Annotated in this window: 57 protein-coding genes and 1 tRNA gene (1 of these 58 cut by a window edge); 31 read left to right on the top strand and 27 right to left on the bottom strand. The window is 64.7% G+C overall.

Annotated features, from left to right (window positions below; translation table 11 throughout):
- The 5 genes from ilvN to pbpG all read left to right on the top strand — a co-directional run.
- Positions 1–231, top strand: partial view of an acetolactate synthase small subunit gene (gene ilvN / locus B7G53_RS06430; protein ID WP_096665291.1) — the end only. It extends 261 nt beyond the left edge of the window; only the last 231 of its 492 coding nucleotides appear in the window; its start codon lies off the left edge, out of view; the stop codon is at positions 229–231.
- A gap of 140 nt (positions 232–371) precedes the next feature.
- Positions 372–1,388, top strand: a complete 1,017-nt coding sequence (ilvC, locus tag B7G53_RS06425; protein WP_096665288.1) for a ketol-acid reductoisomerase — start codon at positions 372–374, stop codon at positions 1,386–1,388.
- Positions 1,389–1,563: 175 nt separating this feature from the next.
- Positions 1,564–2,376 carry a CDP-diacylglycerol--serine O-phosphatidyltransferase gene (gene pssA / locus B7G53_RS06420; RefSeq protein ID WP_096665285.1) on the top strand — a complete coding sequence of 271 codons (813 nt, stop codon included), beginning with the start codon at positions 1,564–1,566 and terminating at the stop codon, positions 2,374–2,376.
- A 217-nt stretch (positions 2,377–2,593) separates the two neighbouring features.
- Positions 2,594–4,132 (top strand): 2-isopropylmalate synthase, encoded by a 1,539-nt coding sequence (locus B7G53_RS06415; protein ID WP_096665282.1) that lies wholly within the window; start codon positions 2,594–2,596, stop codon positions 4,130–4,132.
- 193 nt (positions 4,133–4,325) lie between these two features.
- A complete protein-coding gene (pbpG, locus tag B7G53_RS06410; protein WP_096665279.1) occupies positions 4,326–5,387 on the top strand; it encodes a D-alanyl-D-alanine endopeptidase in 1,062 nt (353 codons plus the stop codon).
- Between the two features lie 100 nt (positions 5,388–5,487).
- On the opposite strand, the gene B7G53_RS06405 is transcribed toward pbpG, so the two are convergent.
- The 4 genes from B7G53_RS06405 to B7G53_RS06390 form a co-directional block, all read right to left on the bottom strand.
- Positions 5,488–6,279: an IclR family transcriptional regulator gene (locus B7G53_RS06405; protein WP_096665276.1), complete on the bottom strand. Its 792-nt coding sequence runs from the start codon at positions 6,277–6,279 to the stop codon at positions 5,488–5,490.
- 104 nt (positions 6,280–6,383) lie between these two features.
- Positions 6,384–7,145 carry an arginyltransferase gene (locus B7G53_RS06400; RefSeq protein WP_096665273.1) on the bottom strand — a complete coding sequence of 254 codons (762 nt, stop codon included), beginning with the start codon at positions 7,143–7,145 and terminating at the stop codon, positions 6,384–6,386.
- Positions 7,142–7,915 (bottom strand): leucyl/phenylalanyl-tRNA--protein transferase, encoded by a 774-nt coding sequence (aat, locus tag B7G53_RS06395; RefSeq protein WP_096665270.1) that lies wholly within the window; start codon positions 7,913–7,915, stop codon positions 7,142–7,144. The genes B7G53_RS06400 and aat overlap by 4 nt, the downstream gene beginning before the upstream one ends.
- A 132-nt stretch (positions 7,916–8,047) precedes the next feature.
- Positions 8,048–8,123, bottom strand: a tRNA-Asn gene (locus tag B7G53_RS06390).
- A 166-nt stretch (positions 8,124–8,289) separates the two neighbouring features.
- Here B7G53_RS06390 and thiD point away from each other — a divergent pair.
- Complete coding sequence (gene thiD, locus B7G53_RS06385; protein WP_096665267.1) at positions 8,290–9,153, top strand: bifunctional hydroxymethylpyrimidine kinase/phosphomethylpyrimidine kinase; 864 nt, start codon at positions 8,290–8,292, stop codon at positions 9,151–9,153.
- A gap of 80 nt (positions 9,154–9,233) precedes the next feature.
- Here thiD and B7G53_RS06380 read toward each other — a convergent pair whose 3' ends face one another.
- The 8 genes from B7G53_RS06380 to B7G53_RS06345 form a co-directional block, all read right to left on the bottom strand.
- On the bottom strand, positions 9,234–10,334 hold the full coding sequence (locus B7G53_RS06380; protein ID WP_096665587.1) for an NAD(P)/FAD-dependent oxidoreductase: 1,101 nt from the start codon (positions 10,332–10,334) through the stop codon (positions 9,234–9,236).
- A 66-nt stretch (positions 10,335–10,400) separates the two neighbouring features.
- The gene (gene fdxA, locus B7G53_RS06375; protein WP_096665264.1) at positions 10,401–10,730 is read right to left on the bottom strand and encodes a ferredoxin FdxA; all 330 of its coding nucleotides are present in this window, start codon (positions 10,728–10,730) and stop codon (positions 10,401–10,403) included.
- A gap of 90 nt (positions 10,731–10,820) precedes the next feature.
- Entirely contained in the window at positions 10,821–12,134 is a 1,314-nt protein-coding gene (locus B7G53_RS06370) for a sulfate adenylyltransferase subunit 1 (RefSeq protein ID WP_096665261.1), read from the bottom strand.
- The gene (gene cysD / locus B7G53_RS06365; protein WP_096665257.1) at positions 12,134–13,090 is read right to left on the bottom strand and encodes a sulfate adenylyltransferase subunit CysD; all 957 of its coding nucleotides are present in this window, start codon (positions 13,088–13,090) and stop codon (positions 12,134–12,136) included. Before cysD ends, B7G53_RS06370 begins: the two co-directional genes overlap by 1 nt.
- 33 nt (positions 13,091–13,123) lie before the next feature.
- Positions 13,124–13,744, bottom strand: a complete 621-nt coding sequence (locus tag B7G53_RS06360) for a phosphoadenosine phosphosulfate reductase domain-containing protein (RefSeq protein ID WP_096665584.1) — start codon at positions 13,742–13,744, stop codon at positions 13,124–13,126.
- 5 nt (positions 13,745–13,749) lie between these two features.
- Positions 13,750–14,160, bottom strand: coding sequence for a DUF934 domain-containing protein (locus tag B7G53_RS06355; protein ID WP_096665254.1), 411 nt, complete (start codon positions 14,158–14,160; stop codon positions 13,750–13,752).
- Between the two features lie 9 nt (positions 14,161–14,169).
- Positions 14,170–15,996, bottom strand: a complete 1,827-nt coding sequence (locus tag B7G53_RS06350) for a nitrite/sulfite reductase (protein WP_096665252.1) — start codon at positions 15,994–15,996, stop codon at positions 14,170–14,172.
- A 37-nt stretch (positions 15,997–16,033) separates the two neighbouring features.
- Complete coding sequence (locus tag B7G53_RS06345) at positions 16,034–16,825, bottom strand: sulfite exporter TauE/SafE family protein (RefSeq protein ID WP_096665250.1); 792 nt, start codon at positions 16,823–16,825, stop codon at positions 16,034–16,036.
- Positions 16,826–17,025: 200 nt separating this feature from the next.
- Between B7G53_RS06345 and B7G53_RS06340 the strand changes: the two genes are divergently transcribed.
- Complete coding sequence (locus B7G53_RS06340; RefSeq protein WP_096665247.1) at positions 17,026–17,853, top strand: response regulator; 828 nt, start codon at positions 17,026–17,028, stop codon at positions 17,851–17,853.
- Between the two features lie 42 nt (positions 17,854–17,895).
- Here the strand turns inward: B7G53_RS06340 and mnmC are convergent, their stop codons facing one another.
- Together mnmC and B7G53_RS06330 are read right to left on the bottom strand one after the other, a co-directional pair.
- A complete protein-coding gene (gene mnmC, locus B7G53_RS06335) occupies positions 17,896–19,791 on the bottom strand; it encodes an FAD-dependent 5-carboxymethylaminomethyl-2-thiouridine(34) oxidoreductase MnmC (RefSeq protein WP_096665244.1) in 1,896 nt (631 codons plus the stop codon).
- 27 nt (positions 19,792–19,818) lie between these two features.
- Positions 19,819–20,094 (bottom strand): oxidative damage protection protein, encoded by a 276-nt coding sequence (locus B7G53_RS06330; protein WP_096665241.1) that lies wholly within the window; start codon positions 20,092–20,094, stop codon positions 19,819–19,821.
- 148 nt (positions 20,095–20,242) lie between these two features.
- Here B7G53_RS06330 and B7G53_RS06325 point away from each other — a divergent pair, with 148 nt between their 5' ends.
- The 9 genes from B7G53_RS06325 (at position 20,243) to B7G53_RS06285 (ending at position 26,004) form a co-directional block, all read left to right on the top strand.
- Positions 20,243–21,283 carry a sulfate ABC transporter substrate-binding protein gene (locus B7G53_RS06325; RefSeq protein WP_176491299.1) on the top strand — a complete coding sequence of 347 codons (1,041 nt, stop codon included), beginning with the start codon at positions 20,243–20,245 and terminating at the stop codon, positions 21,281–21,283.
- A 102-nt stretch (positions 21,284–21,385) separates the two neighbouring features.
- Positions 21,386–22,000: a class I SAM-dependent methyltransferase gene (locus B7G53_RS06320; protein WP_096665236.1), complete on the top strand. Its 615-nt coding sequence runs from the start codon at positions 21,386–21,388 to the stop codon at positions 21,998–22,000.
- Positions 22,001–22,185: 185 nt separating this feature from the next.
- Positions 22,186–22,539 (top strand): hypothetical protein, encoded by a 354-nt coding sequence (locus tag B7G53_RS06315; RefSeq protein ID WP_096665233.1) that lies wholly within the window; start codon positions 22,186–22,188, stop codon positions 22,537–22,539.
- The gene (locus tag B7G53_RS06310; RefSeq protein ID WP_096665230.1) at positions 22,526–22,759 is read left to right on the top strand and encodes a hypothetical protein; all 234 of its coding nucleotides are present in this window, start codon (positions 22,526–22,528) and stop codon (positions 22,757–22,759) included. The genes B7G53_RS06315 and B7G53_RS06310 overlap by 14 nt, the downstream gene beginning before the upstream one ends.
- 24 nt (positions 22,760–22,783) lie before the next feature.
- Complete coding sequence (gene trxC, locus B7G53_RS06305) at positions 22,784–23,221, top strand: thioredoxin TrxC (RefSeq protein WP_096665227.1); 438 nt, start codon at positions 22,784–22,786, stop codon at positions 23,219–23,221.
- 202 nt (positions 23,222–23,423) lie between these two features.
- Positions 23,424–23,882, top strand: coding sequence for a hypothetical protein (locus B7G53_RS06300; protein ID WP_096665225.1), 459 nt, complete (start codon positions 23,424–23,426; stop codon positions 23,880–23,882).
- Between the two features lie 159 nt (positions 23,883–24,041).
- Entirely contained in the window at positions 24,042–24,755 is a 714-nt protein-coding gene (locus B7G53_RS06295) for a 2OG-Fe(II) oxygenase (RefSeq protein WP_096665222.1), read from the top strand.
- 51 nt (positions 24,756–24,806) lie between these two features.
- A complete protein-coding gene (gene alkB, locus B7G53_RS06290) occupies positions 24,807–25,460 on the top strand; it encodes a DNA oxidative demethylase AlkB (RefSeq protein WP_096665219.1) in 654 nt (217 codons plus the stop codon).
- 52 nt (positions 25,461–25,512) lie between these two features.
- Positions 25,513–26,004, top strand: coding sequence for a BON domain-containing protein (locus B7G53_RS06285; RefSeq protein ID WP_096665216.1), 492 nt, complete (start codon positions 25,513–25,515; stop codon positions 26,002–26,004).
- On the opposite strand, the gene B7G53_RS06280 is transcribed toward B7G53_RS06285, so the two are convergent.
- Positions 25,991–26,311 carry an antibiotic biosynthesis monooxygenase family protein gene (locus B7G53_RS06280; protein ID WP_096665213.1) on the bottom strand — a complete coding sequence of 107 codons (321 nt, stop codon included), beginning with the start codon at positions 26,309–26,311 and terminating at the stop codon, positions 25,991–25,993. The genes B7G53_RS06285 and B7G53_RS06280 overlap by 14 nt on opposite strands.
- 56 nt (positions 26,312–26,367) lie before the next feature.
- Positions 26,368–26,961: a hypothetical protein gene (locus tag B7G53_RS06275; protein WP_096665210.1), complete on the bottom strand. Its 594-nt coding sequence runs from the start codon at positions 26,959–26,961 to the stop codon at positions 26,368–26,370.
- Positions 26,962–27,153: 192 nt separating this feature from the next.
- Here B7G53_RS06275 and B7G53_RS06270 point away from each other — a divergent pair, with 192 nt between their 5' ends.
- Positions 27,154–27,702 carry an NADPH-dependent FMN reductase gene (locus B7G53_RS06270; RefSeq protein ID WP_096665582.1) on the top strand — a complete coding sequence of 183 codons (549 nt, stop codon included), beginning with the start codon at positions 27,154–27,156 and terminating at the stop codon, positions 27,700–27,702.
- Between the two features lie 88 nt (positions 27,703–27,790).
- Here B7G53_RS06270 and B7G53_RS06265 read toward each other — a convergent pair whose 3' ends face one another.
- On the bottom strand, positions 27,791–28,438 hold the full coding sequence (locus B7G53_RS06265; protein ID WP_096665579.1) for an FMN-dependent NADH-azoreductase: 648 nt from the start codon (positions 28,436–28,438) through the stop codon (positions 27,791–27,793).
- 210 nt (positions 28,439–28,648) lie between these two features.
- On the opposite strand from B7G53_RS06265, the gene B7G53_RS06260 reads away from it, so the two are divergent.
- The 6 genes from B7G53_RS06260 to B7G53_RS06235 all read left to right on the top strand — a co-directional run bounded on the left by B7G53_RS06260 (position 28,649) and on the right by B7G53_RS06235 (position 34,388).
- Complete coding sequence (locus tag B7G53_RS06260) at positions 28,649–29,554, top strand: LysR family transcriptional regulator (RefSeq protein WP_096665207.1); 906 nt, start codon at positions 28,649–28,651, stop codon at positions 29,552–29,554.
- A gap of 306 nt (positions 29,555–29,860) precedes the next feature.
- Positions 29,861–30,493 carry an RBBP9/YdeN family alpha/beta hydrolase gene (locus B7G53_RS06255; protein WP_096665204.1) on the top strand — a complete coding sequence of 211 codons (633 nt, stop codon included), beginning with the start codon at positions 29,861–29,863 and terminating at the stop codon, positions 30,491–30,493.
- The gene (locus tag B7G53_RS06250; RefSeq protein WP_096665201.1) at positions 30,490–31,494 is read left to right on the top strand and encodes a sulfate ABC transporter substrate-binding protein; all 1,005 of its coding nucleotides are present in this window, start codon (positions 30,490–30,492) and stop codon (positions 31,492–31,494) included. The genes B7G53_RS06255 and B7G53_RS06250 overlap by 4 nt, the downstream gene beginning before the upstream one ends.
- A 3-nt stretch (positions 31,495–31,497) precedes the next feature.
- Positions 31,498–32,376 carry a sulfate ABC transporter permease subunit CysT gene (gene cysT / locus B7G53_RS06245; RefSeq protein WP_096665198.1) on the top strand — a complete coding sequence of 293 codons (879 nt, stop codon included), beginning with the start codon at positions 31,498–31,500 and terminating at the stop codon, positions 32,374–32,376.
- On the top strand, positions 32,373–33,281 hold the full coding sequence (gene cysW / locus B7G53_RS06240) for a sulfate ABC transporter permease subunit CysW (protein WP_096665195.1): 909 nt from the start codon (positions 32,373–32,375) through the stop codon (positions 33,279–33,281). The genes cysT and cysW overlap by 4 nt, the downstream gene beginning before the upstream one ends.
- A gap of 21 nt (positions 33,282–33,302) precedes the next feature.
- Positions 33,303–34,388, top strand: coding sequence for a sulfate/molybdate ABC transporter ATP-binding protein (locus tag B7G53_RS06235; RefSeq protein ID WP_096665192.1), 1,086 nt, complete (start codon positions 33,303–33,305; stop codon positions 34,386–34,388).
- 13 nt (positions 34,389–34,401) lie between these two features.
- Here B7G53_RS06235 and B7G53_RS06230 read toward each other — a convergent pair whose 3' ends face one another.
- Positions 34,402–34,680: a hypothetical protein gene (locus B7G53_RS06230; protein ID WP_096665189.1), complete on the bottom strand. Its 279-nt coding sequence runs from the start codon at positions 34,678–34,680 to the stop codon at positions 34,402–34,404.
- Positions 34,664–34,942 carry a BrnT family toxin gene (locus tag B7G53_RS06225; protein ID WP_096665186.1) on the bottom strand — a complete coding sequence of 93 codons (279 nt, stop codon included), beginning with the start codon at positions 34,940–34,942 and terminating at the stop codon, positions 34,664–34,666. Before B7G53_RS06225 ends, B7G53_RS06230 begins: the two co-directional genes overlap by 17 nt.
- 226 nt (positions 34,943–35,168) lie before the next feature.
- On the opposite strand from B7G53_RS06225, the gene B7G53_RS06220 reads away from it, so the two are divergent.
- Positions 35,169–35,690 carry a disulfide bond formation protein B gene (locus B7G53_RS06220; protein WP_096665183.1) on the top strand — a complete coding sequence of 174 codons (522 nt, stop codon included), beginning with the start codon at positions 35,169–35,171 and terminating at the stop codon, positions 35,688–35,690.
- 9 nt (positions 35,691–35,699) lie between these two features.
- Here B7G53_RS06220 and B7G53_RS06215 read toward each other — a convergent pair whose 3' ends face one another.
- Positions 35,700–36,116: a hypothetical protein gene (locus tag B7G53_RS06215; protein ID WP_096665180.1), complete on the bottom strand. Its 417-nt coding sequence runs from the start codon at positions 36,114–36,116 to the stop codon at positions 35,700–35,702.
- Between the two features lie 102 nt (positions 36,117–36,218).
- Between B7G53_RS06215 and imuA the strand changes: the two genes are divergently transcribed.
- From imuA to B7G53_RS06200, 3 genes are read left to right on the top strand one after another with little or no spacing between them, the layout of a single operon-like run.
- Complete coding sequence (gene imuA / locus B7G53_RS06210; RefSeq protein WP_096665177.1) at positions 36,219–37,043, top strand: translesion DNA synthesis-associated protein ImuA; 825 nt, start codon at positions 36,219–36,221, stop codon at positions 37,041–37,043.
- Positions 37,003–38,436, top strand: coding sequence for a Y-family DNA polymerase (locus B7G53_RS06205; RefSeq protein ID WP_096665172.1), 1,434 nt, complete (start codon positions 37,003–37,005; stop codon positions 38,434–38,436). Before imuA ends, B7G53_RS06205 begins: the two co-directional genes overlap by 41 nt.
- Before the next feature lie 12 nt (positions 38,437–38,448).
- Entirely contained in the window at positions 38,449–41,649 is a 3,201-nt protein-coding gene (locus B7G53_RS06200; protein ID WP_096665169.1) for an error-prone DNA polymerase, read from the top strand.
- A gap of 2 nt (positions 41,650–41,651) precedes the next feature.
- On the opposite strand, the gene B7G53_RS06195 is transcribed toward B7G53_RS06200, so the two are convergent.
- The 5 genes from B7G53_RS06195 to B7G53_RS06175 all read right to left on the bottom strand — a co-directional run bounded on the left by B7G53_RS06195 (position 41,652) and on the right by B7G53_RS06175 (position 45,433).
- Positions 41,652–43,007, bottom strand: coding sequence for an erythromycin esterase family protein (locus B7G53_RS06195; RefSeq protein ID WP_096665166.1), 1,356 nt, complete (start codon positions 43,005–43,007; stop codon positions 41,652–41,654).
- A 20-nt stretch (positions 43,008–43,027) separates the two neighbouring features.
- Entirely contained in the window at positions 43,028–43,690 is a 663-nt protein-coding gene (locus B7G53_RS06190; protein WP_096665164.1) for a phosphoribosyltransferase, read from the bottom strand.
- Positions 43,665–44,381 carry a dienelactone hydrolase family protein gene (locus B7G53_RS06185; protein WP_096665577.1) on the bottom strand — a complete coding sequence of 239 codons (717 nt, stop codon included), beginning with the start codon at positions 44,379–44,381 and terminating at the stop codon, positions 43,665–43,667. The genes B7G53_RS06190 and B7G53_RS06185 overlap by 26 nt, the downstream gene beginning before the upstream one ends.
- 259 nt (positions 44,382–44,640) lie before the next feature.
- Positions 44,641–44,889 (bottom strand): DUF1272 domain-containing protein, encoded by a 249-nt coding sequence (locus B7G53_RS06180; RefSeq protein ID WP_096665161.1) that lies wholly within the window; start codon positions 44,887–44,889, stop codon positions 44,641–44,643.
- A gap of 106 nt (positions 44,890–44,995) precedes the next feature.
- Positions 44,996–45,433: an OsmC family protein gene (locus tag B7G53_RS06175; protein WP_096665158.1), complete on the bottom strand. Its 438-nt coding sequence runs from the start codon at positions 45,431–45,433 to the stop codon at positions 44,996–44,998.
- A gap of 242 nt (positions 45,434–45,675) precedes the next feature.
- On the opposite strand from B7G53_RS06175, the gene B7G53_RS06170 reads away from it, so the two are divergent.
- Positions 45,676–46,341 (top strand): DsbA family oxidoreductase, encoded by a 666-nt coding sequence (locus B7G53_RS06170; RefSeq protein ID WP_096665155.1) that lies wholly within the window; start codon positions 45,676–45,678, stop codon positions 46,339–46,341.
- A gap of 30 nt (positions 46,342–46,371) precedes the next feature.
- On the top strand, positions 46,372–46,890 hold the full coding sequence (locus B7G53_RS06165) for a GFA family protein (RefSeq protein ID WP_441338966.1): 519 nt from the start codon (positions 46,372–46,374) through the stop codon (positions 46,888–46,890).
- 12 nt (positions 46,891–46,902) lie between these two features.
- Here B7G53_RS06165 and argA read toward each other — a convergent pair whose 3' ends face one another.
- Positions 46,903–48,252 (bottom strand): amino-acid N-acetyltransferase, encoded by a 1,350-nt coding sequence (argA, locus tag B7G53_RS06160; protein ID WP_096665571.1) that lies wholly within the window; start codon positions 48,250–48,252, stop codon positions 46,903–46,905.
- A gap of 185 nt (positions 48,253–48,437) precedes the next feature.
- Between argA and B7G53_RS06155 the strand changes: the two genes are divergently transcribed.
- Positions 48,438–49,751 carry a diguanylate cyclase domain-containing protein gene (locus B7G53_RS06155; protein WP_176491298.1) on the top strand — a complete coding sequence of 438 codons (1,314 nt, stop codon included), beginning with the start codon at positions 48,438–48,440 and terminating at the stop codon, positions 49,749–49,751.
- A 62-nt stretch (positions 49,752–49,813) separates the two neighbouring features.
- A complete protein-coding gene (hrpA, locus tag B7G53_RS06150) occupies positions 49,814–53,728 on the top strand; it encodes an ATP-dependent RNA helicase HrpA (protein ID WP_096665152.1) in 3,915 nt (1,304 codons plus the stop codon).
- A 128-nt stretch (positions 53,729–53,856) separates the two neighbouring features.
- Here hrpA and B7G53_RS06145 read toward each other — a convergent pair whose 3' ends face one another.
- A complete protein-coding gene (locus tag B7G53_RS06145) occupies positions 53,857–54,015 on the bottom strand; it encodes a DUF3309 family protein (RefSeq protein ID WP_096665149.1) in 159 nt (52 codons plus the stop codon).
- Between the last annotated feature and the right edge of the window lie 535 nt (positions 54,016–54,550).

Genomic DNA, 54,550 nt, shown 5'->3' with positions numbered 1-54,550 from the left:
ATGGTCAAGGTGCGTGCCGTCGGCAAGGAGCGCGAAGAGATGAAGCGCATGGCTGATATATTCCGCGGGCGAATCATCGATGTCACCGAAAAGAGCTACACGATCGAGCTGACCGGTGACCAGTCCAAGAACGACGCCTTCCTGGAGGCAATTGACCGCAGCGCGATCCTGGAAACCGTGCGTACCGGTTCCAGCGGGATTGGCCGCGGCGAGAGAATTCTGAGAGTGTGATTTTCAGTGGTCCGTGCGCGCGTTTCGACAGGCTCAACGCGAACGGATTTTGACAGTGGCGATGTGTATTGACCGTTCGCCCTGAGCCTGTCGATGGGCATTTTCGCCAGAACCTGCAGATAATTTCTTCGGAGAGAAAAATGAAAGTTTATTACGACAAAGACTGCGACCTGAGCCTGATCAAGGGCAAGACTGTCGCCATCATTGGTTATGGCAGCCAGGGTCACGCGCACGCACAGAACCTGAACGACAGCGGCGTCAAGGTCGTGGTCGGCCTGCGCAAGGGCGGCGCGTCCTGGCCCAAGGTCGAAAAAGCCGGCCTCAAGGTCGCTGAAGTGGCCGATGCCGTCAAGGCGGCCGATGTCGTGATGATCCTGCTGCCTGATGAGCAGATTGGCAAGGTCTACGCCAACGACGTGGCCCCCAACATCAAGCAGGGCGCCTCGCTGGTGTTTGCCCACGGCTTCAACGTGCACTACGGTGCCGTGATTCCGCGCGCCGACCTCGACGTCTGGATGGTGGCGCCCAAGGCCCCCGGCCACACCGTGCGCAACACCTACACCCAGGGCGGCGGCGTGCCCCACCTGGTGGCTGTTCATCAGGACAAGAGCGGAAAGGCTCGTGACCTGGCTCTGAGCTACGCCATGGCCAACGGCGGCGGCAAGGCCGGCATCATCGAAACCAACTTCCGCGAAGAAACCGAGACCGACCTGTTCGGCGAGCAGGCCGTATTGTGCGGCGGCACCGTCGAGCTGATCAAGGCTGGTTTCGAAACGCTGGTGGAAGCCGGCTACGCGCCGGAAATGGCCTACTTCGAGTGCCTGCACGAGCTCAAGCTGATCGTTGACCTGATTTATGAAGGCGGCATCGCCAACATGAACTACTCGATCTCCAACAACGCCGAATACGGCGAGTACGTGACCGGCCCGAACATCGTGACCTCGGCCACGAAAGAAGCCATGCGCAAGTGCCTGAAGGACATCCAGACCGGCGAATACGCGAAGAGCTTCCTGCTGGAAAACCAGGCCGGTGCGCCAACCCTGTTGAGCCGCCGCCGCCTGAATTCGGAGCACCAGATCGAAATCGTGGGCGAAAAACTGCGCGCCATGATGCCCTGGATCGCCAAGAACAAGCTGGTCGACCAGACCCGCAACTGATACCCGGTGGGGCTTACCGGCCCCGCTTGGTCCAGTCCTCAAGCCGCGCAAGACATTTGCGCGGCTTTTTTTTCATTTGTGGTGGTCTTCGTTTGGTATCCTCGGAGCATGAATCATTCACTATTGGCGCAGCAGGGTTGGCGCGAAAACGGTCCTGACACCGGGAGCACCCACCATGCATGACGGTCACGACGAGGCGCAGGAGCCCGACGAGCTCGTTCCGCGCAAGCGGCGCAAGGGCATTTACATCCTGCCCAACCTGTTCACGCTGGCAGCGCTGTTTGGCGGTTTTTACGCCATCGTGATGGCCATGAATGGCCGTTTCGACCAGGCGGCGATCGGTGTCTTCTGCGCCATGGTGCTCGACAGCCTCGACGGCCGCGTGGCGCGCATGACCAACACTCAGAGCGCGTTCGGCGAGCAGATGGACTCGCTGTCCGACATGGTGTCCTTTGGCGCGGCGCCCGCATTGATCGCCTATGTGTGGGCCTTGACCAGCCTGGGCCGCTGGGGCTGGATTGCGGCTTTTGTGTACTGCGCCTGCGCCGCGCTGCGGCTGGCCCGCTTCAATGTCAACACGGCGGTGGTCGACAAACGTTTCTTCCAGGGCCTGCCTTCACCGGCAGCGGCCGCGCTGGTGGCAGGCTTCATCTGGCTGATGACCGAAGCCGGCGTGCGCGGCGAGGAAGTTCGCTGGCTCATGTTTGGGTTGACGCTTTATTCAGGCCTGACCATGGTTACCAACGTGCCGTTTTACAGTTTCAAGGACGTGAGCCTCAAGCGCAGCGTTCCGTTTGTCGTGATTGTGCTGATTGCCCTGGGCATTGCCGTGATCAACATCGATCCGCCCACCGTCATGTTCGGCCTGTTTGTCATCTACGGCTTTTCCGGCTACGTGCTGTACGGCTGGCGCAAGGCCAAGGGACAGCAGACCAGCGTGATTTCGACCTCGACCGACGAGCCGGATGAACGCGGCCTGCACAAGTAGGCGCCGTCCCATGCCCCCCGGCCAGGACCTGGCCACAATTTGTGGTACATTGATTTCCATGAAACGAATTTCGCTTGCACTATCGCTACTGCGCCGACACGGGCACAGACGATAGCGCACGCGCGCGATTCCAAACGGCCCGTATGCAAACGCAGCGGGCCGTTTTGTTTTGGGCTGCGTTTTTGGACTATCAGATCGACCTCTCAGGAGAACAAGCATGGCAGATAAATTGATCATTTTCGACACCACCTTGCGTGATGGTGAGCAGTCGCCCGGTGCCTCGATGACGCGCGATGAAAAACTGCGCATTGCGCGCCAGCTCGAACGCCTGCGGGTCGATGTGATCGAGGCCGGTTTTGCCGCCAGTTCCAACGGCGACTTCGAGGCGGTGCAGGCGATTGCCAACGCCATCAAGGACTCCACGATCTGTTCGCTCTCGCGCGCCAACGACCGGGACATCTCCCGCGCGGCCGAGGCGCTCAAGGGGGCCAACAACGCCCGCATCCACACCTTCATTGCCACCAGTGCCCTGCACATGGAAAAGAAGCTGCGCATGAGTCCGGAGCAGGTGCTCGAGCAGGCCAAACTCTCGGTGCGTTTTGCGCGCAACCTGGTGGCCGATGTCGAGTTCAGCCCGGAAGACGGCTACCGCAGCGACGTTGACTTTCTGTGCCGCGTCATCGAGGCCGTGATCGCCGAAGGAGCAACCACGATCAACGTGCCGGACACGGTCGGCTACGCTGTCCCCGAGCTCTACGGCAACTTCATCAAGACCCTGCGCGAACGCGTCCCCAACAGTGACAAGGCCATCTGGTCGGTGCATTGCCACAACGACCTCGGCATGGCGGTGGCCAATTCGCTGGCGGGCGTGAAGATTGGCGGTGCGCGCCAGGTCGAGTGCACGATCAACGGCCTGGGCGAGCGTGCCGGCAACTGCTCGCTCGAGGAGATCGTCATGGCCGTGCGCACACGCAAGGACTACTTCAACCTGGAAATGAACATTGATCCGGTGCACATCGTGGCGGCCAGCCGCATGGTGAGCCAGACCACCGGCTTTGTGGTGCAGCCCAACAAGGCCGTGGTCGGAGCCAATGCCTTTGCCCATGCTTCCGGCATCCATCAGGACGGCATGCTCAAGGCACGCGAGACCTACGAGATTATGCGTGCCGAAGACGTGGGCTGGAGCTCCAACAAGATGGTGTTGGGCAAGCTCAGCGGGCGCAATGCCTTCAAGCAGCGCCTGCAGGACCTGGGCATCCAGATGGACAGTGAAGCCGATACCAACGCCGCCTTTGCGCGCTTCAAGGAACTGGCTGACGGCAAAAGCGAGATTTTTGACGAGGACATCCTGGCGCTGGTCAGCGACGAAAGCGTGACTCACGAGAAAGAGCAATACGGTTTTGTGTCACTGTCCCAGCACAGCGAAACCGGCGAGCGTCCGCAGGCGACGGTGGTGTTCACCGTTGACGGCAAGGAGGTCCGCGGCGAATCGGATGGCAACGGCCCGGTGGACGCCTCCCTCAAGGCCATTGAAACCCATGTCAAAAGCGGGGCAGAGATGGTGCTTTATTCCGTGAACGCGATCAGCGGGTCCACGGAGAGCCAGGGTGAAGTCACGGTGCGCCTGCAAAACAGCGGTCGTGTGGTCAACGGTGTCGGTGCCGATCCGGACATCGTGGTCGCTTCGGCCAAGGCTTATTTGAGCGCCTTGAGCAAGTTACAAAGTAAAGCTGACCGGGTTGCCGCCCAGGGTTGAAGCCTGAAGGTTTAAAAAACCTTTTATATTCAACAGTTTAGTAAGTTTTTGTGGTTTTTGGCAGGCTCAAAAGCCGTATCAAGGATGTCTTCACTGTTGCGTTTAGGAAAGTCACGCAAGCTTTTGATATTGCGTGACTTTTTCTATTTGGATACACTGCGGTTTCGTATTAATCGCATCTGGAGACGAATCAATGTCCATCACGCTGAATTCGGTTTTCAAACAGACCTTACAAGTCGTTGGAATTCTTACCTTTTCGGCGGCCTTGATTTCGCCTGCGGCAGACGCCGCAACAGCGAAGCGCCAGATTGTAAAAAAGACACACGTTGCCAAGACGGTGTCAAAAACGGTGATTTCCAGCCGGAAAAGCGCCCGCTTTGTCTCCAAGTCCCCGCGCAAGCCTGCGATGATCGTGGCCTCGCCGCCCCGGCTGTCATTTGGCCAGCTGGCCGGCCTGCATGGCGCACAGGACCCGCTTGACCTGAAATCCAGCGTGGCCCTGGTGATCGACCAGGACACCCGGGAAGTGCTGTTCAGCAAGAACGACCATGCGGTGCTCCCGATCGCTTCGCTGACCAAGCTGATGACGGGCGTGATCGTCAGCGGCGCGCACCTGCCGATGGACGAGACCATCACCATCACCCAGGACGACGTTGACACCGAAAAGGGCAGCAGCTCCCGCCTGCGCGTGGGCGCCAGCCTGACACGTGGCGAACTGCTGCATCTGGCGCTGATGTCCAGCGAAAACCGCGCCGCGCATGCACTGGGCAGGACCTATCCAGGCGGCTTGTCCACCTTCGTCGGCCTGATGAACGCCAAGGCCAAAATGCTCGGCATGAAAGACACTCGTTACGTGGAGCCAACCGGCTTGTCCAGCCAGAACCAGTCCAGCGCCCAGGACCTGGCGACACTGGTCAACGCGGCCCATGGTGATCCGGTCCTGCGCGAGCTGTCCACCTCGACCGGCTACCAGGTCGCGGTCGGCCGCCAGACCCTGCAGTACAACAACACCAACCGTCTCGTGAAAAATCCGGAGTGGGAAATCGGCCTGCAAAAAACCGGCTACATCTCCGAAGCCGGCCAGTGCCTGGTCATGCAGACCAAAATCGCCGGGCGCAAGCTGATCATGGTTTTTCTTGATTCGGCCGGCAAATTGAGCCGCCTCGGTGACGCAGAGCGGGTCCGCCGCTGGGTGGAGTCGCAACCGGTCAGCGCCCCCAAAATCAGCGCAAGCACCCAGCCCAACAACGGCTGAGGCTGGCATTCCCACTACTGGCCGTACACTGGCCGGTCCGCTGGGTTGCTATCAAAAAGGTAGCTTCCAGCGCAATAGGGAAAAGGGCTAGAGCCCGTTTTTACTTGAAATTGTTGGGCTTGTAGCCGAGCGCCGCCGAGATCTCGCTCGCGGTGGACTGCAGTTTGGGCAGCCAGTTTTCATCCAGCCGGTCGGCCGGTGCAGAGATCGACAGCCCCGCCACCAGCTTGCTCTGGTCGTCGTAAATGCCGGCGGCCATGCAGCGCACCCCCAGTTCCAGTTCCTCGTTGTCGCGGGCAATGCCGTACTGGCGTGCCTTGGACAGTTCGCGCTCCAGAACGGGAAGCTGGGTGATGCTGTTTTTGGTCTGGCCCGGCAAGCCGGTGCGGGTGGCATAACTGCGCAGGCGCTGCGGATCGTCAAACGCCAGAAACAGCTTGCCCACCGAGGTCAGGTGCAGCGGTGCGCGCCCGCCGATGGCGCGTACCACCTGCATGCCGGAGCGTTCGCTGTAGGCGCGTTCGACGTAAATGATTTCATCGCCCTGGCGCATGCTCAGATTGACGGGTTGCTGGATCAGCCGGTGGAGCTCGCGCATGGGTGTCAGCGCCGCATCCCGCACACTCAGGCGCGCCTTCACCAGGTTGCCGAGTTCCAGCAGGCGCATGCCCAGCCGGTAGCTGCCCGCCACGGGCCGGTCCACAAACCGGCCGGTGGCCAGGTCGTTCAGGATGCGGTGCGCTGTCGAGGGGTGCAGGCCGGATTTCTCGCTGATCTCCTTGAGCGAGACGGCTTCCTCCCGGCCCGCCAGAATCTCCAGCAGGGTGAACATGCGTTCAATGACCTGAACCGTGGGTTTGGCGGGTGATGCGAGGGAATCTTGCTTTTTCATGGGGGGGCGACCTTCACCAGATTTTAGCTGGTGAAATCAGCACGCTGTGGCTGCCGTCATTTCGTCTTGACCTGCCTCACAGGCGGTGCACTCAGATGGCGCCCTCAGGCGGCGCCGGCCGGCACCGGGGCAGCGGAGTCCACCCATTGCCCATCGACCAGGATCTGGTTCGGCACAAACCGGGCCTTGTAGCTCATCTTCGGGCTTTCGGCGATCCAGTAGCCGAGGTACACATGGGGCAAGCCCAGTTGCCGGGCCTGCTCAATCTGCCAGAGCACGCTGTAGGTGCCATAACTGGCGTGCGCGTCGGGCTCGTAAAACGTGTACACCGCCGACACACCGTCTTCCAGCACATCGAGGATGGACACCATTTTCAGCGCCCCGGCCTCGCCATTGGGCAGGGTGTCGCGAAACTCCACCAGGCGCGAGTTGACGCGGCTTTGCAGCAGGAACTGCGTGTACTGGTCAATGCTGTCGTGGTCCATGCCGCCGCCCGCGTGGCGGCCGTCCTGGTAGCGCAGGTAGAGCTGGTAGTGCTCGGGCATGAAACACAGCTTGAGCACGCGAACCTGCAGCGCCTGATGCTGCTTGCGGGCGCGACGCTGGCTGCGGTCGGGCTGGAAAGTCGCCACCGGCACACGCAGCGGCACGCAGGCCTGGCAGCCGTCGCAATAGGGGCGGTAAGTGAACATGCCGCTGCGGCGAAAGCCGTTGGTCACCAGCTCCGAGTAGGCGGCGTTGTGAATCAGGTGGCTGGGGGTGGCGACCTGCGAGCGGGCCTGCCTGCCTGGCAGGTAGCTGCAGGGGTAGGGCGCTGTCGCATAAAACTGCAGCGTCTGGAGGGGCAGGTCTTTGAGGTGCGTCACGTCGTCAGGTCGTTCTGCGGTCTGGCCGTCAATAGCTGCTGCCAGTATAGGGCGTCAAACTCCCAGCAGGGCGAAGCCTGGGTCACCAGGGTGGCCACCTGCGCGACAAATTCCGCGCGGGAAATTTCCGCCGCGCCGAGCGAGGCCAGGTGCCGCGTATTTTGCTGGCAGTCGATCAGGGGCAGGCCCTTGGCCCGGCAGAACGCCACCAGCGCCGCCAGGGCCGTCTTGGACGCGTCGGTCTGGTGGGCAAACATCGACTCGCCAAACACCATGCCGCCCAGGTTGACGCAGTACAACCCGCCGACAAGCCGGCCGTTCACCCAGGTTTCCACGCTGTGGGCGTGGCCGGCGCGGTGCAGGGCGGTGTAGGCCTTGACCATGTCCGGCACGATCCAGGTGCCCGGCTGGCCGTCGCGTGGCGTGCTGGCACAGGCGTGGATCACCTGCGCAAAAGCCGTGTCAAAACGGATCTCATGACCGGCGGCACCGATGAAACGCAGCAGGCTCTTGCGCAACGAGCGGTGCAGCTTGAAGTTTTCGGGACGCAGCACCATGCGCGGGTCGGGGCTCCACCACAGGATGGGCTGGCCGACCCCGAACCACGGGAAGATGCCCAGCGCATAGGCCTGCTGCAAGGTCGCCACATCGAGCGAGCGACCCGCGGCCAGCAGGCCGGGCGCCGGGTCGCCTTCGGCCCACGCCGTTTCCACCAACGGAAAGGGTTCGTCCGCATCCAGCCAGGGCAGGGGGTGGGGTGACTTGCGCATGGCAGGGGTGTGAGGCAAGGGTGTGGCTGGCGTGCTGAGCGCATGCGCCGGCGGCGCATGGACAGCACCCGCAAATGGTAACCCCGCCAACGAAAAAAGCCTGGACGTTGTGCACGTCCAGGCTTCAAATCTTGGCTCCTCAACCTGGGCTCGAACCAGGGACCTACGGATTAACAGTCCGGCGCTCTACCAACTGAGCTATTGAGGAATACAGCCTAAGATTATAGCCTGACTTTTTCGGACTTCTGGCTCGGGATTGAACTCGGGGCCGAGAATTCAGGCGCTGATCCCCGGCGCGCAAGGCGCCAAGCGGCTTCCCCGATAATCCGGCATCGCCTTCGCAGGGCCTGAACCACCGGGAAACACTTTTCTCCATGAGTAATGACACTTTTGAATTCGAGTACCCGCGCGTGTTGTCCATCGCGGGGTCGGACAGCGGCGGCGGGGCGGGCATCCAGGCGGACCTGAAGACTTTTGCCGCGCTCGGCTGTTACGGCATGACGGCCATCACCGCGCTGACGGCGCAGAACACCCAGGGCGTGCGGGCCATTCATGGCGTGCCGCCGGCCATGCTGCGCGACCAGATCGATGCGGTGGTCGAGGACATCGGTGTGGATGCCGTGAAGATCGGCATGCTGCATTCACCCGAGATTGTGCTGGCCGTGGCCGAGGCCATTGACCGCCATGCGCTCGAGAAAATCGTGCTCGATCCGGTGATGGTGGCCACCAGCGGCGCGGTGCTGATCGACAACCCGGCCATTGAGGTCCTGGTGCGTGAGCTGTTTCCGCGCGCGGTGCTGGTCACGCCCAACCTGGACGAGGCCGCCCTGCTGGTCGGCCGGCCCCTGAACAATGCGGATGACATGGAAACGGCCGCGCACGAGCTGCTGGCAAGGGGCGCACGCGCGGTGCTGCTCAAGGGCGGGCATTTGCCGGGCGACACGGTCATGGATCTGCTGCTGACGGCCGCGGGCGAAAGACACTGGATGCATGCACCGCGCATTCACAGTGCCAACACGCATGGGACGGGCTGCACGCTTTCTTCTGCCATTGCGGCCGGACTGGCATTGGGGCAGCCCTTGCAGGAAGCCGTGGAAATGGCGCGGGCCTATGTGCGTGCGGCACTGCTGGCCGGCGCCAGGGTGAAAACCGGCGCCGGCAGCGGGCCGCTGAACCACGGGCATGCGCCCCTGGCCATGCGGCTCAAGCCCTTGAAGCCGCTCAAGCCGCGGGACTGAATGACGGCGATGGAACTGCGGTAGGCCCCAGAGAAAAGGCCCGCACATGGCGGGCCTGGCAGCGGGGTTTGACCCGGTGTTCAGTCGAAGACGGGCGTCTCCACCCCGAGCACCTTGTGCAGTTTCGGGCTGGTGGTGGTGTATTGCAGGTGGATCTTCTTGTCCGGAAAGATGAAGGGCGCCGCGCCGAAAGCGGCCAGTGCGCATTCATGAAAGCCGCTGAGGATCAGCTTTTTCTTGCCGGGGTAGGTGTTGATGTCGCCGACCGCAAAGATGCCGGGCACATTGGTCGAGAATTTTTCGGTGTCGACCTTGAGCTGCTTGCGCTCGATGTCCAGGCCCCACTCGGCAATCGGCCCGAGCTTGGGCGACAGGCCGAAGAAGACCAGCATCACGTCGAGCGGTACCACGCGGGTGACGCCGTCGGCACCGGTGACCTTGGCGCCGGTGAGCTTGCCGTCTTTCTCCTCGTAGCCGGTGACCTGGCCGACGATGAACTGCATCTCGTAGTTGTCGCACAGCTCCCTCATCTTCGCCACGCTGGCCGGTGCGGCCTTGAAACCGTCGCGGCGATGGATCAGGATCACGCTTTCGGCCTTGTTCGGGCCTTCCTTGGCGAAGTTGAGCGCCCAGTCGAGCGCGGAGTCGCCGCCGCCGACGATCACCAGGTTCTTGCCGGCAAAGTCAGCCGGCGACTTGACGCGGTAAAACAGCTGCGTGTTGTCAAACTTCTCGAGGCCGTCGACCTTCAGCAGGCGCGGCTGGAAAGCCCCCACACCGGCCGCAATGAAAATGGTTTTGGTCAGGAACTGCGTGCCTTTGGAGGTCTGGACGAAAAAGCGGCCGTCGTCCTGTTTTTCGACGGTGCTGACTTCCTGGCCGAAGTGGAAAGTCGCGCCAAAGGGCTCGATCTGCTTGAGCAGGGAGTCGGTCAGTTCCTTGCCGGTGCACATGGGCACGGCGGGAATGTCGTAAATCGGCTTGTCCGGGTAGAGCTCGATGCACTGGCCGCCAGGGTAGGCCAGCGAGTCGATGACATGGGCCTTGATTTCCAGCAGGCCGAGTTCAAACACCTGGAACAGCCCGACCGGGCCCGCGCCAACGATGACCGCATCGGTCTCTATCGGGCCGTCGTGCGCGGCAGCCGTGTTGATCACTTCCTGGTTCAGTTGAGGTTCCATGGGGCTTTTTTCGGGTTGCAATTTGGAGAAGGCGGGCAGACGCAAAGCCCTGCGATTGAATGCGTCTCAGCGAATCAGCTGGTCCAGTTTGCTGGTGACGTCTTTCCACTCTTCGGCATCGGGCAAGGCTTCCTTGCGCTTGGTGATGCTTTTCCAGCCCGGCGCATTGCTCAGCTCGACGTTGAGCTTGATGAAGGCGACCTGATCGGCCGGCACGTCTTCTTCGGCATAAATCGCGTTGACCGGGCACTCGGGGATGCAGACCGCGCAATCGATGCACTCGTCCGGATCGATCACCAGCATGTTGGGGCCTTCGCGGAAGCAGTCCACGGGACAGACATCCACACAGTCGGTGTATTTGCAGCGGATGCAGGATTCGGTAACGATGTGAGTCATGTTGTTCTTGCGGGATCGGTGGAAACCCTCAATTTTAAGAGGATTCCGTGAGCAGGGTTAAGTCGGGTGCCAGATCGGGGCTGATCCTGATCAAAGGATCAGCGCGGCGCCCGAGGTCTTGTTCGATGCCGTGTCCACCAGCACCAGCGAGCCCAGGACCCGCGAGCGGGCGTAAGGCAGGGTGGCCAGCGGGGCCTGCAGGCTCAGCTCGATGTGGCCGATGGCGTTGGGCGGCAACTCGCTGGCGTCTTCCTCGGCCAGGGTGTTGACGTCGAGCTTGTGGACGATGCGTTTGACCTTGGCCTTGACCCAGCGGTGGCCGTGCAGCGCCCAGTAGACCCGTCCGGCAACCAGCGGTTCGTCGTCCATCCAGGCGATGGTGACCGACAGTTCACGCGTGGGCTCAAAGGTGTTGGCCGCCAGCAGCCAGTCGCCGCGCGACACGTCGACTTCCCGGTCCAGCACAATGCCGGCGCTGTGGCCGGCCAGAATGGACTTGGGCTGGCGGGTGTGGTCCAGCACCTGGGCCACCACGGCGGTTTGTCCGCTGGGCAGCACGGTGACGGTCTGGCCCGGCTGCACGCCGCCGGTGGCCACCCGGCCCCAGAAGACGCGGCGGCCCTGCGAGGTGTCCGAGGATGAAGAAAATTTCTCGACCCATTGCACCGGGAAGGCAAAAGCCTCGGTGCTTTCGGCCGGGGTGGATGGCAGGTGCTCCAGCAGCTGCAGCAGCGACAGGCCTTCATAGCCGCACCAGCCGGGGCTGGCGTCCACCACGTTGTGGCCCTTGAGCGCGGAAATGGGCACGATGGCCCGGACCGGGATCTGCGCAGCCTGCGCGAAGGCCGTCAGCGCCGCGCTGATGTTGTTGAAGGCCAGTGTGGGATCTTCCACGGCGTCGAGCTTGTTGACCGTGAACACGATAGAAGGCACCCGCAGCAGGTTGACCAGCAGCGAGTGGCGCCGCGTTTGCGGCAGCAGTTCCATGGACGGGTTTTTCCAGTCCAGCTTGGTCGCATCGACCAGCACCACGGCGGCGTCGGCGCTTGACGCGGCCGTGACCATGTTGCGGGTGTACTGCTCATGGCCGGGCGCGTCGCCGATGATGAACTTGCGGTTCTCGGTGGCGAAGTAGCGGTAGGCCACGTCGATGGTGATGCCCTGCTCGCGTTCGGCCGACAGGCCGTCGGTCAGCAGGGCCAGGTCGGTTTCGCCGCCGCGCTGCACACCGGCCAGGTGGTCCTGCAGCACGGCTTTGCTGTCCACCAGCAGGCGGCCGATCAGCGTGCTCTTGCCGTCATCGACCGAACCGCAGGTGATGAACTTCAGCGCGGATTTAAGGTCATTTTGGCCTGTAGCGCCCGTCAGCTCTGCGCTATCAGCTATCAAATCAGCAGTGCTCATCAGAAGTACCCGTCTTTCTTGCGCTTTTCCATCGAAGCGTCGGAGGTTTTGTCGTCCATGCGTGTGGCGCCGCGTTCGCTCACGTCGGCGGCCAGGGTCTCGATCACGATCTCGGCGGCGGTGGCGGCCGGACTGTCCACCGGGCAGGTGCAGGTGATGTCGCCCACGGTGCGGAAACGCACGGTTTTCTCGACCACTTGCTCGCCCTCGCGCGCCGGCGTCAGCTCGGTCACCGGGACCAAGAGGCCCTTGCGCTCGACCACCTTGCGCTGGTGCGCGTAGTACAGCGAGGGCAGGGCGATGGCTTCGCGTTCGATGTATTGCCACACGTCGAGTTCGGTCCAGTTGGAGATCGGGAACACGCGGAAGTGTTCGCCGGGCTGCAGCCGGGTGTTGAACAGCGTCCAGAGCTCGGGCCGCTGGGCCTTGGGCTGCCACTGGCCGAAGCTGTCGCGGTGCGAGAAGATGCGCTCCTTGGCGCGGGCTTTCTCCTCGTCGCGGCGCGCGCCGCCGATCAGCGCATCGAAGCGGAACTCGTCGATGGCTTCGAGCAAGGTCACCGACTGGTGCACATTGCGCGACTCGCCGGGATGCGCCAGGCGCACTGTGCCGCGTTTCATCGAGTCTTCCACGTTGCGCACGATCAGCTCGGCGCCCAGCTCCTTCGCGCGCAGGTCGCGGAAGTCGGTCACCTCATGGAAGTTGTGGCCGGTGTCAATCATCAGCAGCGGATAGGGAATGCGGCCCACGCCGAAGGCCTTCTCGGCGCACTTGAGCATGACCAGCGAGTCCTTGCCGCCCGAAAACAGCAGGGCCGGGCGCTCGAAGGCGGCAGCCACCTCGCGCAGGATGAAAATCGTTTCTTCCTCGAGCGCGTCGAGGTGGGCGTTGGACAGCCGCGCGATGGAGGGCGCCGGGTCGGCTGGCAGCAGATTGGATGGTGAGCGGGCGTTCATAGGTCAGCGGTGGGGAGCATGGAGGGAGGGCCGTCAGTGCGCGAGGTGCAAGCCGCATTCGCGGTTGTCCTCGCCCTTGGTGGGGTCCATGTAGTCGAAGTTGTTGGGCAGGCCGTGGATCTCACAGTACTGGTAAAGGTCCTTGGACGACCAGTGCAGGAGCGGCGCGACCTTGATCAGCCCGTCCGGATTGACGCTGACCGCATCCATCTGGGCGCGCACGGCGGTATCGGTGGCGCGCAAGGCGGTGAACCAGACATGGGGCGCTGTTTCGCGCAGGGCGCGGGCAAAGGGCTCGAGTTTCACTTCTTCAGTGAAGGCTGCATGGCGCGGATCGTTCAGCGCCGGGGTCGGGCCTTCCACGGCCTCGCGGTGCGCACGCGAGCGGCGCGGCAGATAGATGTGCAGGTCCAGCTTGAGCAACTTCGTCACTTCGTCGGCGAAGCGGTAGGTGGCCTCGGTGTTGTAGCCGTTGTCCATCCAGACCACCGGAACTTTCGGGTTGGCGCGCGTCACCATGTGCAGTATCACCGCCTCGAAGGGGCGGAAATTGGTGGTGACGATGGCTGGCCGGCCCAGTCCCACGGCCCAGTCCACCAGGCCCTGTGCATTGCGGCCGAGTTCTGCGTTGATGTTGGCAAGATCCAGGTTCATGGTGTTCACGCCGCAGCCCCTTCCTTTGATTCCTTGAAGTGGGGTTGCACATCGACGGCGTCGCCCTGGTATTTGCCGACACCGTAACCGGGGTAGCTGGCCAGCACGCGTTGGGCCGTGGCCATGTCCTGGCCGGCGCGCAGCACGGCGACGTCAAAGCCGCTGCGCTCCATCTGTGCGAGCTGGTCGGCCAGCACGTCGCCGGTGGCGCGGATCTCGCCCTCAAAGCCGCGCCGGCGGCGCAGCAAAAAGGCCTGGCTGAAGGCGCGGCCGTCGGTGAACTTCGGAAAGTGCAGGTCGATGCGGGTCACGCCTTCCAGCGGGGCCTGCAGCGGGTCGGCGTCGTTGGGCAGCGCAAGCACCGTGCGGTCTTCGGCGCCTGCCGGGGTGTGGTCGGTCAATGGCAAAAGTTTCATGGGTTCTCCTCAGGCAGCCGCAACCGCAGCGGTGGCGGGTGTGGCTGCAAAACGTGCGCTATTGGCAGCCAGCTTGAATGGGTCGATGCCGACACGGCGCAAGGTGGCGATAAAGGTTTCGCCGGCCGCGCGCTCGCGCCGGTAGGTGTCGAGCACGGCCTCAATCACTTCCGGCACTTCGGCGGCGGAAAACGAGGGGCCGACGACCTTGCCGGGCACCGGTGCGCCGCTCAGCGTGGAGCCGTCCGAGCCGCCCAGCGTGACCTGGTACCACTCCTTGCCGTCCTTGTCCACGCCCAGGATGCCGATGTGGCCGCTGTGGTGGTGGCCGCAGGAGTTGATGCAGCCGCTGATGTGCAGGTCGATCTCGCCCAGGTCGTGCAGCTCGTCCATGTCCTGGTAACGCTCGGTGATCGCCTCGGCAATCGGGATGGAGCGTGCGTTGGCCAGCGAGCAGAAGTCGCCGCCGGGGCAGGCGATCATGTCGGTCAGCAGGCGGATGTTGGGGCGCGCAAAGCCGGACTTGCGCGCGGCGCGCCAGAGTTCGGGCAGCTCGTCGCAGCGCACCCAGGGCAGCAGCAGGTTTTGGTCGTGCGTGACACGCACTTCGCCGGCGCTGAAGCGGTCGGCCAGGTCGGCCGCCACGTCGAGCTGGTCGGCCGTCGCATCGCCGGGCGCCTGGCCCAGGCGCTTGAAGGACAGGGTCACGGCGCGCAGGTCGGGGTTCTGGTGCGGCGCCACGTTCTGCTTGAGCCAGCGGCCGAACTCGATGTCGTCCTCGGCGGCAGCGCGCAGGATGTTGGCAATCTTCGCATCGGCACTCTTGCGGTCGCACTGGAGCGTGGGTGGCACAAAGGAAGCCGTCACGCGGTCCAGCTCGGCCTGCGTGATGGTGTGCGGGCCGCCGTCGTGCTCCATGATCTGCAGGTACTCGGCTTCCACGTCGTCGATGTACTTCTGGCCCTCGGCCTTCACCAGGATCTTGATGCGCGCCTTGTACATGTTGTCGCGCCGGCCATAACGGTTGTACACGCGCACGATGGCCTCGATGTAATTCATGATCTGGTGCCACGGCAGGAACTCGCGGATCACGCTGGCAATGATGGGCGTGCGACCCATGCCGCCGCCGACCAGCACCTTGAAGCCCAGCTCGCCTTCAGCGTTGCGGACCAGGTGCAGGCCAACGTCGTGCCACGCCGTGGCGGCCCGGTCTTCTTTGGCGCCGCTGATGGCGATCTTGAACTTGCGCGGCAGGAAGGCGAACTCGGGGTGCAGCGTGCTCCACTGGCGCAGGATTTCACCAAAGGGCCGCGGGTCGGCGATTTCGTCGACCGCGATGCCGGCACGTTCGTCGCTGGTGATGTTGCGTATGCAGTTGCCGCTGGTCTGGATGCCGTGCATGTTGACGCTGGCCAGCAGGTCCATCACGTCGGCCGATTTGTCCAGCGGAATCCAGTTGTACTGGATGTTCTGGCGCGTCGTGAAGTGGGCATAGCCGGCGGTCAGCTTGGAGGCCACCGACAGGCCGCTTTTGAGGTTGACCGGACCGAGCTTGTCCTGGGCCGCCTGCGCGTCATTGAACAGCGCGGCATTCGGCTGATCATATTCGCGGGCGATTTTCGCCAGCACACGCACCTGGGCGCTCGAGAGTTCGCCATAAGGCACGGCGACGCGCAGCATGGGCGCATAACGCTGGACATACCAGCCGTTTTGCAGGCGCAGCGGGCGGAAGTCGTCTTCGGCCAGCTGGCCGGACTGCCAGCGGGTCAGCTGGTCGCGGTACTGGCTGGCGCGGGCTTTCACAAACTGGCGGTCAAATTCGGTGTATTGGTACATGGCGGTCAGGGATCAGGTGATTCGGAGGGTCAGATGGTCAGATGGCGATGAGTTTGGCGCCGGCATAAGCCAGCAGCACGGAAAGCAGGGAGCGTATCCAGCGGTCGGGTGTGCTGTTGACCAGGCGCGAGCCGAGCCAGATGCCGGGCAGCGAGCCGGCCAGCAGTTTGGCCAGCAGCAGCCAGTCGACCGAGCCGATGGACGCGTGGCCGAAGCCGGCCACCAGCGTCAGTGGAACCGCATGGGCGATGTCGGCGGCCACGATGCGCGGCAGCGGCAGGGCCGGGTAAAGCAGCATCAGCACAATCACCCCGATGGCGCCGGCGCCCACCGAGGTCAAGGTCACCAGGCTGCCAATCACGGCGCCAAACAGCACCGGCAGGGCCCAGTGGCGCGGCTGCGTGGCCGCGGCCAGGGCATCCGGGGCGATCTGGCGCGGTGCGGCCTTGCCATAAACGGCCTTGTAGAACGTGGCGCTCGCCGTGAGCAACAGTGCCACCCCCAGCGTGGTGGTCATCACGGCCTGGGCCGCCGGGCTGGTCGGCCCGACGAGATGCAGCACATACAGCGTGGCCAGCGAGGCCGGAATGCTGCCGGCCGCCGTCTGGCCGACAATTTTCCAGTCCACCAGCCGGGCTCGCGCCAGGCCAACCGTGCCGCCCAGCTTGGTGAAGGCGGCAAACAGCAGGTCGGTGCCGATCGCCAGATGCGGCTTGACGCCGAAAAAGAAGATCAGCAAGGGTGTCATGAGCGAGCCCCCGCCCACGCCGGTCAGCCCCACCACGAGACCGACGGCAAAACCCGCAAAAACAAAAGCAAAATCATGCATAAGCCGCAACTTTAGGGGGAGGGCTTATGAAAACAAACTACAGATTTGTTGTTCGCTTATGCGAATAAGCTTATTCGCCAGTGTTCATGCGGCTTTGCAGGCCTGATCACCGAATTCCGTGTCATCGGGACAACGCCATCAGCAACATTTGGACACAGGCCCCGTATCATCCACGGCAATAACAATAAGGGGGGCCGGCAGTGAAGCGGATATTCGTCAAATTTTTCGGTTTCAGCGGCACCGAGCGCCAGGCACTGGATCTGGTGTTTCGCCTGTCCGAGGCGCGCGACGTGGTGTATTCGGCCTGGACGGCACAAACCGCGGAGGCGATGGAAGCGCCCGATGTGCTGATCATCGACGGCGACAGCTGGGAGGCGGTGCTGGCGTTGGCCAACCCCGCCCACGACGGCGTCAAACTCATCTGGATCGGCGACGAGGCGCCCGCCCAGGCCTGGCGGGTGTTTGCGGCGCCGGTCAAATGGTCGGGCGTGCTCGAAGCGATGGACGAGGCCTTCGGGCTCCTGCCCCGACCCCTGCCTTCTTTGCCTGAGCCCCAGGCCTCGCTGCCGATGGATCTGGACCTCGCGCACGATGAGGACCTCGATGTGGTGTTCGACGAAGTCGACGCCACCGAACCCCTGCCGCTGGAGCCGGGCGTGTTGCCCCTGGCCGGGCGGCGGGTGCTGGTGGTGGACCCCGGGCGCGATAACCGCCTGTACCTGCGCGCCAAGCTGGCCGCCGCCGGCCTGCACGAGGTGGACGAAGCGGCTACCGGCACCGAGGCCCTGATTCTGCTGAACACCCATGCCTACCTGCTGGCGATGGTGGACCTCGGGCTGACCGACATGGCCCCCTGGCAGCTGATCAAGGCGGTGGACAACACCCGGCCGGCCATCGCCCACATGTTTGTCACCGGCACGGCGCCGGCCTGGCAGCAGGGGGTGCGGGCCCGTTTTTCCGGTGCGCAGGTCTACCTGCAAAAACCCCTGCACCCCGGGCAGCTCAAGAAATTGCTACGAAATATATAGCTGCCTGCGCTTACGTATCAAGGGCTGGCATCAGAAAAGGCTTCAAATCACCGGATCCACGGGCGCCACCCGTTGTTTGAGCAGGCTGGCGCGCTGCGGCGCCAGTGCCTGCAGCATGCGCTGGTCCACCGGCAAAGGCTCGCCATGCAGCCGGGCGGCGAGCAGTTCACCGCCGAGCACGGCAAACGTCAGCCCGCGGGAACCCATGGCCGTGTTCACCCAGAGCCCCGGTTGCCGCACGGGATCGAGCGGGCCCACCAGCGGCAACCGGTCCGGTGACGCGCATCGCACGCCGGCCCAGGCCCGGGCGCTGCCATCCTGAAAATCTGCTGCCAGTTGGCGCGCCGTGTGCGGCAGCAGGGTCTGCAGGCGTTCCAGGTTGGCCTGCTGGTCGGCCGGGTCGGGCCGACTGTCATCGCGGTCGCGCTGAAAACCGGCGCCAGCCATCCAGGCCACACCGTCATCGACCGGCACGGCGGGCAGCAAGCTGCCATGGCCGTTGACCGGGAAGGCGGGAAACACGCTGTCGTCGGCAGTGCGCCGCAGGCCCCAAGAGACCTGGCCGCGAATCGCCTGCAGCGGCAGCCCGCCGTCCACCAGCAGACCGCTGGCGTGGGCCGCGGCCAGCACCACCAGATCGGCCCGCGCGATGAGTTGCGCCTGGGCGTCGAACGCCTGCCATTGCCCAGTGGCGTCGCGTTCCAGTCGCGCTGCCTGCACGCCGCCGCGCCAGGTGATGCCGGGCTGCGCAAGCAGCGCCTGCACCAGTCGGGCCGGCTTGATCCAGCCGGCCCGGTGGTGCCAGGTGGCCGCCGAGGCCGTGTCCAGCCCGGCTTGTTCGAGTTGCGCCGCGCTGGCCGGCTCGCTCCAGTCGCGCCCGGCGTCGGGCCAAGTGGCAGGCAGGCCGCCGCTGTCGTCCAGCCGCCGTTCCAGCACGCCGCAGGCCTGCCAGTCGCGGCCTTCCTGCAGCAGCGCCCGGGCCTGCTGCAGCGTGGCGCGCACGCCGCAGCGCGACAGGCGCGACAACAGGCTGTCGTCGGGCGAGACATGCGGCACCAGCACGCCGGCCGGCAGGCCGGAGGCGCCGCCAGCCGGCGCGTCATGCGCGTCCAGCACCAGGACCTGCCAGCCGCGCCGCGCCAGGCTGGCGGCCGTGGCTGCACCGGCCAGACCGGCGCCGATGACGACACAGCTTGAGGGCAGGACCGGCGCCGAGGGCGCACTGCCGGCGACCTTGCGCGGCACCCAGCGCGGGGCGAACTCGCCCTGCAGGTTGTCGCGTTTGGGCGGCAGCCCGGGCGTTTTCTTCACCGCAAAGCCGACTTGCGCCAGCCCGTCCAGCACGCTGCGCGCCACCGTCCAGCTGGCAATGCGGGTGCCGCGGCGGCAACACCGCGCGACTGCCTTGAAGGTATGCAGATCCCACATGTCGGGGTTTTTAGCCGGGCTGAAGCCGTCGAGGTAAACGGCGTCAGCTTCAAACGCCTGCTCGCGCAGCACCGCCTGGGTGTCGCCGATGCACAGGGTCAGCAGCACCTGCCCGTTTTCAAACACCAGCCGGTGCACCCCTGGCAGCAAACCCCAGCACTGGGCCAGCAGCTGCTCGGCCAATGGCAGCAGTTCAGGATGTGCCGCGGCGGCACGCAGGATGTCGGCAGCCCCGGCCGGGTGCGCTTCGGTGGCCACAAAATGCAGCCGCCGCGGGCGCGCGGGGTCGGCCTTCCAGGCCTGCCAGGTCACCAGGAAGTTCAGCCCGAGGCCAAAGCCGGTTTCCAGGATGCACCACTGCGGCTGGCCGGCCCAGGCGGCAGGCAGGCCACAGCCGTGCAGAAACACCTCGCGCGACTGCGCAAGCCCGCCGAGTTCGCTGCGGTAGCGATCGCCAAAACGCGGACTGTAAGGCGTGCCGTCGGCCAGCCACTCAATCACTTCAGCCATGGCTGGCGAAGGAAAAACCGGTCAGGTTCAGGATTCCGTAGGAGGGACGTAACCCTGCACCTTGTCGGCGCCGGTGCCGAAAAAGTGGTTTTCCATCTGGCGCGCCAGGTACTGGCGGGCGCGGGCGTCGGCGAGGTTCAGGCGGTTTTCATTGACCAGCATGGTCTGCTGCTTCATCCACTCGGCCCAGGCTTCCTTGCTGACTTCTTCCCACAGGCGTTTGCCCAGAGGACCAGGGTAGGGGGGAAAGTCCAGACCTTCGGCTTCCCGGCCCAGTTTGATGCATTTGACGGTACGTGCCATGGGGACTTCTTTCGTGGAATCTGGTTATAGATGATTTGGGTATTAAGAACTGAATTCTTATTCGTTCCTGTTTTGGCCTGCCGCTTCCAGAATCCAGCTTCTCACTCAAACCCGCATATCAAAAATGCACCGGACCAGAAAGCAGACCATGACCTTACGCCGCCATTTTATGAATGTTTCCACCCGCCTGGCAGTAGCCGTGGCACTGGCAGGGTCGGCCGGAGCCGCGCTGGCGCAAACGCCGGCCGCCAAACCCCCCGTGACCCTGCTCAATGTGTCCTACGATCCGACCCGCGAGTTCTACGTGGAGTACAACGCGGCCTTCGCCAAATACTGGAAAACCAAGGCCGGGCAGGACGTGACCATCAAGCAGTCGCACGGTGGCTCGGGCAAGCAGGCGCGCTCCATCATCGACGGGCTGGATGCCGACGTGGCCACGCTGGCGCTGGCAGGCGACACCGATGCGCTGGTCAAAAACGGTGCATGGCTTGCGCCCGACTGGCAGAAAAAGCTGCCGCACAACTCGTCGCCCTACACCTCGACCATCGTGCTGGCCGTGCGCCAAGGCAACCCCAAGGGCATCAAGGACTGGGACGACCTGATCAAGCCCGGTGTCAGCGTGATCACGCCCAACCCCAAAACCTCGGGTGGCGCGCGCTGGAATTACCTCGCGGCCTGGGAGTTCGCCAAGCGCAAATACGGCAGCGATGCCAAGGCCAAGGAGTTTGTCGCCAAGCTCTACGGCAACGTGCCGGTGCTTGACACCGGCGCGCGCGGCTCCACCATCACTTTTGCCCAGCGCGCCCAAGGCGATGTGTTGATCGCCTGGGAAAACGAGGCCTACCTGCTTGAAAAAGAATTCGGTGCCAGGTTCGACGTGGTGGCACCGTCAATCAGCATCCTGGCCGAACCAGCGGTGGCCGTGGTGGACAAAAACGTCGACAGGAAAGGCACACGCGTCGTGGCCGAGGCGTACCTGAAGTACCTGTATTCCGAAGAAGGCCAGGACATCGCCGGCAAGAACTTCTACCGCCCGGCGGTGTCGCAAAAAGCCATCGCCAAATACGCCAAACAGTTTCCCAGGCTGAACCTGTTCACCATCGACCAGGCTTTCGGCGGCTGGGCCAAGGCTGACAAGGAGCACTTTTCGGACGGCGGTTCCTTCGACCAGATCTACGTCCGCAAGTAAGCATCAACAGCCCCGGGGCGCTGCCAGGTTTGATGCATGTCAGCCCGCATTGCTCCGACGTGACTATCATGAACGGATCAGATGCTCAGCCGGAGACGTTTCATGGAACCCAAATCGCACTGGGAGCAGGTCTACACCGCCCATGCCGCCGAAGCCGTGAGCTGGTACCAGCCGCACGCCACCTTGTCGCTGGAGTTGATCCTGCGTGTCGCCCACGACAAGTCGGCGCGTATTGTCGATGTGGGGGGCGGGGCTTCCCGCCTGGTGGACGACCTGCTGGACCACGGCATGGCGGATGTGAGCGTGCTGGATATTTCCGGTGCGGCGCTTGAGGTGGCGCGCTGCCGGCTCGGTGAGCGGGCAGGGCGGGTGCGCTGGATCGAGGGCGACATCACGACCGTTCCGCTGGAGAAAGCCAGCATCGACGTTTGGCACGACCGGGCCGTTTTCCATTTTCTCACCGATCCGGCGGACCGCGCCGCTTATGTCGCCCAGGTGCGCCGCGCCGTGCGCCCGGGCGGGCATGTCATCGTGGCGGCCTTTGCCCCGGACGGGCCCCTGCAATGCAGCGGCCTGCCGGTGGTGCGGTACGCGCCCGATGCACTGCATGCCGAGTTTGGCGGCGCTTTTGAACTACTGGAGCACTTGCAGGAAGACCATTGCACGCCTTCCGGTGCCCTGCAGCATTTCGTTTATTGCCATTGCGTCCTGCATTGACGGGGCCCCAAAAGACGGCCCGGCACGCAACCCGCTGCAGGCATCCTGACAGGAGCATTTTTTTGAAGCGAAACAAGCCTTTGGCCCTTGTCGGACGGTCGCTGTCAGCTATCAAAAGAATAGTGATCCGCGCGGTCGGTGCATTCCGGCTTGTTTTTCGGCCAAAAGCCCCCAGTTTCAGAGGCATGAACACGACCCAAACCCCTTCTTCCAGTGCCGACCTGACCGTGACACACGTGCTGGCTGAGCTGCTTGAGCGGCTGGAGCACAGTGCCGTTCCGGTCGGCCCGGAGCAATACCTCTCTGTGGTGACCCACCTGGTCGAGGCGTTTGACAGCGTCACGCCGGGGGGCGAACTGGGGGCTTTGCTCGACACCCACCCGGCCGCGGCCGAATTGTACGAAAATATCTTCTACCAGCATGCGGGCCTGTGCCGCTCGCCGCTGGATCCGGCGCTGGCTGCCGAACGGCAGGCCAGGCAAGCCATAGAGCGCGCAATGCGCCAACCCAACCAAGGAAACACCCATGGCCAGAGCTGATGCCAAAACCACCGTCCTTGCCGACGGACTGCGTTACAAATCCAAGGTGTCGGGCTCCCCGTTTGTCGCGTCCGCTTCTTTCGGTGCCGCCACGATGTCGTGCTTCATGTGCGGCAAACACCGTCCCCGCTCGCAGATGGGCACTCGCAAGGTGCTGGGCAAGTCCCACGCCGTGTGTGCGCCGTCGTGCAAGGCGCTCGACGAAGCCAACAACAGCTGATTCAGGTCGTCGGCCGGGGTACAGATGACGGATTCCCTGCACATCGTGTGTCCGCACTGCCACACGACCAACCGCGTCAAAAGCGCGGACCTGGCCAAGGCGCCGGACTGCGGCAGCTGCCACAAGGCGCTGTTCACCGGGCAGCCGGTCAACCTCGACGAAGCGGCATTTGACCGCCACATCACGCGCAACCAGATCCCGGTACTGATCGATTTCTGGGCGCCTTGGTGCGGCCCCTGTCTGCAGATGGCGCCGGCCTATCAACAGGCCGCCGCGCAGCTGGAGCCCGCGGTTCGCGTGGCCAAGGTGGACACCGAGGCCGCCCGCAATCTGGGCGCACGCTTCAACATCCGCAGCATCCCCACGCTGGCGCTGTTCGTGAACGGCCGCGAGGTCGCGCGCCAGCCCGGCGCCATGGGCGCCGCCGACATCGTGCGCTGGACGCGTTCACACATCGGCTGACGCCCGCGCGGCCCGGCCGTGCCTGCCAGTTCCGTGCCTGGCCCTCAACTTGTCGGGCAGCCTGCCGTTAAGCAGGTATGGCTCTGCTACTTGTCCTTCAAAAAATCACGTTTGTTGTCCCGGCGCCTGTTCGCCGCTGCGGATGCAGGCGGGGGCACGGGTCGACAGGCCAGCGGCTGGCTGATTTTTCTGGAGAACCGTCATGATTCGCACCAACACCATTGGACTCAAAGAGGTTTGTCTCACCGCTGTTTCCGCGCTGGACGAGCTGGTGTTTGAGCTCATCTGCGGCAGCCCGCAGAGCTTGTCGCCCGTGTTCCTGGACTGGGTGGCCGACGAAGCCACGCCTTTTGTCGAGCGGCAGGTCGCCCGGTCCTTCGCCACACCGCATTTTGCGGCCAGCCTGCGCATGGGCGACCAGCGCGTGGCCATGGCGCGCTGGGTGCGGCTGTGGGTCGGGCCGCGCATCGTGGCCGGTTTTGAGGAACTGGCTGTCTGCCTGCCAGAGTTTGCGGATAGCCGGCCCGCTGGCCGGCTGCCTGTGCCGGTGGAGGCCGCGGGATCCGGCGCCAGCAGGTTCGGCCATCGTTTCCTCGCCCTGCTGGGGCTGGCCAGCGCCGGCACCGCCGGCTTGCAGGATTCCCCGCCACGCTATCAATAAAGTAGCTGTTGGTGCCCGATTCCATTGGGCTGGAAGCCAATTTCGTGCATGAAACAGGGCCTCCCCGCCCTGCGCCGAATCGGCGGGATGTCCGTTTCCGGCGAGCCTGACCGCGGCCCTTGGCCTACGCTTGGGTTTTCCCCAGGACACTTACCCGCGATGAACACCTTGTTGACGGACCGGCCGACCGGAACCAGCTGGCCGGCGCTGACTGAAGAACTGCAGGTACGCGGCAGCGCCGTGCTGCCGCAGCTGCTGAGCCCTGCCCAGTGTGCGGCAACCGCCGGGCTTTACCGGCAAGGCGCGCTGTTTCGCAGCCGCGTCGTGATGGCGCGGCACGGTTTTGGCCAGGGCGAATACCAGTACTTCAGCTACCCGCTGCCGACGCTGGTTCGGCAACTGCGTAGCACGCTGTACCCGCGGCTGGTGGACGTGGCCAACCGCTGGAACGAAGCCATGGGCATCGCCGTGCGCTACCCGCCGGAGCATGCGCAATTCCTGGCGCGTTGCCACGCGGCCGGCCAGACGCGGCCCACGCCCTTGCTGCTGCAGTACGCCGAGGGTGACTACAACTGCCTGCACCAGGACCTGTACGGTGACCATGTGTTTCCGTTGCAGGTGGCGGTGCTGCTGTCGCGGCCGGGGGAGGATTTCACCGGCGGGGAGTTTGTGCTGACCGAGCAGCGCCCGCGCATGCAGTCCCGGCCCGAGGTGGTGCCGCTCAGCCAGGGCGACGCCGTGGTGTTTGCCGTGCACCACCGGCCGGTGCAGGGCAGCAGGGGTTTTTACCGGGTCACCATGCGCCACGGCGTCAGCACGGTACGCTCGGGCCATCGCCACACGCTGGGTGTGATTTTTCATGATGCGCAGTGACGCCGTAACGCCAACACGCCGTAGCATGGGCGAAAACCGCAGGACAGCACCTTGAGTACCGCCGATCTTTTTGACGAGTTGCCGGTGACGGTGTCGCGTGAAACGCTGGCACCCGGTGCCGTGTTGCTGCGCGGTTTTGCACGCGAGGAGGGCGCAGCCCTGCAACAAGCCATCGCCGACGTCACCCGCCAGTTGCCGTTTCGCCATCTGGTCACGCCGGGGGGCTACACCATGTCGGTGGCCATGAGCAATTGCGGCGCGCTGGGCTGGGTGTCGGACCGCAGCGGCTACCGCTACGACGCGCTGGACCCGCTGTCGGGCCGGCCCTGGCCCGCCATGCCCGCGATTTTGCGCAAGCTGGCCGTGCGCGCGGCAGTGCCGGCCGGGTTTGCCCACTTCGAACCCGACGCTTGCCTTGTCAACCGTTACGAGCCGGGTGCTAGGCTGTCTCTGCACCAGGACCGGGACGAGCAGGATTTCTCCGCCCCCATCGTCTCGGTGTCGCTGGGCCTGCCCGCTGTGTTCCTGTTCGGCACGCCCAGTCGCAAGGACCGGCCGCAGCGCCATCGGCTGCAACATGGTGATGTGGTGGTCTGGGGCGGGCCGGCGCGGCTGGCCTTTCATGGCGTGGCACCACTGGCGGATGGCGAACACGCGCTGCTGGGCCGCCAGCGCATCAACCTGACGTTTCGCCGCGCGCGCTGACAGCGGATCAAGACCTTGATCAGGGAGGCCGGGCATGTGCCAACGTTTACCCATGAAATGGCTGCTTTGGCTGGCCGCGCTTTTGGGCACCATGCCCCTTGGCGCCCAGGACGCGGCGGAGCGCCGCAACTGGTTCAAGGACCCCTTCTTCCAGATCGCCGCCCAGGCGCCGCGCTGCCCGGTGCCGCTGGGCCCTTACCTGACCGCGGCAGAGCAGCGTGCCGAAGCGCATTACCGGGCCGAGCGCGGCACCAGCTGCTGGCTGGCCGGCCGATGCGCACGCTCCAACGCCTATGCCTACGACCAGGACATCGCCCGGGCCCTCCAGGCCCGCGTGGGAGCGCTCAAGCCCCTCACCGGCAGCAGCCTGTGGGTGACGGTGCAGCGGCGCATGGTGTTCATTGAAGGCTGTGTCCCCGACCGGCGCCGCGTGGCAGCGCTGCAGGCCTGGGCGACAGCGGTGCCCGACGTGGAGCAGGTGCTGGTCAATGTGTCGACCCGACCCAAGGCACCGGCGCCCTACAGGACGCTCACGTCGCCCTGAGCTCCGGCAGCACCGACCACTCCGGCTCTTCAAACTCGCCGATCACGGTGACGTCGCAGTGTCGGGCGTGTTTGTCGAGAATGGCGCGCACGGTGGCGTCGCGGCGGTCGTCCTTGGCATCGCGGTGCGCCTTGGACTCCCAGGTGGCAATCGCCAGCAGGGTGTCGGGCGAGCCGATCTTGCGGTGCAGGTAAGTGCCACGCGCGCCTGGCGTGCGCTGGATGATTTCACTGGCGCTGATCCAGGCGGCGGCATACTCATCCACCGTGTAGCCGGGCTTCATGCGAACTTCGAAAATGAACTTCATGGAACAGTCCTCCGGGAAACGGTGACACAGTTCGGTAGTCCGCGTGCAGGCCCGGCCTACTTCTTCATCTCTTTTTCCAGCGCCAGGCGGAACGCCTCGAGCTTGGCATGGTAGTCGGCGGCTTCGCCGTAAGCCAGAAACCGCTCATAGCGCGAGTGGGAACTGAGCAGCTGGCGCGCGTGTTTGATGGGGCAGAAATACTGCTCGGTCCGTGCCACGATTTCGGCGGCGTAAGCGATCAGCCCGTTGGCGTAGGAGCAGTAGGTGCAGTGAAAACGCTCGAACGCGTTAAGGTAGGCCAGGTGCCGGCGGTCCAGGGCGAAGTAGTCGGCCCGCGGCACCTTGGCAATCTTGTAGATCGGGAAGCAGCTGGCCTGGTAGAACGTGACGCAGAGATCAAGCACAACCAGCGGCACGATCAGGCTGTAGATGATGGGCCCGGTCAGGAAATTCTGCGGGCGGTCCGTCACGATCCAACGCCACAGGCTGCGTTTCAATTTGCGGTGGGTCTCGCGGATCGAGCCCTCGAACTCGACCCGTTTGCCCTTGAAATGGTAAAGAAGCTGCGTTTCCTGCTCACGCAGTGCGGCGCGCAACTCATCTTCCAGCGTGGTGATCTGGCCGAGCAGCTCTTTGATGTTGGGGTTCACGGTTTTCTTCCAGTAGTGGGCCGGTGCACAAGTGGCGATGGCAAACCATTATTGATGGTTTCCCGGGCGGAAAGCCATCGCTGCCTCCGGTTGCTGGTTTGTCCTCACGCCGCGCAATGTCAAGCCGTCTTCGCATAATGGTTGAGTCCCTTTATGGGTCCCGCCAGTCTGACCAATTTTCAGGAGAACCCCATGGCTCACTACCGGATCGCCGTTGTCGTCGGCAGCCTTCGCAAGGATTCGTTCAACAAAAAACTCGCGCTGGCGCTGGAAAAACTGTTCCCGGCAGATTTCAGTTTCACCCATGTGCGCATCGACGACCTGCCACTCTACAACCAGGACGACGACGGCAATCCTTCACCGCAGGTGACGCGCCTCAAGGGCGAGATCACGGCGGCCCAGGGGCTGTTGTTCGTCACACCCGAATACAACCGCTCGATCCCCGGCGTCCTGAAAAACGCGATTGACCATGCCTCCCGCCCCTATGGCAAAAGCGTCTGGAATGGCAAGCCCGCGGGTGTGCTGGGCGCTTCCGGCGGCCCGATTGGCACGGCGCTGGCGCAGCAGCACCTGCGCAACATCCTGGCCTACCTCAACGTGCCCACCCTGGGCCAGCCCGAAGCCTTCATCCAGAACAAGGAGGGGCTGTACGACGCGGCCGGCAACATCGGCGAGGCCAGCCTGGCGTTTTTGCAGGGTTGGGTCAACACCTATGTGGACTGGGTCAAAAAACACGCCTGACCTTCTGTCGTCTGCAAAGAAAAAAGCCCGCAATGCGGGCTTTTTTCATGGGGGTAGCGCAGGCCTGACGGCCTTGCGCCCGCCAGGTTCAGGCGGCGAGGGCGGCCTGCGCTTCGTTGGCGGCCTTGGCCTGTGTCGCAATGTCAGCGGTGGCGGCAGCCAGGGCTGCGGCCTTGGCCGCGTCGCCCATGGCCAGGCCTTCGGCGCGCACAAAACGCACGTCGGTGATGCCGAAGAAGCCGAACACGGTCTTCAGGTAGCTTTCCTGGTGCTCCATCGCATTGCCAGCGTCGCTGGTCGAATAGACGCCGCCGCGGGTGGAGGCCACGATCACGGTCTTGCCACCGGCCAGGCCAACCGGGCCCTTGTCGGTGTAGGTGAAGGTGCGGCCGACCTGGGCCACGCGGTCAATCCAGGCCTTGAGCTGGCTGGGGATGGTGAAGTTGTACAGAGGCGCGCCCACCACAATCACGTTGGCGGCGAGGAACTGGGTCACCAGCGCTTCGGACACTGCGTTTTCGCGCTTTTGTGCGTCGCTCAGGTCGCTGCCGGCGGGCATGCGAAAACCCAGGGACTCGGCCGACAGGTGGCTGGGGGTGTCCACGGCCAAGTCAAGGTAGCTGACTTCGGTGGCCGGGTGGCCGGCGCGCCAAGAGTCGACGATCTGGGCGGTCAGTTGGCGTGACACGGAGTTGCCGCCGAGGATGCTGGAGTCGATGTGCAGAAGCTTGGTCATGATGGGTTCCTTGAGGATGAATCGGGGGATGGATCGGTTGTTGGCCGTATTCACCATGAATCGCAGCCATGGATAGATTGTGCGGATGAATCCATTCATTGATAAGATGGCAAAAATGCGATACATCGTCCTGTTTATAGGACGATCGACGCGAAAACCCCGGCCAACTCCGGGGTGACACATCAACCAACCGGGAACCGGGAGCCGCCCATGCAGGACCTGAACGACATGCTGTATTTCGCCGAGGTGGCTGAGCGCGGCGGCTTTGCGGCGGCGGGCCGGGCGCTGGGCCTGCCCAAATCGCGGCTCTCGCGCCGGGTGGCCGAGCTGGAGGCCCAGCTTGGCGTGCGGCTGCTGCAACGCACCACGCGCAAGCTGTCGCTGACCGAGGCGGGCGAGCTCTACCTGCGCCACTGCGTGGCCATGCGCGACGAAGCCCTGGCCGCCGGCGAGGCCGTGGCGCAGATGCAGAGCGAGCCACGCGGGACGCTGCGCATCAGTTGCCCGGTGACCCTGGCGCAGGGCACGCTGGGCTACCTGATTCCGCAGTTCCTGGCCCAGCACCCGCATGTGAAGCTCGACATGCGGGTGACCAACCGGGTGGTGGACCTGGTGGAGGAGGGCATGGACGTGGCGCTGCGGGTGCGCCCCACGCTGGACGACAGCGGCAGCCTGGTCGTCAAGCAGCTGGGGGCCTCCTGCAGCTATTTGCTGGCCAGCCCCGAACTGCTCAGGCGGCAGGGTGCGCCGGCCACGCCCGACGACCTGAAAACCCTCGACACAGTCGCGATGTCGGCCACCGACGGGCGCAGCGCCTGGGAACTGCTGGGCCCGCAGGGGCAGGAGTTTGTGTTGCAGCACCAGCCGCGTTATGTGGCCGATGACCTGCAGACGCTCAAGCTGGCGGTGCTGGCGGGCACCGGCATGAGCTTTTTGCCCGAGATGTTGTGCACGGCCGAGTTGCAGGCCAGGCTGCTGGTGCCAGTGCTGCCCGGCTGGGCTTTGCGGCCGGGCATGGTGCATGCGGTGTTTCCCTCGCGCCGGGGCCAGGTGCCGGCCGTGCGCAGTTTTCTGGATTTTCTGGGCGAGCACCTGAAAGCCGAGGAGATGGTTTAGGGGGTTGCTCTTGTTTTGATAGCTGCTTGCGTAGAAAGAACAAGCGCTGAGGGCTGATTTGATGCATCGGTCCGGGCAACCGGCAAGAGATGCGGTCCACGCGGAAGGCCATCTCGGGCAAAACGCGAACAAGGCCAAGCTGCATCGGTTATATCGTTATGCGGCATAAATTTAAAACGATATATTCTTTTGAGTTTTAAGCCGGACTCCCCAAAATGCATTTTTGAACATGCATTGACAGGAGTTCTCATGACAACCTCGCAACCCCCCAGCGCCCGGCTTGTCCATTAACGATTGGTCAGGCAAGTGCGTTTCATCATCGTTCCCGGCTGGCGCGACTCCGGCCCCGGCCACTGGCAAAGCCTGTGGGCCGAACGTCTGGACGACGCCGTGCGCGTGCAGCAGGACGACTGGATCACGCCCAGCCGCCAGGCGTGGGTGGCCTCGATAGCCCGCACCATCCTGCTGCAAACTGAACCGGTCGTCATCGTGGCGCACAGCCTGGGCTGCATTGCCACCACGCACCTGCCGGCCGATGCCGCAGCGCGCATCCAGGGCGCCTTGCTGGTGGCCCCGGCCGACCCGGAGCGCCGCTCCATCCTGAGCGACTTTGCGCCCGTGCCCGCCCGCAAGCTGCCTTACCGCAGCGTGCTGGTGGCCAGCAGCAACGACCCGTATTGTCCGGTGCGCCTGGCGGGCGCCTATGCGCGGGCCTGGGGCAGCGAGTTCGTGCGCATCCAGAACGGCGGCCACATCAACATCGAATCGGGTCACGGCGAATGGCCGCTGGGCGCAGCCCTGCTGCAGTCGCTGGCCGGTGACGTGGATGTCGCTTCCCGCCTTCATTCACCTACTTCCTCTTCGTCCTCTTCGTCCTCTTCTTCATCTTCTTCATCTTCTTCATCTTCCTCCCAATCTGCTTCTCTGGAAACTGTATGACCACCAAACTCAAACTCAAACTCAAACTCGTTCTTGCTTCCCTCGCCCTGGCCACTGGTGGCCTGGCTTCGGCCCAGACCCTGCTCAACGGCTCGTACGACGTGGCGCGCGAGTTCTACAAGGACTACAACGCGGCCTTCATCGCCCATTACAAGAAGACCACCGGCAAGGACATCAAGGTCGACCAGTCGCACGCCGGCTCCAGCGCGGTGGCGCGTTCCGTGGCCGACGGCCTGGACGCTGACGTGGTGACCATGAACACCACCACCGACATCGAGTTCCTGGCCGAGAAGGGCCTGGTGGCCAAGGACTGGACCAAACGGTTCCCCAACGACGCGTCGCCCACCACCTCCACCATGGTGTTCCTGGTGCGCAACGGCAACCCCAAGGGCATCAAGGACTGGGCTGACCTCGTCAAGCCCGGCGTGCAGGTGATTGTGGTCAACCCCAAGACCGGCGGCAACGGCCGCATGGCCTACCTGGCGGCTTGGGGCTCGGTGCGCAAACAAGGCGGCAGCGATGCGCAGGCGGCGGAGTTTGTCGGCAAGCTCTACAAAAACGTGCCCATCCTGGCCAAGGGCGGCCGCGACGCGACGTCCATCTTCCTGCAACGCAACACCGGCGATGTGCTGATCACGTTTGAATCCGAGGTGTTGTCGGTGAACCGCGAGTTCGGCGAGGGCAAGGTCGATGCGGTTTACCCCTCGTCCAGCATCGTGGCTGAAAACCCGGTCGCCGTGGTGGAGCGCACCGTGGCCAAGAAGGGCACGGGCGAACTCGCCAAGGCCTACCTGAACTATCTGTACTCCGACGAAGGCCAGGAGATCGCCGCCAAACATGCGATTCGCCCGCGTTCGCCGGCCATTCTCAAAAAATACTCGAACGTCTTCAAGCCGATCCAGCAGTTCACGGTGAAAGACTACTTCGGCTCGCTCGGTGAAGCGCAAAAGGTCCACTTCAACGACGGCGGCCAGTTCGACAAGCTCTACACCGTCAAGTAATCCATGACTGCTGCGACCCTTTCTGCGGCGCCGCTGGCTGCGGCGCCGGTCCGGCGTGCCTCGAAAAAGGTGCTGCCGGGCTTCGGCCTCACGCTGGGCTACACGCTGTTTTATCTCAGCATCATCGTGCTGATCCCGCTGTCGGCGCTGCTGTTCAAGACCTTTTCGCTGTCCTGGGAGCAGTTTGTGACGGCGGTGACTTCGCCGCGGGTGATGGCGTCCTACCGCCTGACTTTTGGCGCCTCGCTGTTCGCCGCGCTGTTCAACCTGGTGTTCGGCCTGCTGCTGGCCTGGGTGCTGGTGCGCTACAAATTTCCAGGCAAAAAAATCGTCGATGCGCTGGTGGACTTGCCGTTTGCGCTGCCGACCGCGGTGGCCGGCATCTCGCTGACGGCCATCCTGGCCGGCAACGGCTGGATCGGCCAGTACCTCGAACCGCTGGGCATCAAGCTGGCCTTCACGCCGGCCGGTGTGGTGATTGCGCTGATCTTCATCGGCCTGCCGTTCGTGGTGCGCACGGTGCAGCCGGTGCTGGAAGACGCCGAGAAAGAACTCGAAGAAGCCGCGACCTCGCTGGGCGCGACACGCCTGCAGATTTTCACGCGAGTGATCCTGCCGCACATCACGCCGGCGCTGCTGACCGGTTTTGCCATGGCTTTTGCGCGCGCCATCGGTGAATACGGCTCGGTGATTTTCATCGCCGGCAACATGCCCATGATTTCCGAGATCACGCCGCTGATCATCATCGGCAAGCTCGAGCAGTACGACTACGCCGGCGCCACCGCCGTGGCCGTGGTGATGCTGGTGATTTCCTTTGTGCTGCTGCTGGTCATCAACGGCCTGCAAGCCTGGCAGCGGCGCAACGCGGGAGCCCCCGCATGAGTGCAAACCTCCAAAACAAGGCCAAGGCCCGAGCGGGCACCACGGAGTCGCCGTGGGTGCGCTACACCCTGATCACCGTCGCGCTGCTGTTTGTCGTGCTGTTCCTGGTGCTGCCGCTGGCCGCCGTGTTCACCGAGGCCTTGCGCAAGGGCTTTGGCGCCTACCTGGCCGCCTTGAAGGAGCCCGACGCCTGGTCCGCCATCGAACTCACGCTGATTGCCGCGGCGATTGCCGTGCCGCTGAACCTGGTGTTCGGCGTGTCAGCTGCCTGGGCCATCGCCAAGTACGAGTTCCGCGGCAAGTCCTTTCTGACAACCCTGGTGGACCTGCCGTTTTCGGTGTCGCCCGTGGTGGCGGGGCTGATGTATGTGCTTGTCTTCGGCGCCCAGGGCTGGTTCGGCCCCTGGCTGGCGGCCAACGATATGAAGGTGATTTTTGCGGTACCCGGCATCGTGCTGGCCACGGTCTTCGTGACCTTTCCCTTCATCGCGCGCGAGCTGATCCCGCTGATGCAGGCCCAGGGCAGCGACGAGGAGCAGGCCGCCATCGTGCTGGGCGCGACCGGCTGGCAGACCTTCTGGCATGTGACCCTGCCCAACATCAAATGGGGCCTGCTCTACGGCGTGATTTTGACCAACGCGCGCGCCATGGGCGAGTTCGGCGCGGTGTCGGTGGTGTCCGGCCACATCCGCGGGCAGACCAACACCTTGCCGCTGCATGTGGAAATTCTCTACAACGAGTACCAGTCGGTCGCCGCTTTTGCGGTGGCTTCGCTGCTGGCGCTGCTGGCCCTGGTCACCTTGCTCATCAAGTCGGTGGCCGAGTGGCGTGCCGAGCAGGAGCAAAAAGCCGCGGCCGACCTGCCGCTCGAGCGGCCTCCGGCAGCGGTCACCGCCGTGTCCTGATCAAAAGAAACGAGAACCCTCATGAGTATTGAAATCCGCAACATCAGCAAACACTTCGGCAACTTCCAGGCGCTCGGCGACGTGAGCCTGGACATTGCCTCGGGCGAACTGGTCGCCTTGCTGGGCCCTTCGGGCTGCGGCAAGACCACCTTGCTGCGCATCATCGCCGGGCTCGAAACCGCCGACCAGGGCAGCATTTTATTCAGCGGTGAAGACACGACCGACGTGCATGTGCGCGAGCGCCAGGTCGGGTTTGTCTTCCAGCATTACGCGCTGTTTCGCCACATGACGGTGTTTGAAAACGTCGCCTTCGGCCTGCGTGTCAAGCCGCGTGGCATGCGCCCGAGCGACGCCGACATCAAGAAAAAAGTGCATGAACTGCTGGGCCTGGTGCAGCTCGACTGGCTGGCTGATCGTTTTCCGTCGCAGCTCTCTGGCGGGCAGCGCCAGCGCATCGCACTGGCACGCGCGCTGGCGGTCGAGCCCAAGGTGCTGCTGCTCGACGAACCCTTCGGCGCGCTCGACGCCAAGGTGAGGAAAGAGCTGCGCCGCTGGCTGCGCCGCCTGCATGACGACCTGCATGTCACCAGCATTTTTGTCACGCACGACCAGGAAGAGGCGCTCGAAGTGGCCGACCGCGTGGTGCTGATGAACCAGGGCAAGGTCGAGCAGATCGGCTCGCCGCAGCAGGTCTGGGACCACCCGGCCAGCCCGTTTGTGTACGGCTTTCTCGGCGACGTCAATTTGTTCCACGGCCGCGCGCACGAAGGCAAGATCCAGCTCGAAGGCATGCGCCTGGATTCGCCCGAACACAGCAGCGCGCAAAACGCGAAAGCTTTCGCCTATGTGCGCCCGCACGACTTCGACGTGCAGCGTTATTCGCCGGGTGCCGAAGGCATTGCCGCCCAGCTCAGCCGCGCCATCGTGATCGGCCCCATCGCCCGGCTGGAACTGACACCGTCCGAAGACAGCGGCCAGGCCGATCCGCTGATCGAAGTGCAGATTCCTTCCCAGCAATACCGCGACATGGGGCTGCGTGAGGGCGAGCTGCTGGTGGTGACACCGCGCAACGCACGGGTGTTTGTGGAGGAGGGGGCGGGGATTTGAGGGCGCCCCCGGTTTAACCAGCGGCTCGTTTGCGCGCGGCCGGCTGTGGAGTTGCACTGGCTTCTTGCGCATAGGTCTCTACATACGCGTCAATCAGCTTGCGAAGCATGCGTTGGTACTGGGTGTTGTGTTTTGCAGCTTCGGCCTTGAAGAAATCCACGCTCTTCTTGCTCAACGCAAGCGTGACCTTCACGCCTTCTTCCCGAAACGCGAGCTGATCGGGCGGCGGGAGAAAGTCCCGCACGACTTTGGCCTCAAAAGGTTCGTTGGTGTATTTAATTTTCGCGCTCATAAATTGCCTTTCCCTTGCGCCAGTAACCGGCGCCAAAAATCCGGATGGCGCCATCGCGCCAGGTAAACCGGACGGTGAGAATTCCGCCGTTGACCTCGCCAAAACAGAAGTAACGCGTCTCGGTGGTGCTGTGGTCCAGGTCTTCGGCAATGACCCGACAGACATCAGCAAACGCATGTTGAGCCAGGGAAAACGGCACGCCGTGCTTCTTCTGGTTCTCCGCGTCCTTGTTCGCATCCCACTCAAACCGGGTTTGGGTCATCGCAACATCCTAGCAGAGAAAAATACTTTTAACCATATTTAAATATGGCTAAAAGTACTGCCTTCGCGGTTATTCGTTGTCAGGTATTCCCGAAAATACCTCGAACGCTTTCCATGAGCGGTGGATAGCCAAGACCGTCCATGGAATTCATCCCCCGGGAACTTATCTCCTTCAAAGCGCCCGAACCATCGGACAATCCGTACATCGATCGAAAAAAGGGACCGTGATGTTGTTGAGCTATTTCGAAACCGCGCCGCGCCGTGTGCTGGCCTTGGTCTCTGCCGTCTGTGTGGCCATGCTGGCGTTTGGCCTGTACCTGCAGCATGTCGTCGGCCTGGAGCCTTGCCCCATGTGCATCGTGCAGCGTTATGCGCTGGTGCTGGTGGCGGTGGTGACGGGGGTCACTGCTTTTGCGCGTGGCAAAGGGCTGCTCATGACGGGTTCGGCGGTGACGCTGCTGGTGGCCGGTTTCGGGGCTTTTGTCGCCGCGCGCCAGAGTTTCCTGCAGTGGTACCCGCCCGAAGTTGCTTCGTGCGGGCGCGACTTTTACGGAATGATCGAGACCTTTCCGCTGCAGCGCGTGATCCCGATGATTTTCAAAGGCAGCGGCGACTGCACCAAGATCGACTGGACTTTTCTGGGCCTGTCGATTGCCAACTGGTCGTTTCTCTGTTTTGCCGGCATCTCGCTGCTGATGCTGGCGCTGCTGGTGGTTCAGGGGCGCGGGGCAAAACCGGCACGTCGCTGAACCTGAGGTTCAGAGCGGCAGCGACGCTACCCGCGCCGGCACCAGCACAATTTCAATGCTGCCGCCCGGGTTGTGGCTCTTGAGTCGCAATTCGTCGTGGTTCAGGGTCAGGATGTCGGTTAGGTACTCCTGCGCTTCCTCGATCATCGTGAGCTTGCCGTTTTTGTAGGTCCAGGCACCGAAAGCGGCCTTGCTGTTGGGCGAGGTGATCACCAGCGTGCCGTCCGACAAAAACGCGTACAGCGTGCCGGGCGCGACCCCGGTGGACAGGCTGACTTCCCAGACCTTGTTGATGAAACCCGGCTTCACGTTGGCGGGGTAAGTCCTGGGCGTGTGGGCCAGGTCGACGGGTTCGGGCTCTTTCGAGCAGGCCGCGACCAGCAAAAACACAGCCAGGCAGAAGGCCCGCCGCAGTGAATCTTTCATCGTGGGTGACTCCAAAAGAAAGTCCAAAAGAAACGATTTTCCCCTGAGGCCGGAAAAGGTGTAATACTGTACATATAAACAGTATTCTATGTCTTTTCTCCCATGGTTTCACTTTCTCCTGTCGCAACCTCGTCGCCCTGGCCGCCCGGCCTGGCGCAGCACGCCGACGTCTGGCGCGCCGCCGAGCTCGGTAGCCACAGCCTGCCGGCCCTGGACACCGGGTATGCGGCGCTGAACCAGGTGTTGCCCGGTGGCGGCTGGCCACAGGGCGCGCTGGTGGAGATGCTGCAACCGCAGGCCGGCCTGCACGAGTGGGGTTTGCTGGCGCCGGCGCTGGCCGCCGTGCAGGCCGCGGCGCCCGCCAAACTGGTGGTGCTGGTAGGCGCGCCCTGTTTGCCGTTCGGCCCGGCGCTGGGCGCGCGCCAGCTCAACATGCAGCGCGTGCTCTGCGTGCACAGCCAGGGGCCGGCGCTGCTGTGGGCCACCCGCGAAGCCCTGCAGTGTGCCGACGTGGCCGCCGTGCTGGCCTGGCTGCCCGATGCGCGCAGCGCCCATTTGCGCCGCCTGCAGATGGCCGCGCAGGCGCACAGCCAGCTGTTGTTTGTGTTCCGGCCGCTGCGTGCGCAGCTCGAGTCTTCACCCGCGCCGCTGCGCCTGCTGCTCGAAGGTGCGGCGGCCGAACAGGGAAACCTGCGCGTGCATGTGCTCAAGCGGCGCGGCCCGCCGCTGGCCGCGCCGCTGCTGCTGGCCACGCGGCCGGCGCGCTTGGCGGCCTTGCTGGCGGCCAGCCGAGAACGCGTGCGCCGGCGCCGGGAAGAGGCAGGCGGACTCGTGCCCCGGCTGCAGCCGGCCCCGGCCGCTGTTTCCGCCGCATCAGGAGAGGTTCATGCCTTGCTGGATCGCATTGCAAACATCCCTCACCACTGAAGCGGGGCCGGCGCTGCTGGACGAGGCCGCGTTGCAGCGCACCGTGGCCAGCCTGGCGCTGGGCTTCACGCCGCGCGTGGCGCTGGTGGATGAGGCCGTGCTGCTGGACGTGACCGGCAGCCTGCGCCTGTTTGGCGGGCTGGCGCGGCTGATGCAACTGCTGGAGCAGCGTTTGATCCAATTTTTTGAATCAAATCGGGCTGTACCCCTTATACGGCGGGCGCAAGGCGCTACATCCTTGATAGCGCTGGGGCGCTTGCGCCATGCGGCCGGCGGGGCAACGCCGGCGCGTGCGCGGGTGGCCGACCTGCCCATGCACACCCTCACCGCGGCGCGCCCGCACCTGGGCGTGCTCGAGCGCATTGGCTGCCGCAGCTGGGACGACCTGTTGCGCCTGCCGCGCGACGGCGTGGCCCGGCGTTTCGGCGCGGAGCTGCTCGAAGCGCTGGACCGCGCGCGTGGCAGCCTGCCCGACAACCATGTGTGGCTGGTGCTGCCCGAACACTTCGAGGAAAAAATCGAGCTCAACGCACTGGTCACCCACGGCCCGGCGCTGATGGCCGGGGCCGAACGCCTGCTGGCCAGCCTGCATGCCTGGCTGCTGGGGCGGCAAAGCGGCATCTGCGCGCTCCGGCTCACCTGGCACCTGGACAAGCGCCGCGACGTGGCGCCCACCGGCGAGATGGAAGTCCGCACCGCCCAGCCTGCACAGGACCTGCGCCACGTGACGCGCCTGATCGCCGAACACCTGGCGCAGCAACAGCTGCCGGCGCCGGTGCATGCCTTGAGCCTGCGTTCGCTGGTCACTGAGCCACTGGTGGACGCGGCCGCCGCCACCACCAGCCTGCTGCTGGAGGCGCGCCAGCAGGGCGACAGCGCGGTGGAACTGATCGAACGCCTGAGCGCCCGCCTGGGGCCGGCGCAGGTGTTGGCCTGGCAGCCCTGCGCCGACCATCGGCCCGAGCAGATGCAGCGCTGGGTCAACGCCAAGTGTGCTATGCAATCAATAGCTGGAAGCGCCCGTCAGACAAGGGCCAGAGGCCAAAAAAGCTTGAAAAAATCGGAAGAGGCAGCCAGAGCCGACGCCCTCTACCCGAGCTGGCTGCTGCCCGAACCGCTGCGGCTGGCGGCGGTGGGCGACAGCCCGGTGTACCAGGGGCCGCTGCTGCGGCTGGCCGGCCCGCAGCGGCTGGAGGCCAGCGGCTGGCTGATGACCGGTGACGCGGCCGGCGACGGCCCCGGCGTGCGCAGCAAGCCCGCGGCGATCCGCGACTACTTCATTTACCGCAGCCAGCAGGCCGGCCTGCTGTGGATTTTCAGCGAACGTTTGCCGGTGCCGCAGCCGGAGCACGCGCAGCGGCGCGCCTGGTACCTGCACGGGTTTTTTGCCTGAGGGAGGACTGAAGTGTTCAGCGGACCGCTTCCCGACTATGCCGAGCTGCATGCACTGAGCAACTTCAGCTTCCAGCGCGGCACCTCGCATGCCGAAGAACTGGTCGAGCGGGCCGCCGGCCTGGGCTACCGCGCGCTGGCCATCACCGACGAGTGTTCGGTGGCCGGGGTGGTGCGTGCCCATGTGGCAGCCAAAAAACACGGGCTCCAGCTGCTGCCCGGGGCCGAGTTTTTTGTGCAGGCCGGCCACCCGTTCCGGCTGGTGGTGCTGCCGCACAACGCGGCCGGCTGGGGCAACCTGTGCGAGTTCATCACCGCGGCCAAACAGGCGGGTGATGTTCCGGGCAAAGGCAGCTACTGCGTGGCGCTGGGCGACAGCGATTTTTCGCTGCTGGCCGATTGCGAGGTGCTACTCGTGCCCTTGCCGGGTGCTATCGATACCGAAGCGCTTGGCGTCCATGCCATCTGGGCTGCAGGCCTGTTTGGCATGCAGGCCTGGCTGGCTGTCGAGCTGCTGCAGGGCCTGGACGACGCGCTGCGCCTGCAGCAGCTGCAAACGGTGGCGCAGCGCACCGGCATCCGCCTGGTGGCGGCCGGCGGGGTGCGCATGCATGTGCGCTCGCGCAAGCCGCTGCATGACGTGATGACGGCCATCCGTTTGGGCAAGACGGTGCATGAATGCGGCTTTGCCCTGCAGGCCAATGCCGAAGCGCATTTGCGTCCGCGCATGCGCCTGGCCGACATTTACCCGGCCGAGCTGCTGCGCGCCACGCTGGCGGTGGCGGCGCGCTGCAGCTTCAGCCTGGACGAGATCCGCGACCTGTACCGCTACCCGCTGGGCGACATGGTGCCCGAAGCGGAAACGCCCGCCCAGTGCCTGCGCCGGCTGACGGCCGAAGGCGCGCGTGAGCGTTACCCCGGCGGCGTGCCGGAAAAGATCCAGACCCAGATTGACTACGAGCTGGCCCTGATCGAGGAACTCGGCTACGAGATGTACTTCATCACCGTGCACGACATCGTGCGTTTTGCCCGGCAGCAGGGCATCCTGTGCCAGGGGCGCGGCTCGGCCGCCAACTCGGCCGTCTGTTTTTGCCTCGGCGTGACGGCCGTCAACCCGGCGGAAAGCCAGCTGCTGTTCGAGCGTTTCATCAGCCGCGAACGGCGCGAGCCGCCCGACATCGATGTGGACTTCGAACACCAGCGGCGCGAGGAAGTCATCCAGTACATCTACGCCAAATACGGCCACGACCGCGCGGCGATTGCCGCCACCGTGATCAGTTACCGGCCGCGCAGCGCCATCCGCGACGTGGGCAAGGCGCTGGGCGTGGCGCCCGAGCTGGTCGAGCAGCTGGCCAAAGAACATTTCTGGTTTGACGGCAGCGAAGCGCTGGAGAAAAAACTCGCCGAAGCCGGCCTGCAGCAGGACCCCGGGCCGGTGCTGCAGTGGCTGGACCTGTCGGTGCAGCTGATCGGTTTTCCGCGCCACCTGAGCCAGCATGTGGGCGGCTTTGTGCTGACCCAGGGCAAACTCACGCGCCTGGTGCCAGTGCAGCCGGCGTCCATGGAAGCGCGCCGCATCATCCAGTGGGACAAGGACGACCTCGACGCCATGGGCCTGCTGAAGGTCGATGTGCTGGCGTTGGGCATGCTCTCGGCCATACGCCGCTGCCTGCAGCTGGTGGACCAGCTGCGCGGCGGCCGGCTGCAGATGCACCAGATTGCCGGCGACGACAAGCCCACCTACGACATGATTTGCGCGGCCGACACGGTGGGCGTGTTCCAGATCGAGAGCCGCGCGCAGATGTCCATGCTGCCGCGCCTGCAGCCGCGCAACTACTACGACCTGGTGGTGGAAGTGGCCATCGTGCGGCCCGGGCCCATCCAGGGCGGCATGGTGCACCCCTACCTCAGGAGCCGCGAAATTGTCCGCAAGGGCGGTGAGATCGAATTCAAATACCCGGAGCTGAAAGAGGCGCTGGGCCGCACGCTGGGTGTGCCGATTTTTCAGGAGCAGGTGATGCAGATCGCCATGATCGCGGCCAAATTCAGCGCCGACGAGGCTGACGATTTGCGCCGTTCCATGGCGGCCTGGAAACGCAAGGGCGGGGTCGAGCGTTTTCACGACCGCCTGGTCAACGCGATGACGGCGCGCGGGTATGACGCCACCTTTTCGGAAAACATCTTCAGCCAGATCCGCGGCTTTGGCGAATACGGCTTTCCGGAAAGCCATGCCGCCAGTTTTGCCAAGCTTGTTTATGTGAGCTGCTGGCTCAAGTGCCACGAGCCCGCGTGTTTTCTGGCGGCCCTGGTCAATTCGCAGCCCATGGGGTTTTATGCGCCCTCGCAGCTGGTGCAGGACGCGCGCCGGCACGGGGTGGCGGTGCGCGCGGTGGACGTGACCTGCAGCCAGTGGGATTGCACGCTGGAGACGGCGGACGAAGTGGCCCGGTTGCCGCAGTATCCAGGCATCCATGCCGGCCAACCCGCCGTGCGCCTGGGCCTGCGCCTGGTGGCGGGCCTGCCGGAAGCGGCGGCGCTGCGCATCACGCAAGCCCGTGCGCAAGCGCCTTTCAGCTCGACCGAAGACCTGGTCTCGCGCGCGCAGCTCGGCACGCGTGAGATCAACGCGCTGGCCGCCGCCGATGCGCTGCGGCCGCTGGCCGGCCACCGGCGCCAGCAGGTCTGGGAAGCCTCGGCCATCCAGCCGGCGCCTGCCTTGCTCAAGGCCGTGCCCACGCATGAAACCCCCCTGGTGTTGCCGGAAACGCCCGAAGGCGAAAACATCCTGTTCGACTACCAGGCCACCGGCCTCACGCTGCGCCGCCACCCGCTGGCCCTGCTGCGCCCGCGCCTGGCCAGGCGCGGCCTGTTGAGCGCCGGTGAATTGAATGCCTTGCCCAACGGCCGGGAGGTGGCGGCCTGCGGCATCGTCACGGTGCGCCAGCAGCCGCAAACCGCCAAGGGCACCATCTTCGTGACGCTGGAAGACGAGACCGGCCCGGTCAACGTGATTGTCTGGAAATCACTGCGCGACACCCAGCGCCATGAGGTGCTGCATGCACGCCTGCTGGCGGTGTACGGCGTCTGGCAGCGCAGCGAGGAAAGCGACACCCGGGAAGGGTACGGCGCCGTGCGCAACCTGGTGGCGCACCGGCTCGAAGACCTGACGCCGCTGCTGGGGCGGCTGGGCACCTCCAGCCGCGATTTTCATTAGCGTCACATGCCCGACGGAAAGGTCTCGGGTGCCTCGCCGGTATGCCACACCGGACCCCGGTCCAGCGGTTCCAGCGCGTGGGTTTCGTCGATGTGGATCAGCGCGTCGAACTGCTGGCTCAGGTGGGTGTGGAAGTAGTGGCTCTGGCGCTCGGTCTCGGGCCGGTAGATCACGCCGATGGCGCGTTGCAGCCGCTGTGGTTCCGTGAGTTCGCCCAGGGCGGCGTTGTCGCGCAGGTTCAGCCAGAAACGGCTGGTTTCGGTCTGGTGGAGCAGCGCCTCCCAGCTGCCGGGCAGGCCGGCGCGCACCCGCTTGTGCTGCGGCGGTTCGTCCCAGTTTGAGGCGGCCGTCACCGAGCCGTGGTGGGTGCTGAAGCCCACCAGCACCGCGTCGCCGTCATGGCGGTCACGCACGAGCTGGCCCACGTTCCATTCCCCGCGGTCGCCCATTTCGGTGGCGGCTGCGTCGCCGAGGTGCGAGTTGTGTGCCCAGACGGCCATGCGCGGCGGCACGCCGCCGGCGCCCAGGTGGCGGTCCAGCGCCTGCAGCGTTTCTTCCATGTGGCTGTCGCGCAGATTCCACGACGACACACGTCCGCGGAACATGGTGCGGTAATACTCCTCGGCGTTGCGCACCAGGCGCGCGTTCTGCTGGACGTAAAACATTTCGTCACGCTCCAGTTCGGGCGTGGGCGGCAACTGGCCGAAGCGGCGGGTCATGGCGCGCAGCTCCTGCACCACCTCGTCTTCGCAGCTGGGCGCCAGACCGAAACTGGCGGCGTAACCATAAGCCTGGCTGTCTTCGGCCGCGTGGTCGAAACAGGCATACCGGTCGCGCGCCCGTTGTGCCGCCGGCGGGTCGGTGCGGTCCAGGTAGGCCAGCACCTCCTGGATGGAGGTGAACAGGCTGTACAGGTCCATGCCGTAAAAGCCGACCTGGCTGGCGACGCTGAGCCCGGCGTTGTGCTCGCGCAGCCACTCGACGAAGTCGCGCACCACGGTGTTGCGCCACATCCAGGCGGGAAAACGTTCAAACCCCGACAGGGCGTCGCCGGCGTTGCGGTCGTCGGACAGGCCGCGCACATAACGGTTGACGCGCCAGGCGTCGGGCCAGTCGGCCTCTACCGCGATGGCGGTGAAGCCTTTTTCGGTGATCAGGCGTTTCGTGATGTTGGCGCGCTCCTGGTAGAACTCGCGCGTGCCGTGGGAGGCTTCGCCGAGCAGGACAAAACGCGCCGGGCCGATCAGCTGCAGCAGGCCGTCGTAGTCGTGCGCGCTGCCGCTCAGGGGGTGCAGGTGCTGCCGCAGGCCCTCGAGCAGGGCCGTGTTGGTGTGCAGGGTGGAATGCTGCGGGGTCATGGCAGGGTCCTCGTGGGGTGTCAGGGGGACGGCGCGTGCTCACGCGCGTCTTCAAGCAGCGCGCGCACTTCGTCGTCGCTGGTCTGCGGAAACTGCCGGTACCACAGGCCGACGGCGCGAAAGGGTTCGGGCGTGGCGACGCAGACCACTTCATCAGCCACACCCTGCAGCGCCTCGCAGCTGTCCGCGGCGCCCACCGGCACGGCCATCACCAGGTGGGCCGGATGCTGTTGGCGGATGCCCAGCAGCGCGGCGTGCATGGTCGCGCCGGTGGCCAGCCCGTCGTCGACGACGATCACCGTGCGGCCGCGCAGGTCGGGCGCCGGGCTCTGGCCGCGGTAGAGCCGCTCGCGCCGCTGCAGCTCGGGTTGCTCGCGCGCCACGGCGGCGGCCACTTCTTCGGGCGTGACCGACATCCCCGGCATCGGGTTCATCACGCGCACGCCGCCGCTGGCAATGGCGCCCATGGCGTATTCCTCATGGCCCGGAAAACCGAGCTTGCGCACCACAAACACGTCCAGCGGTGCTTTCAGGGCGCGCGCCACCTCGTAAGCCACGGGCACGCCGCCGCGCGGCAGGGCCAGCACCAGCAGGTGGGGGCGGCCGCGGTAGTGCGCCAGCGCGTCCGCCAGCACGCGGCCCGCCTCGCGGCGGTCCTCATAGGGAAGGCGTGTGTCTCTCATGGTGCACCCCCGTGTGTTTGGCGGGAGCCAGCCAGGCGCTGAACCAGTCGGCCGCCAGCTCGGCCACCTGCTCCAGGGTGCCGCGTTCCTCGAACAGGTGGGTGGCGCCCGGCACAATGGCCAACCGTTTTTCGCAATGCAAATGGGCGTAGGCCTGCTCGTTGAGCGCGATCACATCTTCGTCGTCGCCGCCCACGATCAGCAGCGTGGGCGCGGTGACCGCCGCCAGCGCCACCGGGCCGGCCAGGTCGGGGCGGCCGCCGCGCGAAACCACGGCGGCAATACGTTTGCCGAGCCGCGCCGCGGCAATCAGCGCCGCCGCGCTGCCGGTGCTGGCGCCGAAGTAGCCGATGGGGGCGTGCTGCAGGTCCGGCTGCGCCGCCACCCACTCGGTGACCTGCTGCATGCGCCCGGTCAGCAGGGCGATGTCGAAGCGGTGTTCCCGGGTGTGGATGTCGACCTGTTCTTCCTGCACGGTGAGCAGGTCGAATAGCAGGGTGGCGATGCCCGCCTGCTGGAGTTTTTGCGCCACCTGGCGGTTGCGGGCGCTGTGCCGGCCGCTGCCGCTGCCATGGGCAAACACCACCAGGCCCTTGGCCTCGGCCGGCAGGACCAGGTCGCCGTACAGCCAGGTTTCACCGCAGGGAATGCGGACTTCGCGGCTCGCCGGGGCAGGGGTGGGACGGTTCATGGACATCTCCCTTTGAGAGGCCCACGATAGTCCTGTACGACGCGGCCTGCCATCAGACAAGTCCTATTTGACGGTCAGACGGGCCTTGCCCTGCCAGCTGCTTGATGTAGAGCAAAAACAGGCGCCAGCCCAATCAAGACGGGCGTAAGTAGCTATGAAATCAGGAGCTTTCGGTGTGCGGCGGCCGTGCGCCTGCGACCCGGGGAACCCCACCGTGCGACGACACGACGGAGGAAACAGGGGAAAGGCAGGGTGCGGTCTATTCCGCGGCCAGGCAACCGGCGGGTTTGAAGACCCGTTCGGTCGAGGCCGGGTAGCGGGCCAGTTTGTCAGCCGGCCGGCGCGGCCGCACGACCAGTTCGCCGCCGCAGTTGGGGCAGAGGCCCTGGAGCTTGCTGGCGGCGCAATCGCTGCAGAAGGTGCACTCGAAGGTGCAGATGCGGGCGTCAGGGGACTCGTTGGGCAGGTCCTTGTTGCAGCACTCGCAGTTGGGGCGGAGTTGGAGCATGGTGTGTCCTGTTCAAAGCGGGTGGGAGGGACGTGGCCCTTGTGCGCATTCTCGAACATTTCCACCCGCCGGGACAAGCCCGGCGTCAAACCGTGCGGCCCTTTTCTTACGTCATCAACGTGGCCGTCAATTCAATCTGCGGCACGCTGGCCAGCGCTTTGGACAGCGGGCAATCACGTTTCGCGGCTTTGGCAATCTGCTGGAATTTGCTTTCGTCGATGCCCGGCACCCTGGCTTTCAGGGTCAGCACAATGCGGTCAATCAAAAAACCTTCACCCTGTGGCGTCAGCCGGACGGCGGCCTGCGTGTCTACTTCTTCGGTGGCAAAACCTGCCTTGTCGCAGGCAAATGAGAAGGCCATGGTGAAGCAGGCGGCGTGTGCTGCACCCAGCAACTCTTCAGGGTTGGTGCCTTTCCGGTCGTCCTCAAAACGGCTGCCGAAGCCGTAGGGGTAGGCCTGGAGTGCGGCGGTGTCGGTGCTGATCTGGCCCTGGCCTTTTTTGCCCTGGCCTTCCCAATGGACACTGGCGGTTTTTTCAGTCATGGTGATTCTTTCATGGGTTGGGGAGAGGCGTGCACGCCGTTGGCACGGCAAGCCTGACTGTCACCCCGGAACCGGACGGGGAACGTGAGACATCGCCCCCTGCAGGACGTTATCGGCTCCTACAAACGGTTCGTGAAAACCATCGCCTGCGGGGTTTTTCGATAATCTTTACCATCGGGTTTCATTCTTCATCGCCCCGTTTTAACTCCGGAGGGCCCCCCGGCCCTGGAAAGACATCTGTCATGAGCACCCCGACCCTGATTCCCATGAAAATCGACTTCGTCTCCGACGTGTCCTGTCCCTGGTGCGTGATCGGCCTCAAGTCGCTCGAAGACGCGCTGGGCCGGGTCGCCGGCGAAGTCCAGGCCGAGCTGCACTTCCAGCCTTTCGAGCTGAACCCGCAGATGCCGGCCGAAGGCCAGGACATCGGCGAACACCTGGCCGAAAAATACGGCTCCACACCCGAGCAGTCGTTGCGCAACCGCGAGATGATCCGCGCGCGCGGGCAGGACGTGGGTTTCACTTTCAGCATGGACAAACGCAGCCGCATCTACAACACCTTCGACGCCCACCGCCTGCTGCACTGGGCCGCGGAAGAAGGAGAAGGGCGCCAGCGGGCGCTCAAGGAGGCGCTGTTCAAGGCCTATTTCACCGACGGCGAAAGCCCGGGTTCCCACGAGGTGCTGGCGCGCCTGGCGGGCGAGGTCGGCCTGGATATGGCGCGTGCGAAAGCCATTCTGGCCTCGGACGAGTATGCCGACGCCGTGCGCGAACGCGAGCAGTTCTACCTGCAGCAGGGCATCCATGCGGTACCGGCCGTCATCATCAACGACAAACACCTGATCTCGGGCGGCCAGCCGGCCGAGGTGTTCGAGCAGGCCTTGCGGCAGATTGCGGCAGGTGGTTGACGCCCGACTTTGGACTTTGAGGAGCACCTGATGCCGACTGTGATGGCTGATGCGGTTGATGTTTATCCCCTGCAGGGCGGCTGTGACTGCCGGGCCGTTCGTTACCGCCTCGAATCGCCCCCGCTGTTTGTCCACTGCTGCCACTGCCGCTGGTGCCAGCGCGAAAGTGGCGCGTCGTTTGCGCTGAACGCGATGATCGAGGCCGACCGGGTGACGCTGCTGGCCGGCGAGCCTGAGCTGGTGGACACCCCGTCGGCCAGCGGCAAGGGCCAGAAAATTGCGCGTTGCCCGCAGTGCCGGATTGCGCTGTGGAGCAACTATGCGGGTGCGGGTCCGTCTGTGCGTTTTGTGCGTGTCGGCACGCTCGACGAGCCCGACCATCTGCCGCCGGACATCCACATCTTCACGGCGTCCAGACAACCCTGGGTGGTCCTGCCGCCGGACACGCCGGCTGTGCCGGCCTATTACGACCGCAAGCTGTATTGGCCTGCCGACAGCCTGGCCCGGCGCGAGGCGATGCTGGCGAAAGCCGCGCCACCATCGGCCTGAGGGGCAGGGGCGTCAGGCCAGTTTCTTGACCAGCACTTGGCTCTTGCGGTTGACGTTGTACTTGCGCTTGCGTGCCTCGGGCAGCCACTCGGGATCAACCGGCACAAAACCACGCTTGATGAACCAGTGCATGGTGCGGGTGGTCAGCACAAAAATGCTGTCCAGCCCCATCAACCGGGCACGTTGCTCGACGCGTTTGAGGATGCGTTCGCCGTCGCCCTGGCCCTGGCTGTGCGGCGACACCGTGAGCGCCGCCATTTCGGCGGTTTTGGCTTCGGGGTAAGGGTAGAGCGCGGCGCAGCCGAAGATGACGCCGTCATGTTCGATCACGGTGTAGAGGTCGGCGTCGCGTTCGATCTCGGTGCGATCGCGCTTGACCAGCGTGCCGTCTTTTTCAAACGGCTCGATCAGTTGCAAAATGCCGCCCACGTCGTCGGCGGTGGCTTCGCGCAGGCTCTCGAGTTTTTCGTCGATGACCATGGTGCCAATGCCGTCGTGCACATAGATTTCGAGCAGCAGCGAGCCGTCCACCGCGAACGGCAGGATGTGGCTGCGCTCGACGCCGGCCTTGCAGGCCTTGGCGCAGTGCTGCAGGTAAAACGCGGTGTCGGTGGGCTGGGTGGCGTTGGGCAGCTGCGCGAGCAGCTTCTCGGCGGTGGCCAGCGGCAACTCGGTGTCGATCGGGTTGTCTTCGCTTTCGGCCTCGCCGGGGTGGATGCGGATGCCCGGAATTTCCGTGATGAAGATCAGCTTGTCGGCCTGCAGTTCAATCGCCACGCTGGTGGCGACTTCCTCCATGGTCAGGTTGAAGGCTTCGCCGGTGGGTGAAAAACCGAAGGGCGAGAGCAGCACCATGGCGCCGAACTCCAGGGTGCGCATGATGCCCTTGGTGTCCACCTTGCGCACCAGGCCCGAGTGCTTGAAGTCCACGCCGTCGACAATGCCGACCGGCCTGGCGGTGATGAAGTTGCCGGAGATCACGCGCACGGTGGAGCCGGCCATCGGTGTGTTGGGCAGGCCCTGGCTGAAGGCGGCCTCGATCTCGTAACGCAACTGGCCGGCGGCCTCCTGGGCGCAGTCGAGTGCCACCGAATCGGTGATACGCATGCCGTGCGAGTATTTGGCTTCGTGGCCCTTGGCGGCCAGTTGTTCATTGACCTGCGGCCGGAAGCCGTGCACCAGCACGATTTTCACGCCCATGCTCTGGATCAGCGCCAGGTCTTGGGCCAGATGCTGCAGCTTGCCGGCGGCAATGGCTTCGCCGGCAATGCCGACCACAAAGGTCTTGCCGCGGTGCAGGTGGATGTAGGGCGCCACCGAACGGAACCAGGGAACAAAGGTGAAGTTGAAGACGGCGGACATGGGCGCGCTTTCGGGGTCGGGAAAGGTGAACAACAGGCGGGAGGGACGGGAAAACCGGGCAAAGGCCGCAGCGTTCCGGACAATGGCAGTGAGTGTAAGGGACGCGGCGGCGCGGCGGGAGGCGCGGGCGGGCTGCTGCTGGTGCCCGTTGGCAGCGGCCGTTTCGCCTGATAATGCGGCCATTCATGGACAAACTCGCGTTCGGTTTCTGGGGCGTTTATTTCGGCACGGCGGTCCTGATGCTGGCGGGCTCGGCGCTGGCGTTCGCCCCTTCGCTGCGCCGCATCTCGCTCAATGCCGGCCTGGCGGCCACGGCCTCGAGTTTTTTTGTGGTCGCCTTCCTGGGTGGCCTGCCGATTGACGATGAAAACACGCTGGCGCGGGTTCTGGCGCACATTGCGATGCTGGTCTCGGGTTTTCTGGCTTACCTGCTGTTTTCCATCCTGGGCCTGCTGGATGACAAGAGGGCGCGGCTGCACACCCGGCTGGCGCTGACGGTGCTGGTGCTGGGCGCGATGGCGGCCGGCTGGCTGCTGCCGCCGGCGCCCTCGCTCGCGCTGGGTCTCGGTTTCGCCTGGACCCTGGGCGTCATTGCATTGGCCGTGTCGCTGCGCAGTGTTTACCGCGGTGACCGGCTGGCCTGGACGGCGGTGCTCGGTGTGTTCTTCATGCTGGTGGCCATGCTGGGCCTGGGCTGGATTGCGCTGGTGCGCGGACAGGAGCCCTGGCCGGTGCATGCGGTCAGCGCGCTCGCTGGCACCGCCTACCTCGTGACCATGGCCGCGGCGCTCTGGACGCGCTACTCCTACCTGATCGAGCTGAACCAGGTCATGGCCATGGGCCCCAGTTACGACCCGGTGACCCGCATGCGATCACACATGGAAACCGGGCAGATGGTCGGTGACATCTTTCGCCGCCGGCGGGATGGGCCGGCCGGCCCTGAGGCCGCGCGCGCAGTGGATGGCGGCAACGGGGCCGAGGGCCGGGCGGGCGATGTGCCGCCTGTGTCCCAGCGTTCAGGGCCATGGGTGGGCGTGATGGTCGTGAGCATAGGCAACCTCTACGCGCTGGAGCGTCTGCACGGTATGGCGGCGGTCAACCATGCGCTGTTTGTCTGTGCCGGGCGCTTGCGGCGCGCGGTGCCGGCCTACGTCGAGATGGGCCGGTATTCGGGTGACGGCTTTGTGCTGCTGCTGCGTGACTGCAACGACAGCGGCCAACTGGTCCGGCTGGCGCACCAGGTGGAGGCGCGCCTGTCGAAATCAGTGGTTCTCAACACCAGCCTCGACGCGGCGCGGCGCGAAAGCGAGCAGACGCGCTGGCAGGCCGAAATCGGCGTCGGCTTGTTGCTGGTGTCCGACCCGGCGGCCAGGGCTTCGCGCGTGCTGGCCGCCTGCAAGGCCATGTCGCGCACCGCCATGTCGTACGCCAGCCGGGTCGCCTGGCTGGACCAGGCCAGCGGTGAAGCGGTCGAGCTGCCGGTGCTGGACGCCGCCTGAAGCCCTGTTGCCGGGCGGGTGCCCGCCAGCACCGATAATCAGTGGTTTTAAGCCTCCATCCCTTGTCCTCGCCCCCTTTGTCCGTGCCCTTGCAGATCGATTTTCCCGAGTCCTTGCCCGTCTCGGGCAAACGCGAGGAAATTACCGCCGCCATCCAGGCCCACCAGGTCGTCATCGTTTGCGGTGAAACCGGTTCGGGCAAAACCACGCAGTTGCCCAAGATTGCGCTGGCCATGGGCCGCGGCAAGCTCAACTACCCGGCGGGCCAGGGCCGGCTGATCGGCCACACCCAGCCGCGCCGCATTGCTGCCTCCAGCGTGGCCAAGCGGATTGCCGAAGAGCTCAAGACACCGCTGGGCGATGTGGTCGGCTACAAGGTTCGTTTCCAGGACCGGCTGAGCCGCGATGCCTCGGTCAAGCTGATGACCGACGGCATCTTGCTGGCCGAGACGCAGACCGATCCGCTGCTGAAGGCCTACGACACCATCATCATCGACGAGGCCCATGAGCGCAGCCTGAACATCGACTTCCTGCTCGGCTACCTGCGCCAGCTCCTGCCGCGCCGGCCCGACCTGAAGGTGGTGATCACCTCGGCGACGATTGATGCGCAGCGGTTTGCCGACTACTTTGCTTCGTCCAAGGGGCCGGCGCCGGTCATCATGGTGTCAGGCCGCATGTTTCCGGTCGAGCAGCGTTACCGGCCGTATGAAGAGTCGCGCGACTACGACCTCAACGACGCAATCGCCGACGGCGTGGACGAACTCTGGCGCAACCCGCACAGTGCCGGCGACATCCTGATCTTTCTGCCGGGTGAACGCGAGATCCGCGAGGCGGCCGACCATTTGCGCAAACACCTGGCGCACCAGCCGCTGTTTCGCAACGCCGAGGTGTTGCCGCTGTTTGCGCGCCTGTCCCAGGCCGAGCAGGACCGCATTTTTGACGGCCACACCGGCCGGCGCATCGTGCTGGCCACCAACGTGGCCGAGACCTCGTTGACGGTGCCGGGCATCCGTTATGTGATTGACGCCGGTACGGCGCGCGTCAAGCGCTACAGCTTTCGCAACAAGGTCGAGCAGCTGATGGTCGAGCCGATCTCGCAGGCGGCGGCCAACCAGCGCGCCGGGCGCTGCGGCCGCGTGGCCGACGGCATCTGCATCCGCCTGTACGACGAGCAGGACTTTCTGGGCCGGCCGCGTTTCACCGATCCCGAAATCCTGCGCAGCTCGCTGGCGGCGGTGATTCTGCGCATGAAGGCGCTGCACCTGGGCACGATTGAAAGTTTTGCCTTCATCGAGCCGCCCCAGGGCCGGGCCATTGCCGACGGCTACCAGCTACTGGCCGAGCTCGGTGCGGTCGACGACGACAACGAACTGACGCCGGTGGGCCGCAATCTGGCCCGGCTGCCGCTGGACCCGCGCGTGGGCCGCATGATCCTGGAAGCCAAAGAGCGGCAGGCGCTCGACGAGGTGCTGGTGATTGCCAGCGCGCTCAGCGTGCAGGACGTGCGTGACCGTCCCATGGACAAGCAGGCCCAGGCCGACCAGGCGCATGCGAAGTTCGACGATGAAAAAAGCGAATTTTCAGGCTACCTCAAGCTCTGGAAATGGCTGGGCGATACACGCGGCGGCCATGATGCCGTGCACAAGCTGACCAACCGCCAGTACGAAAACCTGCTGCGCGAGAACTACATCAACATCCGCCGGGTGCGCGAATGGCGCGACATCCATTCTCAGCTGCACGCGGTGGTGGGCGAGCAGAAATGGGTGCTCAACGACAAGCCCGCCAGTTACGAGCAGCTGCATTTGTCCATGCTCTGCGGCCTGCTCGGCAATATTGGCATCAAGAACGAGGAAGAAGACTGGTACCTGGGCGCGCGCGGCATCAAGTTCTACCGCCATCCCGGCGCGCGCCTGAGCAAGAAGCCGGGCCGCTGGATCGTCGCCGCCGAGCTGGTGGAAACCACGCGCCTGTTCGGCCGCGGCATTGCCAACATCGAGCCGCAGTGGGTCGAACAGGTCGCCGGCCATCTGCTCAAAAAACAGCTGCTGGACCCGCATTGGGAGAAAAAGGCCGCGCAGGTCACCGCGCTGGAACGCGCCACGCTGTACGGCCTGGTGATCTACAACGGCCGGCGCGTCAATTTCGGCCGCGTCGACCCGGTGACGGCGCGCGAGATTTTCATCCGCGAAGCGCTGGTTGCCGGCAACTGGGACACCAAGCTGCCTTTTCTGCAGGCCAACCTCAAGCTGATCGAACAGGTGCAGGACCTGGAGCACAAGGCGCGGCGCCAGGACGTGCTGGTCGACGAAGAGCTGATCTACGCCTTTTACGACCAGCAGCTGCCGGCCGATATCTGCACTGGTGCCGGCTGCGAACACTGGTACAAGGACGAGGTCAAAAAGCAGCCGAAGTTGCTGCTCCTGAGCCGCGAAGAGCTGATGCGCCACGAGGCGGCCGGCATCACCACGCAGGCGTTTCCGAAAACGCTGCGCCTGGGCGGCGTCGATTGCACTGCGACCTATCTGCATGAGCCGGGTGACGCCAGGGACGGTGTCACCGTCGATGTGCCGCTGTTTGCCCTGAACCAGGTCAACGAAGAGCGCTGCGAGTGGCTGGTCCCCGGCATGCTCAAGGACAAGATCCAGGCGCTGATCAAGACCCTGCACCAGCGGCCGCGTTCGCGCCTGGTGCCGCTGCCCGACACCGCGGCGCGCATGGCGGCCGAGCTGCTGCAGCCGGAAAAATTCGGCGCCGGGTCGCTGACGGACGCCGTGCTCAAGCTGGTGCGTGATGCGACCTCGCTGGACATCAAGCGCGGCGACATGAAAATCGACATGCTGGCGCCGCACCTGTTCATGAACTTCCGCGTGGTTGATGAACACGGTCGCCAGCTCGGCACGGGCCGCAACCTCGGTGCGCTCAAGGGCGAGCTGGGTTCGCAGGCGCGCGGCGCCTTCCAGGCGCTGGCCGGGCTGAAAACGCGCGCCGCACCGCAGGAGCGCCAGGATTCAGAGTCAAATCGGCCTTCAGCCCAGCCAGGACGGTCGCAGGGTGCTCCTGAAAACATAGCGAATCAACCCAAGGCTGCACCCGTCAGGACGCCGGAGCGCTACACCAGCTGGAGTTTTGGCGAGCTGCCCGAACTCATGGAGATCAGCAAGGGCAAGCAGACGCTGATCGGTTTCCCGGCGCTGATCGACCTCGGCGACGCGGTGACCATCGAGGTGTTCGACGAGCCCGACGTGGCCGCGGCGAAACACCGCGCCGGTTTGCGGCGCCTGTTTTCTCTGCAGATCAAGGACGCGCTGAAGTACCTGGAAAAGAATTTGCCCGACCTGCAGAAAATGGCCACGGCCTACATGCTGGTCGGCCGCGCGGCCGACAACTCGGGCGGCGGCACGCTGGAAGAACTGCGCGAGCAGATCATCGAAGTCGCGCTGGATCGTGCCTTTTTACTGGACCCGCTGCCGACCAATGAGGCGGACTTCAAGAAGCGCATCGACGACGGACGCGGGCGCCTGACGCTGATTGCCAGCGAAGTCGCGCGGCTGGCGGCCAGCATCCTCGTCGAGTTTGCCGCGGCGCAGCGCAAGATCAAGGACACCAAAAACGCCGCCGAGGCCGCCGCGGATGCAGCGCAGCAGCTGCAGCGCCTGGTGCCCAAACGTTTCCTGACGCTCACACCGTATACGCAGTTGCAGCACTTTCCGCGCTACCTCAAGGCCATCACCCTGCGGCTGGAGAAGTGGCGCGCCGACCCGGCCCGTGATGCGGCGCGGCTCGCCGAGCTGCGGCCGCAGGAGCAGCGCTACTGGCGCCTGGTAGCCGAGCGCAAGGGCGCGACGGACGCGCGGCTGCAGGAGCTGCGCTGGCTGCTCGAGGAGCTGCGCGTCAGCTTTTTTGCGCAGGAACTGCGCACGCCGCAACCGGTCAGCATCAAGCGGATCGAAAAGGCTTGGCTGCAACTGGTGGGTTGAGGCCAGGCTTTTCAGCGCAGGCTGGGCACAGATCAACCGCTGAGACGGTTTCACCGGGCCGCCGCGCGGCGCGCAAAAAAAAGGCTCCAGCCTGGCGGCGGAGCCCTTTTCAACGGGATCGGTGAGATCTAGATGCGGCCCATTAGCAGCAGCACGATCAGGATGATGACGATCAGTCCCAAACCACCGCTGGGACCGTAGCCCCATGAGCGGCTGTGGCCCCAGGTCGGCAGTGCGCCCACCAGAATCAGGATGAGGATGATGAGCAGAATCATTGAAATCGACATGGAAAACTCCTTGTTATGTATGCATTGATTCTTGCCTGTGGTTGTGCTGGATCAAGCAGGAAGGGGCGCTGACTCACCGTCAGGGAGTTCCTACAGTTTTGGGGCAAGCGCTGCCTTGCGCGCGTGATGTGGATTTGTCTGCTTGTTTTTCTGTAGAGCGCCAACAAGCCGGGTCTCGCCCCGGCGGGCGAGGCACTTTGTCTTTGCTTCGCCAAAGAAAAGTACCCAAAAGAAAGGCGACCCGATGGCCTGGGTCCCTCCGCTTCGCTACGGGCAACCTCCGGTGCTCGCCGAAAGCGGGGTCGAGCTCGAACTCGCTTCGCTCAGACAATCGCTCGCCCTGATCCGCTTTCGGCTACGCTCCTCGGCCCAGCCCGACGGGTGGGGGAAACAAATGCGGATGCGGGGAGACGTGACGCGCTGTGCGCGTCACGTCGGAGTCAAGCGGCCGTGGTGTTTGCACGCGGGTGCAGCACACGCGGCCAAATGAAGCTCCCCGCCATCGCCCAGCGGGGCGAGGGAGGGGCGGGGGGAG

It is taken from the genome of Polaromonas sp. AET17H-212 (assembly GCF_002379085.1).
Taxonomy (GTDB): domain Bacteria; phylum Pseudomonadota; class Gammaproteobacteria; order Burkholderiales; family Burkholderiaceae_C; genus Polaromonas.
This window is presented reverse-complemented; position numbering and strand designations above follow the sequence as displayed.

Bases quoted from the DNA above. Each gene is read 5' to 3' on its own strand.
- ilvC (WP_096665288.1), top strand. From the start codon at position 372: ATGAAAGTTTATTACGACAAAGACTGCGACCTGAGCCTGATCAAGGGC.
- pssA (WP_096665285.1), top strand. From the start codon at position 1,564: ATGCATGACGGTCACGACGAGGCGCAGGAGCCCGACGAGCTCGTTCCG.
- B7G53_RS06415 (WP_096665282.1), top strand. From the start codon at position 2,594: ATGGCAGATAAATTGATCATTTTCGACACCACCTTGCGTGATGGTGAG.
- pbpG (WP_096665279.1), top strand. From the start codon at position 4,326: ATGTCCATCACGCTGAATTCGGTTTTCAAACAGACCTTACAAGTCGTT.
- B7G53_RS06405 (WP_096665276.1), bottom strand. From the start codon at position 6,279: ATGAAAAAGCAAGATTCCCTCGCATCACCCGCCAAACCCACGGTTCAG.
- aat (WP_096665270.1), bottom strand. From the start codon at position 7,915: ATGCGCAAGTCACCCCACCCCCTGCCCTGGCTGGATGCGGACGAACCC.
- thiD (WP_096665267.1), top strand. From the start codon at position 8,290: ATGAGTAATGACACTTTTGAATTCGAGTACCCGCGCGTGTTGTCCATC.
- B7G53_RS06380 (WP_096665587.1), bottom strand. From the start codon at position 10,334: ATGGAACCTCAACTGAACCAGGAAGTGATCAACACGGCTGCCGCGCAC.
- fdxA (WP_096665264.1), bottom strand. From the start codon at position 10,730: ATGACTCACATCGTTACCGAATCCTGCATCCGCTGCAAATACACCGAC.
- B7G53_RS06370 (WP_096665261.1), bottom strand. From the start codon at position 12,134: ATGAGCACTGCTGATTTGATAGCTGATAGCGCAGAGCTGACGGGCGCT.
- cysD (WP_096665257.1), bottom strand. From the start codon at position 13,090: ATGAACGCCCGCTCACCATCCAATCTGCTGCCAGCCGACCCGGCGCCC.
- B7G53_RS06360 (WP_096665584.1), bottom strand. From the start codon at position 13,744: ATGAACCTGGATCTTGCCAACATCAACGCAGAACTCGGCCGCAATGCA.
- B7G53_RS06355 (WP_096665254.1), bottom strand. From the start codon at position 14,160: ATGAAACTTTTGCCATTGACCGACCACACCCCGGCAGGCGCCGAAGAC.
- B7G53_RS06350 (WP_096665252.1), bottom strand. From the start codon at position 15,996: ATGTACCAATACACCGAATTTGACCGCCAGTTTGTGAAAGCCCGCGCC.
- B7G53_RS06345 (WP_096665250.1), bottom strand. From the start codon at position 16,825: ATGCATGATTTTGCTTTTGTTTTTGCGGGTTTTGCCGTCGGTCTCGTG.
- mnmC (WP_096665244.1), bottom strand. From the start codon at position 19,791: ATGGCTGAAGTGATTGAGTGGCTGGCCGACGGCACGCCTTACAGTCCG.
- B7G53_RS06330 (WP_096665241.1), bottom strand. From the start codon at position 20,094: ATGGCACGTACCGTCAAATGCATCAAACTGGGCCGGGAAGCCGAAGGT.
- B7G53_RS06325 (WP_176491299.1), top strand. From the start codon at position 20,243: ATGACCTTACGCCGCCATTTTATGAATGTTTCCACCCGCCTGGCAGTA.
- B7G53_RS06320 (WP_096665236.1), top strand. From the start codon at position 21,386: ATGGAACCCAAATCGCACTGGGAGCAGGTCTACACCGCCCATGCCGCC.
- B7G53_RS06315 (WP_096665233.1), top strand. From the start codon at position 22,186: ATGAACACGACCCAAACCCCTTCTTCCAGTGCCGACCTGACCGTGACA.
- B7G53_RS06310 (WP_096665230.1), top strand. From the start codon at position 22,526: ATGGCCAGAGCTGATGCCAAAACCACCGTCCTTGCCGACGGACTGCGT.
- trxC (WP_096665227.1), top strand. From the start codon at position 22,784: ATGACGGATTCCCTGCACATCGTGTGTCCGCACTGCCACACGACCAAC.
- B7G53_RS06300 (WP_096665225.1), top strand. From the start codon at position 23,424: ATGATTCGCACCAACACCATTGGACTCAAAGAGGTTTGTCTCACCGCT.
- B7G53_RS06295 (WP_096665222.1), top strand. From the start codon at position 24,042: ATGAACACCTTGTTGACGGACCGGCCGACCGGAACCAGCTGGCCGGCG.
- B7G53_RS06285 (WP_096665216.1), top strand. From the start codon at position 25,513: ATGAAATGGCTGCTTTGGCTGGCCGCGCTTTTGGGCACCATGCCCCTT.
- B7G53_RS06280 (WP_096665213.1), bottom strand. From the start codon at position 26,311: ATGAAGTTCATTTTCGAAGTTCGCATGAAGCCCGGCTACACGGTGGAT.
- B7G53_RS06270 (WP_096665582.1), top strand. From the start codon at position 27,154: ATGGCTCACTACCGGATCGCCGTTGTCGTCGGCAGCCTTCGCAAGGAT.
- B7G53_RS06265 (WP_096665579.1), bottom strand. From the start codon at position 28,438: ATGACCAAGCTTCTGCACATCGACTCCAGCATCCTCGGCGGCAACTCC.
- B7G53_RS06260 (WP_096665207.1), top strand. From the start codon at position 28,649: ATGCAGGACCTGAACGACATGCTGTATTTCGCCGAGGTGGCTGAGCGC.
- B7G53_RS06250 (WP_096665201.1), top strand. From the start codon at position 30,490: ATGACCACCAAACTCAAACTCAAACTCAAACTCGTTCTTGCTTCCCTC.
- cysT (WP_096665198.1), top strand. From the start codon at position 31,498: ATGACTGCTGCGACCCTTTCTGCGGCGCCGCTGGCTGCGGCGCCGGTC.
- cysW (WP_096665195.1), top strand. From the start codon at position 32,373: ATGAGTGCAAACCTCCAAAACAAGGCCAAGGCCCGAGCGGGCACCACG.
- B7G53_RS06235 (WP_096665192.1), top strand. From the start codon at position 33,303: ATGAGTATTGAAATCCGCAACATCAGCAAACACTTCGGCAACTTCCAG.
- B7G53_RS06230 (WP_096665189.1), bottom strand. From the start codon at position 34,680: ATGAGCGCGAAAATTAAATACACCAACGAACCTTTTGAGGCCAAAGTC.
- B7G53_RS06225 (WP_096665186.1), bottom strand. From the start codon at position 34,942: ATGACCCAAACCCGGTTTGAGTGGGATGCGAACAAGGACGCGGAGAAC.
- B7G53_RS06220 (WP_096665183.1), top strand. From the start codon at position 35,169: ATGTTGTTGAGCTATTTCGAAACCGCGCCGCGCCGTGTGCTGGCCTTG.
- B7G53_RS06215 (WP_096665180.1), bottom strand. From the start codon at position 36,116: ATGAAAGATTCACTGCGGCGGGCCTTCTGCCTGGCTGTGTTTTTGCTG.
- imuA (WP_096665177.1), top strand. From the start codon at position 36,219: ATGGTTTCACTTTCTCCTGTCGCAACCTCGTCGCCCTGGCCGCCCGGC.
- B7G53_RS06205 (WP_096665172.1), top strand. From the start codon at position 37,003: ATGCCTTGCTGGATCGCATTGCAAACATCCCTCACCACTGAAGCGGGG.
- B7G53_RS06195 (WP_096665166.1), bottom strand. From the start codon at position 43,007: ATGACCCCGCAGCATTCCACCCTGCACACCAACACGGCCCTGCTCGAG.
- B7G53_RS06190 (WP_096665164.1), bottom strand. From the start codon at position 43,690: ATGAGAGACACACGCCTTCCCTATGAGGACCGCCGCGAGGCGGGCCGC.
- B7G53_RS06185 (WP_096665577.1), bottom strand. From the start codon at position 44,381: ATGAACCGTCCCACCCCTGCCCCGGCGAGCCGCGAAGTCCGCATTCCC.
- B7G53_RS06180 (WP_096665161.1), bottom strand. From the start codon at position 44,889: ATGCTCCAACTCCGCCCCAACTGCGAGTGCTGCAACAAGGACCTGCCC.
- B7G53_RS06175 (WP_096665158.1), bottom strand. From the start codon at position 45,433: ATGACTGAAAAAACCGCCAGTGTCCATTGGGAAGGCCAGGGCAAAAAA.
- B7G53_RS06170 (WP_096665155.1), top strand. From the start codon at position 45,676: ATGAGCACCCCGACCCTGATTCCCATGAAAATCGACTTCGTCTCCGAC.
- B7G53_RS06165 (WP_441338966.1), top strand. From the start codon at position 46,372: ATGCCGACTGTGATGGCTGATGCGGTTGATGTTTATCCCCTGCAGGGC.
- argA (WP_096665571.1), bottom strand. From the start codon at position 48,252: ATGTCCGCCGTCTTCAACTTCACCTTTGTTCCCTGGTTCCGTTCGGTG.
- B7G53_RS06155 (WP_176491298.1), top strand. From the start codon at position 48,438: ATGGACAAACTCGCGTTCGGTTTCTGGGGCGTTTATTTCGGCACGGCG.
- B7G53_RS06145 (WP_096665149.1), bottom strand. From the start codon at position 54,015: ATGTCGATTTCAATGATTCTGCTCATCATCCTCATCCTGATTCTGGTG.